The sequence below is a fragment of the Pseudomonas sp. EA_35y_Pfl2_R5 genome (genome assembly GCF_963970805.1).
GTDB lineage: Bacteria > Pseudomonadota > Gammaproteobacteria > Pseudomonadales > Pseudomonadaceae > Aquipseudomonas.
On sequence record NZ_CAXAOW010000020.1, the window covers coordinates 1 to 56,340 of the forward strand.

The following is a 56,340-nucleotide window of genomic DNA, read 5'->3' on the forward strand; positions in this document are numbered from 1 at the left end:
CAAGCAATTGCCTTCTTGCTTCAGATTCATCAGCGCTGAAGGGGCCGCCACAGGCGGTAATAAAAAAGCAGATAAATATCATTGCGTATATTTTCATGCACACAGGCCTAACGTTTGGTTAAGGGGCCGGCTTTAGCCGGTCCCGAGTGAGCGAAGCGAACGACTTGAACCATTTGTTAGAGCTGGGTGTGTCAAGGTAAAGCCTCGCTCGGTGGGCTGAAAGTGGAATTAATATTAACTCAATAATTAATGGATATACAGTTGAAAATACTTGATTTAAATTTACGAAATTAAGTGCATCGATGCTAAAAAACAAAACAGGCATGTATATTGCCAAGGCGGCAAGTGGCGCCAATTTCTTATAAATGTATGCAGCTGGAAAAGCTATGATTGCTGCGGCAAGTGATATAAGAATAAGATTCTGCGCAACAGATGAAAGTAAAATATATGTCATTGAGCTATTGGTGAATGAAGGGAATAAATTCATTATTGGCAGAACAGCAAGTGTAGAGAAGCCGCCGAAAAACACTAGGGCAAAAGCTGGTAAGAGTAATGCTTTTAGTAATAAAACTAGAATATGCACGGAATTTCTCCTTGTGCTCTAACGTTTGGTTAAGGGGCGGGCTTTAGCCTGTCCCAGAGAGCGAAGCGAACGATTTGAACCGCTAGTTAGGCATCATGGCTAACTGATTGTAAGAGCCTAGCTTGAAAATTTGTTGCCAGCATTCGATCTACTGCGGTCAGAGATTCTATTGCTTGTTGAGGATCAAATGTGCGCCCTTGCAGTATGACGTCAGCTTGATTATGGAGAGCATATGCCAAATGGGCTGCAGCTTTCACCGCCGGATCAGGAGTGTCGTCGCTACCTAAATGATGGGCGAGCAATTGCCGGATTTCGTAAACGGCGAAAGCCAACAATTAGTTTTGCGTAACGTCCATGCAAATGTATCTCCATGGTGCCTAACGTTTGGTTAAGGGGCGGGCTTTAGCCCGTCCCAGTGAGCGCAGCGAACGGTTTGAACCACTTGTTAGGCTTTGTACGTAGATCTATTTGATAGTGATCTCACGAAAAATAACCTTTGGCTCGCTGTGTGCTGTTGAGTATACGGTTAGCTTGATTCCTGGATGTTTGATTTTTTCGTTTGCAGACATAAGAGAAGTAACTATTGCTTCAACTAATTTCTGGTCTTTGGTGTTATATAAAAATAAACATGTAAATTCATTTCCGCAATCGTTCCAGTATGGCTTTTCAATTTGCGGGTTTTCTTCTGAATTGTTTTGATAGTTTTCGATTGCTTCTATTGCAGCTTTTGCATAAATACGACCCTCTTCTCGGTACGGATCACCACACCCTAAAAGACCCAATGTAGTAATGGTGATTATGAGAGTACGCAATTTTGATTTCATAGGCCTAACTATAAATAGACACCACTTGGTGTCGTAACGTTTTACGGGTGTGGTGGATAACATTCTTGTCCAGTTGCGGTGCGCCGTCTAGGCTAAGGTTCGCCGCTATAATTTTGCAGGACAGGGAGTTATGCACCATGGACGGAAAGCCTCGGTTACTCGACCAAGTTCGCGAGCAAATTCGCTTGAAACACTACTCGATTCGTACGGAGTACGTCTATTGCGAGTGGGTAAAGCGGTTTATCCGTTTTCATAGTTATCGGCACCCGGAGGAGATGGGGGCTGCTGAGGTCGAGGCATTTCTTTCAGATTTGGCAGTACGCAAGAATGTTTCAGCTTCAACGCAGAATCAGGCGCTTGCTGCGCTGCTATTTCTGTACAAGCAGGTCCTGCAATTGGATTTGCCTTGGTTAGGCGAGGTTGTCCGGGCAAAAAAGCCAAGCCGTTTGCCCGTTGTGTTGAGCCTGGCAGAGGTGCAGCAGATTTTGGCGCAACTGGATGGTGAGATCGCTTTGGCAGCCAATCTGTTATATGGCTCAGGTATGCGTTTAATGGAAGTAATGCGGTTGCGGGTTAAGGATGTCGATTTCATGCGAGGGGAGATTCTGATTCGCGATGGTAAGGGCATGAAGGACCGCGTGACAGTTTTGCCTCGTTGTTTGGTCGAACCCTTAAAGACGCACCTGACGTTGGTCAAAGCTCGTCATAATGCGGAGCTGAAGGAGGGCAGGGGTGATGTTTACTTGCCCTTTGCGCTTGAGCGCAAGTACCCAAATGGCCCTTGGAGTTGGGCTTGGCAGTATGTGTTTCCCGCTGCTGGCTTGTCAGTTGATCCGCGAAGCGGCAGGGCCCGCCGCCATCATCTGGACGAAAAGCGTGTGCAGCGTGCGTTCAAGGCGGCTATTAAGCGTACGGGTATTGTGAAGCTCGCTACACCACATACGTTAAGGCATTCCTTTGCCACCCATCTTCTGGAGAGTGGCCAGGACATCCGTACTGTGCAGGAGTTACTTGGCCATGCGGATGTGAAGACGACGATGATTTACACCCATGTCCTGAATCGTGGTGGGCTTGCGGTTTTGAGCCCACTGGACCGTGCATAAAAAAGCCCTGCATTGGCAGGGCTTTTTATTGAGCGATATGCGAGCAGGGCCTTAGATCAGCTCGGCCCACATGTCGTATTCATCGGCATCGACGATGCGCACGCGGACTTTTTTGCCTGGATTGACGTCGGTGCTGGCTATAAACACGCTGCCGTCAATTTCCGGTGCGTCGGCGTAGCAGCGAGCGACTGCGCCCTGGTCGTCGACTTCATCGATCAGTACATCCATTTCCTTGCCGACCTTCAGTTGCAGGCGCGCGGTGCTAATGGCTTGCTGGTGGGCCATAAAGCGGTCCCAGCGATCCTGCTTGACGTTATCCGGTACCGGATTGTCGAGTAGATTGGCGTGTGCCCCTTCTACCGGCGAATACTGGAAGCAGCCAACACGGTCGAGTTGGGCTTCGGTCAGCCAGTCGAGCAGGTATTGGAAGTCTTCTTCGGTTTCGCCGGGGAAGCCGACAATAAAGGTCGAGCGGATGGTCAGTTCCGGGCAGATCTCGCGCCAGTTCTTGATGCGTGCCAGGGTCTTGTCTTCGAAGGCAGGGCGCTTCATGGCTTTCAGCACTTTCGGGCTGGCGTGCTGGAAGGGGATGTCCAGGTACGGCAGGATCTTGCCAGCGGCCATCAGCGGAATCAGCTCGTCGACGTGCGGGTAGGGGTAGACGTAGTGCAGGCGGACCCATACGCCCATGCTGGAGAGCGCTTCGCACATTTCGGTCATGCGAGTTTTTACCGGCTGACCGTTCCAGAAGTCGGTTTTGTACTTCACGTCGACGCCGTAGGCGCTGGTGTCCTGGCTGATTACCAGCAACTCCTTAACGCCGGATTTGACCAGGCGCTCGGCTTCGCTGAGCACGTCGCCAACCGGGCGGCTAACCAGTTTGCCGCGCATGGACGGAATGATGCAGAAGCTGCAGCTGTGGTTGCAGCCTTCGGAAATCTTCAGGTAGGCATAGTGGCGCGGGGTAAGTTTGATGCCCTGTGGAGGGACTAGGTCGATCAGCGGGTTGTGGTCCTGGCGCGGCGGTACGACGTCGTGCACGGCGTTGACCACTTGCTCGTACTGCTGCGGGCCGGTAACCGATAACACGCTGGGGTGCACGTCGCGGATGCTGCTTTCTTCCACGCCCATGCAGCCGGTGACGATCACCTTGCCGTTTTCCTTGATCGCTTCGCCAATCACTTCCAGCGACTCGGCTTTGGCGCTGTCGATAAAGCCACAGGTATTGACCACTACCACGTCGGCGTCCTGATAGGTGGACACCACCTCGTAACCTTCCATGCGCAGCTGGGTCAGGATGCGCTCGGAGTCCACCAGTGCCTTGGGGCAACCGAGTGATACAAAGCCGACTTTCGGCGTGGCGGGGGTGGACATGGCGTTAACCTCAGGCGTGTACGGATGGATGCTGGGCGCTTGGCGCGCCTCTGATCAAAAAGTGCGCAATTCTAGCGGTGGCGCTGGCAATTGACCAGCGCTGAGCGTCGCCTTGGCCATGGCGTTGTCTGTCGTAGCCGAGATGCGTCTCGCGAATGAGTGTCGAGGCTGTAAACGATGACTTACCTCGGGTTAGGTCGGGTCGCAGAGACCAAGGCTTTGCTGGGCTGGAGTCTTTAAATGGGGCACAAACAAAAAGGCCACTCGATTGAGTGGCCTTTTTGAGTATCTGGTTGCGGGAGCCGGATTTGAACCGACGACCTTCGGGTTATGAGCCCGACGAGCTACCAGACTGCTCCATCCCGCGCCGACCATTCTATAGAGAAATCGCGTGCTGTCAACAAAATAGTGTTTTCAATCAAATGCTTAGGTTGTGCGGGCGACAGCAACAAAAAAGGCCACTCGATTGAGTGGCCTTTTTTGAGTATTTGGTTGCGGGAGCCGGATTTGAACCGACGACCTTCGGGTTATGAGCCCGACGAGCTACCAGACTGCTCCATCCCGCGCCGGCCATTCTATACAGGAATGGTGCTTTGTCAATTGATTAGTGGTTTTTAATCAATAACTTAAATCGGTTGGGCGGAAATGCAAAAAGGCCACTCTGTTGAGTGGCCTTTCTGAGTATCTGGTTGCGGGAGCCGGATTTGAACCGACGACCTTCGGGTTATGAGCCCGACGAGCTACCAGACTGCTCCATCCCGCGGCGCCAATTCTAGCGTCTTAAAGCTGCTTGTCAACCTTGAAGTGGCTAGAAGTTGTTTTTATTCAGTTGGTTAGTCGTGCGCTGATTGGTTTTGCGCTGCAGGGGCCTGTGCTAGAGCCTGATGGGACGGACAGGTTTACTTTCGGCGTAGCCCGTAACCGGGCTGTTGGGCTAGAGTCCGTGCCCATTGAAAGGGAGAAATGTTATGAGCGTTGAATGCAAGGCCTGTGGGGGCCATGTGCCAGCCGATTCCAAAATCTGTCCAGGTTGCGGTGCCGCCGTATCGGCGAAGACCAAACTGGTGCCTTTGGCTGCGTTTATGCTGATCGTCATCCTGATTATCCAGTCTTATATGGACAAGCCTGAGGATGCTGCGAGCGAAGCCAGGCCCGCGGCACCTGTAAGCTCAGCCGAGCAGTAGCAGCAGGATTGGTGGACTTGGTGATGAGCAGTCGTAAGATCATCCACGTTGAAAATGATTGGGGTTCTTTGTGGTTTTTTTTCGTTCGAAAAGTGGCCGCAGGGCCCGCCATATAGGGCTTTTGCGTTCGCCTTGGTTCGCTGGCGTGCTGTCGCAATCGCCGCGAAAGCGGGTATTAAAGCGGGGTATATTTCAGCCCTAGGTAATACCCGCTATGCCCCTCACAGATTTAGCAATACGCCAGGCGAAGCCTGGTGACAAACCCCGCAAGCTGTCGGATGAGCGTGGCCTCTATATAGAGGTGCGTCCAACCGGCGGGAAGTACTGGCGATACCGGTACAAGATCGACGGGGTTGAAAACGTGTTTGCTATAGGTGAATACCCAGAGCTGGGCCTGGCAGATGCCAGGGCCGAGCGTGACCTGGCTCGGGCTTTAGTCAAGCAGGGGCGGCATCCTGCTCATCTGCGTCGAGCAGACAAAGCACGGCAGATCGCCGAGAACGGTTCCTCTTTTAAAGTCGTCGCCCTTGAATGGATTGGCACCAAGTCCAAGGCTTCCGAGTCCTATCGGCGGCAGCTGACAAATGCTTTCACAAACAACCTGTTCCCCTACATAGGCAAGATGCCGGTGCGTGAGGTGTCCTCGGCTCAGCTGCTTGAGTGCCTGCGGCGAATGGATAAGCGAGGGGCGACGTTCTACGCGATCAGCCTGCGCAACTGGATTTCGCAGATGTATCGCTACGCGATCCGGACTTTGCGTGCTGAAAATGATCCGGCGGCGGCGCTGGTCGGAGCGTTTGAGAGAGGCCCCGTGAATCACAGTCGGCCTATGAGTGCCGAGATGATTGGCGAGTTCCGGCGAAGCCTTAAGAAGTATGCAGGGTTTCGTTCGAACACCATTGCGCTTGAGCTGTTACAGCTACTGTTTCTGCGCACGTGGGGTAAGTATGAGCCGACTTGATCTGCTGCCGGGCGCTGGCCCGGTTCTCTCTCTGCGTCACGCGCTTTACCGCGTCGGGCGCGACCACAAGGGCGGCATTGGTGCCCTGGCCATCGATATGTTGTTGGACCCGGTAACCGGGTACGACACCCTCCAGAAGAAGCTGAACCCGACCGAGGATCGCCGCTGGCCGAATCCGGACGAGCTTGAGGACATCATCCGCCTAACTGATGACCCGCGCCTGCTGGACGCCCTGATGCGCCCGGCGGATGCGGTGTGGTTCAAACCGGTGCCGGTGACGGCGACCAACGATGCCTTGAAAGCTCTGGCCGAGCTGATGACGCGGCAGGCCGAGTTTGTGGGCAGCCTGCACGACGGCTCTGCGGACAACCACTGGAAGCCGCACGAGGTGGAAGCTTTGAAGCACCACGGGCATGAGGCGATCCGCAAGATTCTCGGGATTATCGCCGGTGCCGAGCAGGCAATGGAGGGGGAGGATGACGGCGTTAGTCGGTAATCAGCGTTTTCAGGTCCGTCAGGACTTCCTTGAAAATACGACTAGCTTCTTTGGGGGTCTCATGTTCAATGTAATGACTGAAGAATCCTCTCGCTATGTAGTGAGAAATTCCAATATTTATCTGCGTTTCATTGAGGCCTTTGCTGGGAGGATATTTCACAGGGTCAATATACTCAGTTGTAATTTCTTCTTTAGGGTCACCATCCGACAACTCCCATCCGGCTCGCATTTCCTCAAGCATTGTTTCAATGTGTGCAGTGAGGTTTGCAATTTTTCTGAAAATAACTCCGTCTCCGATGATCACATTATTGAACTGAGAAATGCTTTGAAGTTGTCTTTTCAACAAAGTGATTTGGGTTCGAATGTCGGATGCTTTGGAAGCGTATCGATCCCAGCCTTCTGCAGTGTGTCCGACCTTGGGGCGCCAGTTTTCAGGAAGAGATGTTTTGCTCTTAAGCCCGCTAACTGCGTTGAGCCGGATGAAGTCGAAGTGTTCGTTGATTTGAAGCAACAGGCTGTGAAGCATGCGGTAAACCCGTTGGTCTGCCTCTGCCTGTTTTTGGATGCCATTATTTATCGAAAGTCGGTTCGCCAAAATAACCGTCAGTGCAGAAGCAATGATAGCTACGGCGCTACTCGCTGCTTGTACCCCCGACGCCCAATTATTCGAGTCGGAATATATAAAAACCATTATGAAAGGAGTTGCGAGGCCGAGGAGCAGGATAAAAATAATAAAAAACAAGTCGATATCTGCGATTGTGTTGGGTTGTCTATTCATAGAAATATTATTCGCTTGTTCTCAATTGCTCCTTTTCATGAAGTGACAAGGAGTCGTTATGTCTATGGGGGCCGCTAATAAGGTAATGGCAAACTGGGCACGGCGCTATATCGAAGTGTTTGGCATGGCCCTGGTGTCGATCGAGCCGGGCGGATACATCACTGATGCCGATGCGGCAGATGCCTGGTGGACGAAGCACCCGAACCACAACATGGGCGTGGTGCTTGGCCCGAGCCGGGTGTGCTCGCTGGATGTTGACCATGTGGAGTACTGCCGCCAGGTGATGCTGGATGTGCTGGGCATCGACCTTGATGCCTTGGCGGTGGCTTACCCAACGCTGGTGGGTAACCCGGCGCGCTTTCGCATCATGTTCAAGATGCCCGAAGGGTTGGACTTTAGCCGGCACTCGCTGAGCTGGCCCAACCCGCTGGACCCGGACGGCAGCAAGCATAAGCTGGCCACTGCGGCGCTGAAGCAGGCGCGGGACACGGGCAACAAAGAGCAGATCACGGCCATGCAGGCCCGTCAGAAGGAGTTCTCGCCGGTGACGGTGTTCGAGCTGCGGGCTGGGGCGGTGCAGGATGTGTTGCCGCCTTCGATCCACCCGGACACGGGCAAACCCTACCACTGGCGCAACCCGCCCACCGATGGCCTGCTTGAGTTGCCGAGCGACCTGGTGAAGACCTGGCAGAACTGGGACATCTTCAAGCGCACGGCGCTAGAGGCCTGCCCGTGGGCACCGGCAGCAGCGAAGCCGCCGGCCAAGGTTAAGAAAAACTCGCCACCTCGGTTGCCGGCCGGGGATCACCCCTCCGTGATTGACTCTTTCAACCGTGCCACGGATATCGAGAACCTGCTGCAGCGGCATGGGTACGCCAAGCGCGGGCGCAAGTGGTTGGCACCGCAAAGCTCCACCGGGTTGCCGGGGGTGAATGTGGTGGATGACAACGGCGAGCAGCGTGTGTTCTCGCACCATGGTTCCGACCCGCTGGCCAATGGGCATATGAATGATGCGTTTGATGTGTTCTGCATCCTCGAGCACAACGGCGACTCGGCAGCCGCAACACGGGCGGCGGCGCGTGAGCTGGGGATGGAGCACAAGCGCTCGGCGCCACGACCACCTGAGCCACCACCTGTGGGTGATCTTCCCCAGGCCCCAACTGAACCTGAGGCCGGCGGCGAGCCCGGCTGCTCCGACAACGGGGGGCAGGGGGAGGGCTTGAGCCTCAAGGGCCTGTTACGCCGTTATGCACTTGTCGAAGGCACCACGCATGTGTGGGACATCGACAAGGCGAAGAAGATGAAGCGGGCGGCTTTCGAGGCGCACGTGGGCAAGGAAAAATTCAAGGAATGGAGCGCCGTCACTGACGCGACGAAAAAGCGGGTGAGTGAGGAGTGGGTGCGCGATATCGAGCAGGCGCGGACGATGGCTGGCAAGGCGATTGGCGATATCACCATGCCGCCGTTGGTGCGTTATGTGTACATCGATGGCACCAAGGATGTTTGGGATTACGCGAAGAAACGCCGGGTGGCTGAAGGTGCCGTAAAGATGGCGCTGGGTGATGCTTACAGCCTGTGGCTGAACAGCCCGGAGCGCCGTGTGGTGGATATGAACCACATCGTGTTCGACCCGTGCATGCGGCATGACCCGAAGGTTTACATCAATACGTTCGAGGGTTTGCCGCTTGAGCCGGCGGGTGATGTTGCTGCGTGCGCGAACTTGATCTGGCTGATTTCCTTCCTGTGTAACCACGATGAGAAGGCCAATGAATGGCTGACGCGCTGGCTGGCTTACCCGCTGCAGCACACGGGCGCGAAGATGGACACGGCGGTGCTGATGCACTCGATCATCGAGGGCTCGGGTAAGAGCCTGTTGTTCTCGGTGGTGATGGGCCTGCTGTACGGGCAGTACTCGGCCACGGTTGGGCAGACGCAGCTTGAGGGCAACTTCAACGCCTGGCAGAGCGGCAAGCTGTGGGCGGTGTTTGAGGAAGTAGTGAGCCGCGATCAGCGTTACAACCAGGTGGGTAAGATCAAGCAGCTGATCACCGGGCAGACGGTGCGCATCGAGAGCAAGTTCGTGAACGGTTGGGAGGAAGCCAGCCATATGAACGCGGTGTTCCTCTCGAACGAGATCATGCCGTGGCCGATAAGCGACAGCGACCGACGCTTTCTGGTGATGTGGCCCGAGGAAAAGCTGCCGGCCGAGCGCCAGGTGGCAATCAAGCATGAGTTGGCCAGCGGCGGTGTTGAGGCGCTGTGCCGTAAGTCCCAAGCCACCCCGCTCGGGCACCTGCAAACCCCGCCCTTGTGGCGGGGTTTTCTTTTCCGATTCCTCGGGCGCTGATAGCGACCGGGCTCAGCCCGTCGCAGCGGGCTTTTTCTTGGCATCTTGGGAGGCCGCATGACGCACGAACAACAGCAGGCGCTGGCTGACCTGCCTATCTGGGTGGTGATCGTGATTGCGGTCGTTGCTGGCTTCAGCGGCGAGATGTGGCGTGCTGACCGCGATGGCCTGCGTGGTTGGCCCTTGGTATACCGCGTGATCTTGCGGGCCGGTGCCTCGGTGGTGTTTGGCCTCTCGACATTGCTGCTGATCTGGGCAGCAGGCGCGCATGTGCTGGTGGCTGCGGCCATCGGCTTTGTGGTCGCCACCATGGGCGCAGACGTGGCCAGCGGTTTGTACGAGCGTTGGCTGGCCAAGCGTGCCGGAGTATGTGAGGTGCCGGGTAAACCGGAGGCGGATGGTTGATCCTCCGGCGGGTTTCGTTAACTGCTAGCCACAGGCTTAAGCGCTGCAGTGCAGCCGTTAAAAGTGTTTATGTTTTCGATGATGTCTGGGAGCTTTTTGGCGAGAGCAGTAGGCTCGAAGATGACCTTGGTATCTTTAACCTTAGAATTAAACATTATTGCATTTGCCTCTCCATCTCCGGGGTTGCCCTGATTGAAAGCCTTCAGTAGGTCTCCGGGTGAAACAGACAGTTTCGATATTGTTTTCAGGGTGTCGTCAATTTTGAATGCTGTCTTGTTTACTTCGCTGATTTCGTATTTGTAGATTTCTAGGTTGCGTTTATGTGCCTGGAGGTGGATTGACTTGATGAATTTCAATGCCGAGAGTTTGGCGTTTGCGTCATCCTCGGCATTCACTGCTGCAGTTACGAAAGTTGTTGCTGTGAACGGATCCAATTGTGCAGCTACTAAATTCCGAGAGTAGAGAAGACCTGTAAGGGTGCTTTCCATTGTCTGGGTAGTTGCGATTTCATCGGTGATGTTTTGTACGGTGACGCCTTCGAGCAACTCGGCAAGTGTGGTCATGTGTATGCCCGAGCAGAAGGAGGCTTCAGCTGAGTTGAAGTAAATCGCTCGCTGGTCTTCCGGTTTAAAGTATTGATTGGCTCCAAAGCCCAGACCAAGTAGGGCTCCGGCCCCTTTGTACAGTTCAGAGTGTGAGTTGGTGAGCGCACCGCCACTTGCAAGCGCAATCGCAAATGCTGCCAGCCCATCGGCCTTCACACCGAAATCAGAGGAGTCGTCTGACGATTTAGCTTTGGCCGATGCATTACTGAAAAATGTGGTGCTGGCCTTCTTTGCGAGTGCGGATGGTGAGCTATTGGGCTCTGGAATTGGAGTGGAGGCAAACGCATCAACTGCCCTGGGCTTTTGTGTGGGGGCTGTGCCACAGCCGGCAAGAGAGATTGCGGCGAGTACTGTTACGAAGGCTGTAGGTTTCATTTCCCTTCCTTGGTTTTATTTTGGTAACGCTGATTGTAGCCAAATGCCATCATTTGCAAGTGGCATCTCATTCATACCCAACTTTAGTCGCGAGCCTCGTAATGGCTTTGGGGGTGTTAGCGTGAAAGGCAGGATCACCTCTGACGGGTTGGATGACGCACTGGCGGCGCTCGCTAGGCTTGGCGATGGCTTGGCCCCGCGCGCGTTGGCGGATGCGTTGAACCATACGGCCAACCAGGCACGGCAAGCGCTAAAGGCTGAGATGACCAGCCATGCAACCTGGTGCCGTGCCGGCTACCGGCTCGCCAGCCGCTGCTGGTGAATGACCACTGGCGCCAAGCGCTGGATGAGTCTGACAGTGCGCTGGTGAGTTGTGCGGCGCAGGTGGTGCGCTGTATTGAGCGGGGGAGGGTGCAGTTAAAGCCATGAGCTTCACCGAACAACGCCAGCCTCTGCCTGCCGAAATGCTGAAATCCATGGCGAAAGGCGAAGTAGATACCCAGGCCGTTCCGGCGCAGTTGATGGCGGAACACCGGTAACTGGGTGGGATTTGCCAACATTGCGGAGGCCTGGTATTTGAAGCCTTTAATGTAAAGGCCCGGTGCTGGGCCTTTAGGAGCCGAATTTAGAACCGAGCCTCTGTTTTTGACCGATTCTGTTGAAAAAGTCCCGTCGCTTTTTTGCCCACGAAAGAGTGTTATCGAAGTTGAAATCTGGTTCGCTCAGAAGACGGAACTGTATTGGTTTCTACGTAGCAACGCCGGAACCGAGCGATTTGTGAGCTGCCGAAAAGCAGCTATCTCAGAACCGACTTTTTCAACAGAATCGACCCAAGACTACCTTTTGCAGCAGCTAGGTGCCGGCCCACCTGACACCCTGAGCCGAAAAAGTCTGAATACCCTGCGGGGAAACTGACCCCCTAAGTATCTTTAGAGCAAGGATAGGTAAGTTAATCCGCCAGGCTTATAGCCAGTTTTTAATGGTCTTTAGTATTTAATATTAATCCCAGCTCTTCAGTGCCCGACCAGCAACTGCCTTCTCCTTTTAATGAGGGGGCTGACTCAATATAATTATTTATTCTGGAGGGAAGGTTTCGAGTGTAATCATCTGCCTCAATTACTACTTCCTTATTGTTTTTTATTGACAGTAGATAGCCACATAGGATTTGCTCATGCATGGTTACGGCTTTAGTGTTTTCCCCTTTGCGCATCAACTCCAACCCCCCGAGTATTAATGTTGCATTCATAATTGTGCGAGATTGAATTTCTTTTGAATAAAAGTTTTCAGCTTCAGTATGGGTAATGCGCCCACCTAGAGCATACCCAAGAATCAAACATGACAACGAAGATAAAGTTGCAAATAAATAAATTTTCTTCACGGTTTTTCTCTCACGTGGCTGGGCATGACAGCCCTTGCTGAGGGTTTGGATTGAGAAATCCAAAGTATTTATATTTAGGCTCCGCCATACATTTATCCTTGCAAACACTTGCTAAGACCCCAGGCCCGGTACAGCAGGCAATGCATCCTTCGAATGCTGGAGATAGCGTGCACTGTCTCAAACCAGGCGGGAGTTCTGGAGGGAGCTCAGTCGGCAGTTCAGGAGCCTCAATGTCTTTATCACAAAGCCACTGCAAGCCTATGGGCCAGCCACAGCTTGGGTCATATAGACCTTTAGGATCTGTTTTATTTAAAGGGTTTCCGCCAACATACCCAAACGTGTTTGGCCCGCCCGCCAACCCAATCGGATCACTTTCAACATACCGCCCCGTCTCGGGGTCGTAATCGCGGAAGTAGTTGTAATGAAGTCCACTTTCCTGATCAAAGTACTGCCCAGGGAAACGCAGGTTCATTGCTAAACTACCGCTGGCTTGTCCTACACCGAACGCATCCGACTGCCACTGCCAAACATTCTGCTGACTTTGGTTAGTAGCCATACGCGGCGTGTTCAAGTGATCACTGTGCAGGTAAAACGGCTCGCTGCTAGCAATAGCACCTTGAGCATCAAAAGTAATACTCACGCCACCCAGCGGCATACTGTCGAGCCAGATGTAGTACTGAGCGCTAAGTTTGCTGCCTTGGCTGTTGAACTGCTGCTCTCCCAATAGCTGACCATCAGGCCCGTAGAGGAAAGTGGTGGTGCCTTGCGAACTGATCTTGTGGGTGCGCTGACCTAAAGCGTTGTAGCGGAATTCCGCTACGGTGTTGCCACTGAGTTTTACGCTGGTAAGGCGATTCTGAGCGTCATATACCAGCTCACGATTAGCACGGTCTTGAGTCAGGTTGCCAACTGCATCAGTGCTAACTGCCTGCGCATCAATCTGAGTCAGGCGGTTGCTGTTGCTGGCGTACTGGTACGTTTGCTGTGCGCTGGTCTGCGCTTCACCATTAGCGATAGGCGTGATGGTTTTGCCTGTGCGATTGCCTACGGCGTCGTAGCTGTAGGTTTGCTGTCGATCTGCGCGCTGCTCAGCCGTTAGACGGTCAAGGGCATCGTAGCTGTAGTTAAGGTCACCAATCAGGCTGCTGTTCAGCGTGGTGATGTTGCTGTTGGCATCGTAGCCGTAGGTACTGTTCCAGCCACCTACGGTTTGTTCGGTCAGACGGTAATCCTGATCATAGCTACGGCTGAGGCTCACACCATTGGCCCAAGTGAGGCTTTTTAGTGGGCCAAAAGGCAGGTAGTTAATGCCGCTCGCAAAACCACTTGGCTGACCGCTGCCGACTTGCAATTGCACCTGGCTGACCTGGCCGGCGGCATTGCGCGGGTAGAGGATGCTGATGCCTTGCGGGTAGTCGATGCGGGCCAGCTGGTTGGCACCATCATAGGCGTAGCCGAGGCTGTCGTAGTGATCGCCGCTGGTGAGGGCTACCGAGCGCAGTTGCCCGATCAGGTTGCCACGCTCGTCATAGCTGTAGCCGAACACACCACTGGCATCCTGCACGGCAGTAAGGTGACCAATGCCTTTGTTGCCATCGGCCGCCATGTCGTAGTGGTACTGCACGTTAAGTGCTGGGTTCGCCGGATACTGGCGAGCGGTCAGGCGATTGAGTGCGTCATAGGTGAAGGTGGTGACCACACCACGCGCATCGGTTTTGCTGATGACGTTACCGGCTGCGTCATGGCTAAAGGTGGTGGTGCCGGTGTCCGGGCTGATTTGCTTGGTGAGATTACCGAAGCCGTCGTACTGGTACTGGGTGGTAACGCCGCGCGGGTCTTTGACCTGGGTGAGTTTGTCCTGTGGGTTGTAAGCCAGGGTGGTGACGCCGTTGAGTGGGTCGGTGCTACTGACCACGCGATCAAGGGCGTCGTAAGCCTGGGTGGTACTGTGCTGTTTAGGGTTGGTACTGACCGTCTGGTTGTCGTTGAGGTCGTATTGGTAGGAGCTGGTCTGCCCAGCGGCGCCGACCGAACGCAGCAGGCGACCGAGCTCGTCATACACCCAGGTTTGCTGCTGAGTGAGGCTGCTGGAAGCATCTTTGAGGCGTTGAGCGGTGTAGTTGCCCATAGCGTCGAGGCTGTACTCGATGGCTTCGCCAAGGTTGTTGGTGATCTTGGTCATGCGGCGCGCATCGTCCCAAGTGTAACTCAGCCAACTGCCATCGCCATTGGTGACCTTGGTGATCAGGCCAACGGCGTTGTAGTCAAAACTGGTGGTGCTTCCAGCGGTACTGGCCGAGGCTAACCAGCCTTGTGTGGTGTAGGTGAGACTAGTTTGCACGCCGTTGGAGTCAATCAGACTCTGCGGGTTGCCGTAGCTGTCGAAATTAGACAGCTGAGTGATATGACCAAGGGCATTGGTGACGGTGGTCAGGTGGCCTTGAGCGTCATAGGCATAGGTGGTGACATCTTGCACATCAGTGCGCGGGCCATTGGCTGTTTCGACCAAGCCAAGGCTGTTGTAGGTGTAGCTCCAGTTGCGTTCAGTAGCCTGAGCACACGACCACACAAAACTGCCGGTCAGCGCAAGCGAAAGCAGGCTCACGCGTTTTACAAATAGATTCATCATCAGGTCCTTCTGCTCTTAGCGCTGCGTCACGGACTGGCTTAACTGCCGGCCCTGTGCGTCGTAGGTGTAGGTAGTAATACGGGTAGGCTCGGTGACCGTAACAGGCAGGAACAGAGTTGGGTGCCAGTCAGTGGTTATAGTGCGCGCTTGTGCCGTGCCAACGGCTTCGGTGCGAGAGACCTCTAAACCACGGGTGTTGTAGTCGTAGGTTGTTAAATGACCTTTGTTATCCGTCTTAGTTTTGAGCAAGCCACGGGCGTCATAAGTGAAAGTCGAGTTGCTCATAGCGCAGCTGCCTAAAGCTTCGCCTTCGATGGCACTAACTCGCCTGACGCCGTCGATGGTCACAAAGCGGTAGGTCGACTTCTTACCAAACTCATTGGTGATGGTGCTAGAGCCATCGGTGTTGTAAGCAATATCCGTATGTTCGACGCCGCCAGCGTGCTCACTGGATGTAGCACGACCTTGCTCATCGTAGGACCAGGTGGCATAACGCACGCCGCGCTCATCTGTGATACCGGTCAGCAGGTGAGGTTTATCGGCTAGTTCGTAATGAAATAGTTTCTGCTCAGTTTGTTCGCCTCGGGTGCGAGTGAGTTTAATTAAACGCTTACTGGCGTTGTATTCATACTGAATAGACAGCCCGGAGGTGTTCATTGTTAATGGTTGATGCTGGGCATCTTCGGTAAAACTCAAGCTCTGACCGGACTTGTCGCTGACCGTGACCGTGCCATCTGCGTAAGTCAGTAGATGCTCAGCCCCGGCGGTATTAGCCCAGCGGGTTAGCCGACCTGTAGCATCAAAACTATAGGTATCGTTGTTCTTGTCGACATAGAGCCAGCTTTCACCAACTTTAGTTAACCGACCTAACTCTGTAGGTAAGGCTGTTACTGTAGGCGGTGTCGTAGCATTGTTAACGGTAAAGATAATCTCACGACCATCGGCCCTAACCAGTGCAAGCTTACTACCGAACAAACGTAGACGGGTTGAATGGTTGTGCCGCCATAGGCCATCGAGACTGTTATAAGTGCGCGCAAACTGCAGGATTGATAGACCACTACCTGTCGAATCTATTTCTTTTTGAAATTTATTACCATTAGCCGCATTTATAGGGTTCCCACCAACAGCTTTTGGGCATGTATCGGGATCGCCCTTTCCTGGATCGCTGGCGCATTCGGTGGTTGTTGGATTGTAAGTTAAATTATTCCAACAGGAAGTACCACTGCGATGAACAGATGTTGTAGATGGGAGAAGTGTGCCATTATCCGCGCGATAAGTTAACTTACAAATAACACGACGCTCATCATTTTTAGGCGGGTTATAATGACTCAATATAAAAGGAGATATCCCGACAAGAGCGGTATGTCCATGGTGAAAAAATTTAACATAGGCAGTGCATGCCGCATCCGCTGAGGGATAAGTACCGCCCAAATTGCTATGAGTCCAATAATAATCAACCGCGCCGCTCTCCGACGCATAGAAAAAAGGTAAAAATGATGCAACTAAAAGCAAGCGCATTCTAGTTAATTTTTCATAAGCGCTTAATGGAATAGCGCGTAGGATTGCGTCGTTAGTATGGCTATGTGGGTTGCTCATCAAATCCCTCTGCTTTTAGCGTTGCGTCACGGACTGGCTAAGCTGCCGGCCCTGTCCGTCGTAGATGTACGTAGTAATACGGGTAGGCTCGGTGACCTTGGTGCGCAAAAACAAAGTGGGGTGCCAGTCAGTGGTGATAGTCCGCGCTTGTGGCGTGCCAGCGGCTTCGGTGCGAGCGACCTCTAAACCACGGGTGTTGTAGTCGTAGGTTGTTAAATGGCCTTTATTATCAGTCTTGGTCTTAAGCAAGCCACGGGCGTCATAGGTGAACGTCGAGTTACTCATAGGGCAGCTGCCTAAAGCTTCACCTTCGATGGCACTAACCCGCTTGACGCCGTCGATGGTCACAAAGCGGTAGGTCGACTTCTTGCCAAGCTCATTGGTGATGGTGCTAGAGCCATCGGTGTTGTAAGCAACATCCGTATGTTCGACGCCGCCAGCGTGCTCACTGGATGTCGCGCGACCTTGATCGTCATAGGACCACGTGGCATATCGCACGCCTCGCTCGTCTGTAATGCCGGTGAGCAAAGCGCTGTTACGCGAGTCTTCGTAGTGGAACAGGCGGTGCTCGATCTGGCCACCACGGGTCCGCGTCAATCTACTTAGACGGTTATCGGCGTTGTAGTCGTACTTTATCGTCAGTCCGGCGGCGCTCAGGGTCAGTGGCTGATGGAAGAGGTCTTCAGTGAAGCTCATGCTGTAGCCCAGGTTGTCAGTGACGGTGACCTGACCATTGGCATAAACCAGTTGCTGTTGTGCCCCGGCGTTGTTGCTCCACTGAGTCAATCGACCACCGGCGTCGAAGCTGAAACGCTCACTGTTTTCGGCTATGTAGAGCCAGCCATTATTGGCTAACTTTGACAGACGTCCTAACTCTGTAGCCGATATCGGAGTTGACGTTGAACCGTTGACAGTGAAAAGAGACTCACGTCCATGAGCCATGACTAAGAGGGCAGTGACACCGTTAATGCTTTTTTCGGTCGTAATGTAAGTTGAATAGTTATGTCGCCATAGGCCGTCGAGACTGTTATAAGTTCGAGCAAAATCTAACGGAAAGGCGCTGCTTCCGAAGTGGTCAGCTTCTACTTGGAATTTGTTACCATTAGTTATGTTTATTGGATTTCCCGCGCACCCCAAAGACGGTGGTGGTCCTTTTTCACCTTCCACGCATTCGCCTGTTGTCGGATTATAAGTAGAGCCAGGAAGACAGGAATCGCCAGAGCGCGTTATAACTGTCCCAGTTGATGGCGCCGGCACACCGTTTATGCTTTTTTTAACAAGGCAATTAAAGATTTTTTCACTCTGAGGGGAAATTGACGGCGAAAAAAACCTTATGCTAGTAGAAGATACAGATTGCAGGTAGTCGCGATGTGCATCGCATGCTTGGGATGGCGAAGAAAAAGGCCCATAGGGTTTATGCGACTGTTTCCAACTGTATGTCGTGGCATTTGCGCTAGACATATAAAAGAGTATGGGCAATAAAAGCAACAGAAAGAGCCAGTTGCGCTGGCTTCCTGAAGCTGGCTTTGTAGGGTGGCGACTCTGCACGCGGTAAACCGCAACAAGCATATCCTTACTCATCTTCAACTTCCTTAAAGTCTGTAGCCCGCAATGCGTTGGTCAATAGAGCTATCTTGATTGGAATATAGACAGAGGAGGATGCACTCTGGATATTCGGACAGCTATCAAGCAGTAATAAAAAGCGGCCTGGCGGATTCGTCATTGATCATTGAGCGGTCCGCTGCGGCTAGCGTGCGCGGCGCAACCTTGCCAGCAAAACGGCTAAGGGTCAAAGGCTGGGGGCGGGGCGCTTACCGTTTCAATCAGTCCAAGGCTGTTGTGGTGTAGCTCCAGTTGCGTTCAGTGACTTGAGCACAGGGCGCAAACAAGCTGCCGGCCAGCACAAACAGCAACAGGCTCACGTGTACATCGATATGTTCATCGTCAGGTCCTTCTGTTCTTAGCGTTGCGTCACGGACTGGCTTAACTTCCGGCCCTGCGCGTCGTAGGTGTAGGTAGTAATGCGGGTGGGTTCAGTTATCGTGACAGGCAGGAACAGAGGCGGGTGCCAGTCAGTAGTAATGGTGCGGGATGAGGCCGAACTTTACCTCCAGGTGGGAGCAGCTTTAGAGGGTGAAGGCGGGCTAGGTGAGCGTGACTATTCGCACCGAAACTGGGAGATACACTGGCCAGGGCAGGTCTGCGCGCTCATGGTTGCGACCTTGTTATATTTATGACAATGAACGACAGCTTTGCTCAGCGCATCCAGATACCTACTCTGGGCCGTGCCGTGTTGATAAATCGCCACAATTCAATTGGTTTGGCCGAGCAGCCGCCCAGCAATATTGCAGTGGCTGCTAGAAGTACTATCGCACTGAGATTCATGTTGGCACCAAAGTAGCGTTTCAGTTGGATGACGAGGCGAAAGGGCGGGGCGTGACGGGCCCGAGCTGTAACAATTTCTGTACCATTCGCGGCATGGGCTAGCGTTTCTGGGCTCCGCCCAGTATTCACTCGCCATTCAAGGTCGGTGAAACGCCTATCTAATTGCCTGTTATACCGGGCCTTTTACTAGTTAGAAAGTCCGAATGACCAGAATCTGCGTAGGTATCATTGTCTGAACTGTTTGCCGCCTGTCTGAAAGCAAAAAGTGATTCAACGGCAATTTGTCAGGCAGTAGCAACAAGATTAAATAGCGGGTATCGGGGCGGGTATTAAATGAGCTTTATAAGTTTATTGCTATGAAAATCAGCGACTTATGACGCAAAGGAAAATCGTCCACGTCGATTGCGACTGCTTCTATGCGGCAATCGAGATGCGTGATGATCCGAGCCTGGCCAGCAAGCCTTTGGCGGTCGGTGGTTCAGCGGATCGGCGCGGGGTGATTGCCACCTGCAATTACGAGGCGCGCAGTTATGGCGTGCGTTCAGCCATGGCTTCCGGGCAGGCGCTTAAATTGTGTCCGGATCTGGTGATCGTTAAGCCGCGGATAGAGGCTTACAAGGCCGTTTCGCGAGAAATTCAGGCGATCTTTCGCGATTACACCGAGCTGATCGAGCCTTTATCGCTGGACGAAGCCTACCTCGATGTAACCGACAGCCCGCACTTTGCCGGTAGCGCCACGCGCATCGCTCAGGATATTCGCCGCCGCGTCTCGCAGGAGCTGCATATCACCGTCTCGGCGGGGGTGGCGCCGAACAAGTTCCTGGCCAAGATCGCCAGCGACTGGAAGAAGCCTAACGGTCTGTTTGTGATTACTCCAGATCAGGTTGAGGACTTTGTTGCCGCCTTGCCGGTGAGCAAGCTGCATGGCGTGGGCAAGGTCACGGCCGACAAACTTGGGCGCCTGGGCATTCGCACCTGCAGCGACCTGCGCGAGTGGAACAAGTTGGCCTTGGTCAAGGAGTTCGGCAGTTTCGGCGAACGTTTGTGGGGACTGGCGCGCGGGATTGATGAGCGGGTCGTGCATAACGACAGTCGGCGTCAGTCGGTCAGCGTAGAAAACACCTTTGACAAGGACTTGCCGGACCTGGCCGCCTGTCTGGAGCAGTTGCCCGCGCTGCTGGAGCAACTGGCTACGAGGATGGCACGGCTGGATGCGAGTTATCGGCCGGACAAGCCCTTTGTCAAAATCAAGTTCCATGACTTCAGCCAGACCACTCTGGAGCAGGGCGGGGCGCGGCGTGATCTGGAGAGCTATACACGGCTGATGAGCGCCGCCTTTGCCCGTGGCAACAAAGCCGTACGCTTGCTTGGTGTCGGTGTGCGCTTGCAAGATCTGCGCGGCAAGCACGAGCAGTTGGAGCTGTTTGCGTCCTGACAGCGTTGTGCAGAACGACATGTATAAAAAATGACCGGGAGTCATTTTTAACGTCGCGTAGTGACGGCCCGCAGGGTGGCCGCCATGGGTGGCAGGCCATAAAAAAGGCGAAGCCACAGGGCTTCGCCTTTTTTAGTTGCACGCAGATTAGTGCTTGCGCGGTACCGGCTTAAGCAGCTCGTCAGGCGGCATCTCGCAGGCGATTTTGCGGCCCAGCAGTGCTTCGATGGCCGGCAGGGCGTAGGCGTCGTCCTCGCCAGCAAAACTGATTGAGGTGCCGCTGGTGCCCGCACGGCCGGTACGACCGATGCGGTGCACGTAGTCGTCCGGAGTTTCCGGTAGGGTGAAATTGATCACGTGGCTGATGGCATCGACGTGGATGCCGCGACCTGCCACATCGGTGGCGACCATTACGCGAATCTTGCCTTCGCGGAAGCCTTCCAGCGCGCGAATACGTTTGTGTTGCGGCACATCGCCGGACATCTGTACGGCGCTGATGCCGTCGCGGGTCAGGCGTTCTTCAATGCGCCGTACTTCATCCTTGCGGTTGGCGAAGACCATCACGCGAATCCAGTCGTTCTGGCTGATCAGGTTGTACAGCAGCTTGTACTTGTCGCTGCCGGCAACGGCATAGACGTGCTGCTCGACGGTATCGCTGGCAACGTTTTCCGGTTCGATCTCGACGATTGCCGGGTCGGTGGTCCATTGCTTGGCCAGGTTCATCACGTCGTCGGTGAAGGTCGCGGAAAACAGCAGGGTCTGGCGTTCGCCCTTCATCGGGGTCTGGCGGATGATCTGGCGGACTTGGGGGATAAAGCCCATGTCGAGCATGCGATCGGCTTCGTCGAGCACCATCACTTCGACCATGTCCAGATGCACTTCGCCACGCTGATTGAAGTCCAGCAAGCGCCCTGGTGTTGCTACCAGAATGTCGCAGAAGCGCGACTCAAGCAGTCTGAGCTGTTTATCGAAGTCCATACCGCCGACAAAGCTCATCACATTGAGGCCGGTGTATTTAGTCAGATCGGCTGCGTCCTTGGCGATCTGCACCACCAGCTCGCGAGTCGGTGCAATGATCAGCGCGCGCGGCTCGCCCATATAGCGCTCTTTCGGCGGCGGGGTTTGCAGTAGTTGGGTGATGATCGAGATCAGGAAGGCGGCGGTTTTGCCCGTACCAGTCTGGGCGCGGCCGATGGCGTCACGACCGCTGAGGGTGTAACCCAGCACCTGGGCCTGGATCGGCGTGCAGTAGGGGAAGCCCAAGTCATGGATGGCATGCATCAGCTCGGGGGAGAGCTTGAAGTCATGAAAACGGGTTTTACCTTCAGTCGGAGCTACGACGAAGTCTTCCAGTTTCCAGGTGTCGACTGGTTTGGCAGGGCGTTCGCGGCGCGGTTTCGCCGGTTTTTCCTTGCTCTGTAACGGTTTTTCAGCGGCTTCAGTGGGGCGCGATGAGGCGCTGCGGCTGGATTTGTCAGCGTTGGCGTCAGGCTGGACGCGCGGTGCGCGGGGCGTTACAGGTGACGGAGTTGCTGGGCTGGGCTGCTCGCCCTCGGCTTTGCCGAATATTTTCTTGAGTGCTTTGAGCACGGTCATCTCATCAATTGGTTAAGGAGTGAACGGCCGCCAGTGTAAAGCAAGAAGCCGGCGCGGCGAAGTGCCGCGCCGGATGGCGGCGATTGGCTGGTTTTTACTCAATTTTCGGGAAGGCTGGCAAGCAGCAGGCGCTGCACATTGCCACCCATGATCGCGGCAATTTCGTCGTGGCTGAAACCCGCCTTGAGCAGGCCTTCCGTCAGTTGCGGCAAGCCCGTTACGTCAAACGGTGCATGGATGGTGCCGTTGAAATCCGAACCCAGCGCCACGTGCTGCGTACCTATTTTGTCTGCGGTATAGCGAATGGCCCGGACTATGGCCTCGACCGAGGTGGCGCAGACGGCCGCATCCCAGTAACCGATGCCGATGACTCCGCCGGTGGCGGCGATGGCTTTCAGGTGCTTGTCGCTTAGGTTGCGCGGGCCTTTGCAGGTACCTTCGACACCTGTGTGGGAAACCAGTACCGGGCGCGTGCTGATGGCCAGTACATCATCGATCAGCGGGCGCGAGGCGTGAGCGAGGTCGATCAGCATGGCTTTTTCTTCCAGGCGCTTGATCACCTGACGGCCCAGTGGCGTCAGGCCGCCTTTTTCCAGGCCGTGGGCCGAACCGCCGATTTCATTATCGAAGAAGTGGGTGAGGCCGGTGATGCGAAAGCCGGCGTCATAGAGTGCGTCCACGTTGTCCAGCTTGCCCTCGATCGGTTGCAGGCCCTCGGTGGCGAGAATCGCCGCTACGCGCTGCGGGTCTTTCTGCCAGGCGCTGATAAAGCTGGCGAGGTCGTTGCGCGTCTTGATCAGTACCAGGCGGCCGTCGCTGTTGGCGCTGGCTTCATTGAGTTTATGCGCCTGATACAGCGCGCGTTGCAGCAGGCTGTCCCAGGTTTCCTTGGGCCAGCGCTGGGCCATGGCCAGCAGGGTGATGTTGTCAGTCTCGCCGCTGTTGCTTTCATAGTTGATGCCGCGCGGTGTCTTGGTCACGGTGGAGAACACCTGCAGGCCGACGCGGCCCTCGAGCATGCGCGGCAGGTCGGAGTGGCCAAAGTCATAGCGCCCCAGCAGGTCACGCTCCCACAGCAGTACGTCGTCATGCAGGTCGGCGATAAATAGCTGTTGATGCAGCTGTTGGGCTGGCTCGCTGGCGGGATAGGGCGCGGGGGATTCGACGCTGTTCATCTTGCGGTCAAGCAAGGAGGGCAGTGCAAACACACTGCCCGCAGCGATCAACAGGATTATCGACACAGTGATTAGAATTTTGCGCATATATAAGGTGCCATCCGGGCGTTGTTGTTATGCGCAGCACTCTAGCAAGAGTGAGTAAGAAATGTGATTGAGTGGACTGCAGTACGGGTGCTTTTAACGTTTGTATACGATGTCTGTTTTTAACGCAGCAGGGCCGACGCGTAGCAGATCGTGAGGATTAGCCGCAGAGGCAGTCGCGGCCTTGCTGCTTAGCCTGATACAGCGCGCTGTCGGCGCGGGCGATCACGCCTTGCAGGCTGTCCTTGGGTTGCATTTGCGCCAGGCCAATGGATACGGTCACCCCTGGAAGCACGCCAATCGGTGAGTGGAACGAGCTGACATTGCGCAGCGCCAGGCGCAGCCGCTCGCCGATGCCGCGGGCTTCATCGACACCGATTTCCGGCAGCAGGATGACGAATTCTTCGCCTCCGTAGCGGGTCAGGCTGTCTTTGGGACGTAGCTGGTTGCGCAGGGTGTGCGCCACCAGGCACAGGGCATAGTCGCCTGCGAGGTGGCCGTGCTGGTCGTTGTAGGCTTTGAAGTGGTCTACATCGAGCATCAGCATGCACAGTGGCTTGCCATTAAAGGCGCTGCGGGTGCTTTCGCGCTCGAAGATATGTTCCAGCCAGCGGCGGTTATAGGCGCCGGTAAGGGCGTCGATATTGGCGGTTTGTTCGCTGTCGAGAATAATCCGGTTGCCTTTGCGTACGCGGTCGCAAAGCAGCTCAAGCATGTTCTGCATCAGTTCTGGCGATTGCTGGAACAGATTGAACAGCGATTCGCGGTGCAGGCGCAGCACGCAGCAGGGCTCGCTTGCCACTACATAGGCGGAGGGGTGTTCATTGTCGATAAAGCTGATTTCGCCGGCGCAGTCGCCGACGTTCAGGGTGCTGACGGCCTGACTGTCGAGCGAGCCGAGGTAGACCTTGAGTTGACCCTTGAGCAGCAGATAGAGGTACTGGTTGCGGTTGAAGGGCGAGAGCAGAACTTCGCCGGCTTCCAGATCGCAGGCGCGGAATTCCTTAAGCAGCTGGCTGATGCTGCTGGCGGCGACGTTATTGAACAGTCGCAGGTTGCGAAGTTGCTGCAGGTCAGCCTGCCATTTGGCATTTTTCATGGGATCGGCAGGTGTGACTGTGGGTTGGAAATGTTGGTCATCGCTAACGCTCCCTGCATTAAGGGCGAATACCATGCCTGAACATATTCCGCTGCCTGTGGCCTGACAACCGTTGTCGGACGCATGGGCGACCAGTGGTATTGAAGTTGAATGATTGGTCACAAATCTGGCGCGATCCTTGCGCCAGCACTTGCTTACCCTGCTGAGTGCAGTTCTATCGCTACGGCAAAACCAGCCAGACGTTCGCTCACCGCTTCAGCCAGCGCTGCCTGGTCAATGGGCAGGTAGATGTGGGCGACCTGGCCGCGCTTGTCATCGCTGAGTACGTCAACGCGCAGACGCGAATCCAGCTCCGCCAGCGCGGCCTGATAGACGCGCGCAATGGCATCGAAGCGCAGTGCCGGTTTGAAGGTTTTACCCACGGCGGTCAGCGGAATGGCGTCGATGATCCAGGCGTCCTTGGGGATCGCCGCGCGCTCGGAGATGTGTTCGGCGGCATGTGTCAGCAGTTCGGCTTCGCTAACCTCAGCGCCAGGCTTGAGTTGCACGTACACCACCGGCAGTTCGCCAGCTTTTTCGTCGGGCTTGCCGACAGCGGCGGCCATGGCCACGGCGGGGTGCTTATGCAGCGCCTCTTCGATCATCTGCGGGTCGATATTGTGGCCACCACGGATGATCAGGTCCTTGCTGCGTCCGGTCAGCCAGATATAGCCATCGGCATCCACACGGCCCAGGTCACCGGTGTTGAACCAGTCGCAGTCGACCCAGATGCCGGCATTCTTGCTGGTTTGCAGGTAACCCTTGAACACCGTGGCGCCACGGATGCACAGGTTACCGATTTCATTGCGATTGGCCTCTCTCAGGTAGTTGCCTTGTTCGTCGAGCACCTTGATGCTCACCTCGCAATAGGGCATCGGTAGGCCGATGGAGCCGGGGCGGCGCTCACCTGCCGGTGGGTTGGCACAGCTGCCGCAGGTGCCTTCGGTCAGGCCGTAACCTTCGATCAGGGTCAGCCCGGTTTTGCTTTCGAACTGGCGGATCAGCTCCACCGGCATCGGTGCGGCGCCGCACAGGGCGTATTTCAGCGAGCTGAGGTCATGGCCTTCGCTCGGCACCTGCAGCAGGCCGGCGTAGATGGTCGGTACGCCGCTAAAAAAACTGACCTTGTGGCGTTCGATGATTTTCCAGAAATTGCCGATCAGGTTGGGGTTGCGATAACCCTGCGGGGTGGCCAGCAGCACTTCGGCGCCGCCGATAAAGGCGGTGAGGCCGGTGACGATCACCCCGTTGACGTGAAACAGCGGCAGGCCGCAGAGGGTGACATCGCCCGGCGCAAAGCCCGTCACCATGTTCATGCTGTAAGCCATGGCCACTTCGTTGCCGTGGCTGTGTGGCGCGAGTTTTGGCGTGCCGGTGGTGCCGCCAGTATGGAAGTAGCTGGCGATGTCGTCCGGTGCGATGACGCGGCCGCTTTCCAGGTGGTCGTCCGGGCAGGTTGCGATCAGGTCATCGAAATCCAGCACGCCGTCCGGCAATGGTCCGCGCTGCGTCTTGATGACGCTGCGCTGTGGCTCCGGCAGCAGGTTGGCCATGTCCACACAGATAATCGCCTTCAGCGCTGGCAGTTGCTCGCGCAGGCCTTCGACCTTGGCCCACAGGTCGGTGCCGGGGAAGGGCGCGAGGGTCACCAGCAGCTCGGAGTCCGAGGCCTGGATCAGCTCGGCGATATGTTCCGGGTCGAGCAGCGGATTTATCGCATTGACGATCCCGGCCGCTTCGCCGCCCCAGATGGTGAAATGGGTGTGCGGCAGGTTGGGCAACAGAAACGATACCGCCTTGCCGGGGCGCAGGCCCAGGCGGTGGAAGGCGTTGGCGGTCTGGGTGATCTTGCTCAGCAGTTGCCCATAGCTGAGGCGGTAAGCCGCCTCATCAGCCGTGCCCTGAAGGATAAACGACAGCGCCGGGGCATCCGCTTGCCGCGCTACGCTGCGGCGGATCAGCTCATAGGTACTGGCCGGTAGGTCGCGCTCGGCCAGTGGGGTTTGCTCGATCAGCTGGATATCGCGCAGGGACTTGATCGCAGGGATGGCAGGCATAGATGTTTTCGCTCGCAGGCAGTCAACTGGTGAACCGTTGCTCCAGCCAGTCGGCGATGTCGCGGATTTCCTCATTCACCACTTCGTGGCCCATCGGGTAGTCACGCCATTGCACGCTGACGCCAGAGGCACTCAGGTAGTCATGGGCTGCGCGGCCCATGGCCGGCAGTACGATGTCGTCGAATGTGCCATGCAAACACAGGACCGGCAGTTGTTTTTTTGTATCTGTCAGCTGAATCTCGTCGCTGAAGGTCGGCGCATAGGTCGACAGAGCGATGACTCCGCCGAGCGCGAACTGCCATCGCAGGAACGCGGTGTGCAATACGACTGCACCGCCTTGGGAAAAACCGGCTAGAACGATGCGCGACGGATCAAGACCGCTGTCACGTTGCGCTTCGATCAGCGCAATCACCTGCTGCGCCGAGGCTTCCAGCTGCTCACGGTTGATCGCCCGGGCCGGGCTCATGGCCAAGATGTCGTACCAGCTGGGCATGGCGTAGCCGCCATTGATGGTCACCGTCTGGGTCGGCGCTTGTGGCAGAACGAAGCGGGTGCTGTGCAGGCGTTGCTGGAGCATCTCAGCCACTGGCATAAAGTCGTAACGATCGGCCCCCAGGCCGTGCAACCAAATGACGCACGCGTCGGCGGCAAGTGTGGGCTGAAGAATCAAGGGTTCGCTCATCTGAGGCTCCGCTGTGGTGCGTGCGCGCTGATTTAGTGCGCAGGAAAATTTAGGGGGTGGCGATTCTAGAAAGAAGTTGTCGCCAGGGTGCAAGTTTTACTCTTGACCTGTCCGTATGGTGCTCAAAGCGTGGCGCTGGTACGGGCCTTGCTATACACCTTAGGGACTGATGACGTTGCTTGGTAGTGGTAACACTGCCACCCAACCGGGCACGGAGCAGACTGAAATGCCTTTGCCGGCGTTTCACAAGTTCGCCAGGCGCTGCATGCTGTGCGACAAGTCACTTGCTATCTGTCTCTAGCCCATTCAAATAATGGGCGGGTGAGAGTTTATGGCCGCTGGAGCAATCGGCAACTAAACTCGCGCTAAGGTTTGATCCCCCGGTTGAGTGTGTTGCTGCCGATACACTCAACGAGCCCCATAAGGGTACGGTGGTAGGACCGAGACTCCAAACACAACAAAAGCAACTGGAGGTTTTAATGAAGATGGTGAAATCCACATTGGCAGTACTGACCACCGCCGCTGTTCTCGGTGTCAGCAGTTTTGCTCAAGCAGGCGCTACTCTGGACGCGATCCAGAAGAAAGGTTTCGTACAGTGCGGTATCAGCGATGGTCTGCCTGGCTTCTCCTACGCCGATGAGAAGGGTAACTACCTGGGTCTCGACGTTGACGTATGTCGCGCAGTAGCTGCTGCAGTATTCGGTGACGCTACCAAGGTCAAGTACAGCCCGCTGACCGCCAAAGAGCGCTTCACCGCGCTGCAGTCTGGCGAAGTCGACATCCTCTCGCGTAACACCACCTGGACCAGCTCGCGCGATTCGGGCCTGGGTCTGAACTTTGCCGGCGTTAACTACTACGACGGTCAAGGCTTCCTGGTTAACAAGAAGCTCGGCGTTTCCAGCGCTAAAGAACTCGACGGCGCAACTGTCTGCATCCAGGCAGGTACCACCACCGAGCTGAACCTCTCCGACTACTTCCGCGCCAACAGCCTGAAGTACACCCCGATCACCTACGACACCTCCGACGAAAGCGCCAAATCGGTTGAAGCCGGCCGTTGCGACGTGCTGACTTCCGACCAATCGCAGCTGTACGCACAGCGCATCAAGCTGGCCGATCCGGAATCCTACGTGGTATTGCCGGAAGTGATCTCGAAAGAGCCACTGGGCCCGGTCGTACGCCAGGGTGACGAAGAGTGGTTCGACATCGTGCGCTGGTCGCTGTATGCGATGGTTAACGCTGAAGAGCTGGGTGTGACTTCGGCTAACGTCGAAGAGCAAGCCAAATCCACCAAAAACCCCGACGTAGCACGTCTGCTCGGTGCTGAAGGTGAGTTCGGTAAAGATCTGAAACTGCCGAAAGACTGGGCCGTACAGATCGTCAAGCAAGTGGGTAACTACGGCGAAAGCTTCGAGCGTAACGTCGGTACCGGCAGCGAGCTGAAGATCGAACGTGGCCTCAACGCCCTATGGAACAAAGGTGGTCTGCAGTACGCACCGCCAGTGCGCTGACCGTCCGTTGCCAGCCGCTCGTCCTGAACGGCTGGCATTGTTCTGATTGATGTGAACCTCATGCCCGCTTATGCGGGCATGAGGGTTCCAAGAGGGCTTATATGCAAACCACTGCAAATGTCCCGCGCCCTGGTGGATCGGTTTGGACCGACCCCAAGGTGCGTGCCTGGCTATTTCAAATTCTTGCCGTTATCGCCGTTGTGGCGCTTGGCTGGTTTCTGTTTGATAACACCCAGACCAACCTGGAAAAGCGCGGGATCACTTCCGGGTTTTCCTTTCTCAATAACAGCGCCGGTTTCGGCATTGCCCAACACCTGATCGACTACGACGAAAGCAACTCCTATGGGCGTGTTTTCGTGGTGGGTTTGCTCAACACCTTGTTGGTGTCGGTGATTGGCATCGTCCTGGCTACGCTGTTGGGGTTTCTGCTGGGTGTGGCGCGTCTGTCGCCGAACTGGTTGGTCAGCAAGCTGGCCACCGTGTACATCGAGACGTTCCGTAATATCCCGCCGCTGCTGCAAATCTTCTTCTGGTATTTCGCCGTCATGCTCTCCCTGCCAGGACCGCGGCAGAGCATGGGTGTTGGCGAGACGTTCTTCCTCAACAGCCGTGGCCTGTATATGCCGGCACCGAGCCCGGGGGACAACTTCAGTCTGTTTGCCGGTGCGGTGATTGTGGCGATCATCGGCGTGGTGCTGCTGGCGCGTTGGTCGAAGGCGCGTTTTGAGGCCACTGGTAAATATTTCCCTGTGTCCCTCGGCGCTGTGCCGCTGTTGTTGGTCTTGCCTGGCCTGGCTGTGCTGCTGGGCGGTAATCCGCTGCAGTGGAGTGTGCCCGAGTTGTCTGGTTTCAACTTCCGCGGTGGCTGGGTGCTAATCCCTGAACTGATGGCGTTGACCCTGGCGTTGACTATCTATACCGCGGCATTTATCGCCGAGAACGTGCGTTCCGGGATCATGGCGGTCAGCCATGGGCAGACCGAAGCGGCGCGTTCCTTGGGCCTGCCGGCTGGTAAGACGCTGCGTCTAGTGATCATTCCCCAGGCCCTGCGGGTGATCATTCCGCCGTTGACCAGCCAATACCTGAACCTGGCGAAGAACTCCTCGCTGGCCGCAGGTATCGGTTATCCGGACATGGTCTCGCTGTTCGCCGGTACGGTACTCAACCAGACCGGGCAGGCGATCGAGGTGATTGCCATCACCATGAGTGTGTACCTGGCGATCAGTATCAGCATTTCCATGCTGATGAACTGGTACAACAAGCGCATTGCGCTGATCGAGCGGTAAGGAGCAGCCATGCAAACTCATACCTTCAAACCTGATCTACCGCCACCCGCGCTCAGCGTCGGTGTGGTCGGTTGGCTGCGCGCCAACCTGTTCTCCAGCTGGTTCAACACCCTGTTGACGCTGTTCGCTGCGTATTTGGTGTGGCTGATGGTGCCGCCGCTGATTCAGTGGGCCTTGATCGATGCGGACTGGACCGGTACCACCCGTGCCGACTGCACCAGCGGCGGAGCTTGCTGGGTGTTTGTGCAGCAGCGTTTCGGCCAGTTTATGTACGGTTTCTACCCGACTGAGCTGCGCTGGCGCGTTGACCTGACCCTGTGGCTGGCGATCATCGGTGCTGCGCCGCTGTTCGTGCCGCAGATGCCGCGTAAGGCCATGTATGGCCTGGGCTTCCTGGTGGTTTACCCAGTGCTGGCGTATTGGCTGCTGCACGGTGGTTTCTTCGGTCTGTCGACCGTGCCCACCAGCCAGTGGGGCGGCCTGATGCTGACCCTGGTGATCGCCGCAGTCGGTATTGCCGGTGCCTTGCCGCTGGGCATTCTGCTGGCGCTGGGGCGACGTTCGGACATGCCAGCGATCCGGGTGATCTGTGTGACCTTTATCGAGTTCTGGCGCGGGGTGCCGTTGATCACCGTGCTGTTTATGTCCTCGGTGATGTTGCCGCTGTTCCTGCCAGAAGGCCTGTCCTTCGACAAGCTGATGCGTGCGTTGATCGGGGTGATCCTGTTCCAGTCGGCGTATATCGCCGAAGTGGTGCGTGGTGGTCTGCAGGCGATTCCCAAGGGCCAGTACGAGGCCGCTGCGGCTATGGGGCTGGGCTACTGGCGGATGATGGGCCTGGTGATTTTGCCGCAAGCCCTGAAGCTGGTTATCCCTGGCATCGTCAACACCTTTATTGCGCTGTTCAAGGACACCAGCCTGGTGATCATCATCGGCCTGTTTGACCTGCTCAACAGTATCAAGCAAGCCACCACCGATCCGGCTTGGCTGGGCATGGCCACTGAAGGCTATGTGTTCGCCGCGCTGATTTTCTGGATTTTCTGTTTTGGTATGTCCCGCTACTCCCAACATCTGGAGCGCAAGCTGGACACCGGCCACAAGCGTTAGGAGCTAACCCATGAGTGAAGCAATTAAACAGCCAGCACCTGCTAACGCTGAAGGCATGATCCAGATGCAGGGCGTGCACAAGTGGTACGGTCAGTTCCATGTGCTCAAAGACATTAACCTGAATGTGCAGGCCGGTGAGCGTATCGTGCTGTGCGGGCCGTCCGGCTCGGGCAAATCGACCACCATCCGCTGCCTCAACCGTCTGGAAGAACACCAGCAGGGGCGCATCGTGGTCGATGGCACCGAGTTGACCCACGATCTCAAGCACATCGAAGCGGTACGTCGTGAAGTCGGCATGGTGTTTCAGCACTTCAACCTGTTCCCGCACCTGACTGTGCTGCAGAACTGCACTCTGGCGCCGATGTGGGTGCGCAAGATGCCCAAGCGGCAGGCGGAAGAGATTGCCATGCACTTTCTCGAGCGTGTGCGCATTCCGGAGCAGGCGGGTAAGTACCCAGGTCAGCTTTCTGGGGGGCAGCAACAGCGTGTGGCAATTGCCCGCGCGCTGTGCATGAAGCCGAAGATCATGCTGTTCGATGAGCCAACCTCGGCCCTCGATCCGGAAATGGTCAAGGAAGTACTTGATACCATGATCGGCCTGGCTGAAGACGGCATGACCATGCTCTGCGTAACCCACGAAATGGGCTTTGCCCGCACTGTGGCGAACCGGGTGATCTTTATGGACAAGGGCGAGATCGTTGAGCAGAACGAGCCCGACGCCTTCTTCACCAACCCGCAGAACGAACGCACCAAGCTGTTCCTCAGCCAGATCATTCACTGAGTTTCAGCCGCAATAAAAAAGGGAGCCTTCGGGCTCCCTTTTTTATTGCGCAGAGTTTGCGCCCTTAGGTGTTCTCTCATTGACCTTCAGGCCACAGGCGTAGTGGCTTGCCTTCGGTGGGCCACAGCTGCAGCTGTTCGGTGGTGGAGAAGTCCCAGCGCTGGACTTTGCCCAGGCTGTCGAGAAAGCGCGCTTCCTGTTCCATCAGCGCCGGTGCGCACATTTTGCGGGTGCTACCGGCGGCGCTGAAGCTGAGTTTTTCGCCGTCCAGGGTGTAACCGGCAAACCAGTGGTTACAGCCGGCGTTGCCATAGGCGCGGCCGTCGTCACCGAGGGTGATGGTCAGATGGCTGCGATCAACCAGCGGGCGTTCACCGATCCATTCCACCTGATAGGTGTGCTCGGTTTCCAGCTGCGGTGCGGGTGTGGCGCAGCCCACGAGGCCGGCCGCCAGCAGGCTGATAGTCAGTGCACGTTTCATATAGCCTCCTTGTTGATACATTTCGGGCACAGGTGCTTGGCGTTTTTCGATTGCCAGCCCAACTCCTTGATCCGTGCTTCGGCGGCCGGCGCCTGGGCCTTTTTGCCGAGTGCAGCGTCGACGGCGAACTCGAAGTCCAGCTGCGCGTTGCAGCTGTCGCAGTTGGCCTGCCAATTGAAAATCGCCAGTTCCTTGAACGCCGGGCCGGTGGCCACAGCAACCCACTGGCCGCGCGGGTTGATCAGGTGGCGAACCTTGTCGGCCTGCAGGCGCATGGACAGCTCACGGCTGCCCTTGAGGGTCACCAGCAGGGTGTCGCCGCTCTGGATCGAGCCGCCATTGCCGGTGACCTGGTAACGGCCCGGTGCCAGTGCGCGGCATTCGATCAGGGTGTGCTCGGGGTTAAGCAGGTTGTAACGAAAGTCGTGTTCAGCCATGGAGCCTCCAAATAGGCGCAAATGCTAACACGCAGCCGCCATTTACTGCGTCGGCCTACCGCTTCAGGCGCTGCCTTCAACCGTGCGGGCCAATCGTTCAATGGCGGCATCCAGCTCATCCAGGGCTTGTTGGGCGGCGGGGTCGTTCTGCTTCAGCAGGGTTTCGCTGCGCTGGCAGGCGGCGCGCAGCTGCGGCACGCCGCAATAGCGGGTAGCCCCGTGCAGGCGGTGAACCCGTTCGATCAGGCTGTTACGCTCGCCGCTGTCCCGCGCCTGGCGAATGGCCTGGCGGTCACCGGGCAGTCCGGCCAGCAGCATGCTCAGCATATCGGCGGCCAGGTCGGCCTTGCCTGCAGCCAAACGCAAGCCTTCGTCGGCATCCAGCACGCTGAGGTTGTTATGCGTGGCGCTGATGCCGCTGTGTTCGCTACTTTGGTTACGTAGGGCTAGGCCGGTCCATTTGAGTACCACTTGGGCCAACTGACGCTCGCTGATCGGCTTGGTCAGGTAGTCGTCCAGGCCGCTTTGCAGCAGCGCGCGTTTCTCGTTGGCGAGGGCGTGAGCAGTCAGCGCAACAATCGGCACTGGACCCTGGTTGCGCCCATTTTCCTGTTGGCGAATTGCCTCTGTGGCCTGGCGGCCATCCATGCCGGGCATCTGTACGTCCATAAAAATCAGATCGAAGTTCTGCTCGGCGGCTTTTTCCACGGCCTCATAGCCGCTGTTGGCGATGGTCACCAGCGCGCCCATATCGCCCAACAGGGTTTGCACCAGCAGCAGGTTGGCCGGATTGTCGTCGACGCAGAGAATCAGCGGCGGGCGGCTGGGGGCGCTTTGCGGACTCTCCAGGCGATTTTGCCGAGGGTTGACCAACTCAGCCAGGCCCCGTTGCAGCTTGCGCGTGCAGGCAGGCTTGGCCTGCAACTGGCTGTATGCATTCGGCAACAGGCTGTGGTAGAGCGACTGTTCTGTGGTGGGGCACAACAGCAGAGTTTTACAGTCCAGGCGTTCGAGCTCCCAGATGCGCTGATCGAGGCGTTCCGGTGGCAGGGTCTGGGTGCTTACGCCCAGCACCGCCAGCTCAAAAGGTTGGGCGCTGCGCCGCGCTTCGGCCACGGCGCTGAGCAGGCTATCGAGATCGTCAAAGCCGCTGACCTGCAGGCCGCAGTCTTCTAACTGGTGCTGCAGCGCCTGGCGGGCCAGGTCGTGATATTCCAGGGCGGCTGCACGACGGCCGAGCAGCGGTGGGCGCGGCAGGTCCTCGGCATCATCGCGGGCTTTGGGCAGGCTCAGGGTAATCCAGAACTCCGAGCCTTCTTCGGGCGTGCTGTCGACGCCGATTTCGCCACCCATCTGCTCAATCAGGCGCTTGGAAATCACCAGGCCCAGGCCGGTGCCCCCGGCCTGGCGGCTGAGCGAATTGTCGGCCTGACTGAAGGCCTGGAACAACTCGCGCAGGTCTTCATCGGACAGGCCAATGCCGGTGTCCTGCACACTAATGCGCAGCTGTGCGCGGTCGACGCTTTCGTCCTCGAGCATGGCGCGAATCACGATGGAGCCAGCACGGGTGAACTTGATCGCGTTGCTCACGAGGTTAGTCAGCACCTGCTTAAGCCGTAGCGGGTCGCCGATCAGTGACAGCGGCGTGTCGCGGTAGACCAGGCTGAGTAATTCCAACTGTTTGGCGTGGGCGGCGGGGGCGAGGATGGTTAGGGTGTCCTGCAGCAGATCGCGCAGGTTGAACGGAATATTTTCCAGGACCAGTTTGCCGGCTTCGATCTTCGAGAAATCGAGAATCTCATTGATGATCGCCAGTAGGCTATCGGCGGATTTTTCGATGGTGCCCAGGTAATCCTGCTGGCGCGGGGTCAGTTCGCTTTTCTGCAGCAGGTTGGTGAAGCCGAGAATGCCGTTGAGCGGAGTACGGATTTCATGGCTCATATTGGCGAGGAATTCGGATTTGATCCGGCTGGCCTCTAGGGCCTCCTTGCGCGCCAGATCCAGCTCGATGTTCTGGATTTCGATGGTTTCCAGGTTCTGCCGTACGTCTTCGGTGGCCTGGTCAACGCTGTGTTGCAGTTCTTCCTGAGCGTTCTGCAGGGATTCGGCCATGCGGTTGATGCCCGAGGCCAGTTCATCCAGCTCATGGCTGCCGAGTGGTGGCAGGCGGGTTTCCAGGTGTCCGTCTTTGAGCTGGGCGACACCATGTTTGATCTGTCGTAGCGGGTCGTTGATCGTGCGGCTCATGCGCACGGCGAGTAGGGCGGTGACCATCAGCCCGGTGGCGATCAGCAGCAGGCTGGTCAGCAGGCTGCGGTAACCGCTGAGTAAGGTGCTGTGGTGCGACAGCTCCAGTTCGATCCAGCCGAGCAGCCGCGTGTCTGGCTCGTCAGTAGCCTTGCCGGTCAGGCTCAGGTGCTGCTGATACACCGGCAACAGAAAGCGTGTGGCGTTCTGGTTGCTGTTCTGCGCGGGCTGTGGCTCGCCTGCTACTGGCGACGGGTTGAGCATGCTCGGTCCCGCGTGCGCCAAGGTGTCGCGCTCGGCGGCGAGAAAGCTCACGGCGCGCACATCCGGCTGTTCGAGTGCCTGACTGGCAATGCGCTGCAACACCTCGCCATCACCGGTATACAGGGCGGGGGCGGCCAGCGGCGCGAGCTGCTCGATGATCATCTGGCCACGCTGCAGCAATTGCCCCTGTAAACCGGACAATTGTACCCAGGTGAAATAACCGCCCAGCACCAGTGCCAACAGGCTGGTGGGCAACAGGGTGAGCATGAGCACACGGCCTTTGATGCCTAAATCCTTTAACACCTTGTTGCCTCCTGTGTTGACGTTGGCGCAGTGTAGCGGCTCGGCCAGGCAGAAGCTTTAGCCAAGTGGTCGAGGTGCCCAGTGCGGCGTTGTATCAGTGCTTTGGGGCGTGCGCTGGCTCGAATCAGCTCGATTTATCGAGCTGCCAGGGCAGTTTTGCCGCCAGCAATATAAGCAACCCAACTATGTTAAGCACGACAGCGAACAGGATGCCGAGGATCCCGGCCGTACCAGTCCACAGTGTTGAGGTGGCAATGGCTGCCTGCTCGGGGTGATCGGGGTCATAGTGCACCTTTACCCGTTCGCCGACGTTGTGACCGCCGCCGGTATGCTGAACCCGGTCGGTGAAGGTCAGGGTCTGGCCCTGTTTGGTGGTGAACTGCACGACGGGCGCGATCAGGGTTTTTCTCCTCAGGCTGTTACCTACCCGGCTGCTGGAATGACCGATTACCTTGCCCCCGACGCTTTCCTCGAATAGCCAGGAGCCTAGGGTGCTGCTGACTTCGTTGAAGCCGCTATGGCCCAGATACAGGCCGCTTAGAATCAGCAACCAAGCCCAGAGACGAATGGATTTACGGACCATACCGGAGGAGTCCTGCACGTTGTTTGGCAGTTATGGTAACCGCCAGCTACGTTGAACTTCCGCATACCTGCATGGCATTGCCGAGACCTTCGCGTTTTTCCAGCTGTGGTCCTGTAGTACGGGTCCAGCATGGCAGTTATGGCTGCCGTCGGTTTGCCGTTATCATGGCGACCTTCTTTGCTTTTGGATCATCTCGTTCGCCATGAGCCCGCATTACCCAACCATCGCCGATTGCATCGGCAACACCCCGCTGGTGCGTTTGCAGCGCCTGCCGGGTAAGACCAGCAACACCTTGCTGCTGAAACTGGAAGGCAATAATCCGGCCGGTTCGGTTAAGGACCGCCCTGCGTTGTCGATGATCACCCGCGCCGAGCAGCGCGGTGACATCCAGCCTGGTGATGTGTTGATCGAAGCCACCAGTGGCAACACCGGCATCGCCCTGGCCATGGCTGCGGCGATCAAGGGTTATCGCATGGTGCTGATCATGCCCGACAACTCCACGGCTGAGCGCAAGGCGGCGATGACTGCCTACGGTGCGCAGCTGATTCTGGTTGGCGGTATGGAAGAGGCGCGTGATCTGGCGTTGCAGATGCAAGCCGATGGCAAGGGCAAGGTGCTCGATCAATTCGCCAACGGCGACAACCCGATTGCTCACTACACCAGCACCGCTCCGGAAATCTGGCGGCAGACGGGCGGGCAGATCACCCATTTCATCAGCTCGATGGGCACCACCGGGACCATCATGGGCGTGTCGCGTTTCCTCAAAGAGCAGAAGCCTGAGGTGCAGATCGTCGGTCTGCAGCCGATGGAAGGCGCGGCGATTCCTGGCATTCGCCGTTGGCCGCAGGAGTACCTGCCGAAGATTTATCAGGCCGAGCGGGTTGATCGCATCATTGATATGGGCCAGCAGGAAGCCGAAGACGTAATGCGCCGCCTGGCCCGTGAAGAAGGCATCTTTTGCGGGGTGTCCTCTGGAGGTTCGGTTGCAGCGATGCTGCGCCTGTCCCAGGAAGTCGAGAACGCGGTGATGGTGGCGATCATCTGCGACCGTGGAGACCGTTACCTGTCCAGCGGCGTTTACGACGCCCCGAGCACTGATGGCCAGAGCAACTGATGGCCAAGAAAGACGGCGGTCTGCGCTTTCAACCCAGCGGTGGTTCCCGTGCACCCCAGGTGCCGGTGGGCAAGAAGCAGAAGCTCACCATCGAGCGTCTGGCCAACGATGGCCGCGGCATCGCTTTCAGCGAGGGGCGTACCTGGTTTGTCAGCGGCGCACTGGCCGGCGAGCAGATTGAGGCGCGGGTGCTTGGGGCGCACGGCAAGGTGGTCGAGGCGCGGGTCGAGCGGATTCTCGCCGCCAGCGCCGAGCGGCGCGCCGAGGCTTGCGCGCATGCCAAGGTCTGTGGCGGCTGCAGCCTGCAACATATGCCCCATGTCGATCAGCTTGCCCTGAAACAGCGCATGCTCGCCGAGCAGCTCAGCCGCCTGGCCAATCTTGAACCGCAGGAATGGGCCGCACCGCTGGTCGGCCCGGAGCTGGGCTACCGTCGCCGCGCGCGCATTGCCGTGCGCTGGGACAACAAAGCAAAGCACCTGGATGTTGGCTTTCGCGCAGCGGCCAGCCAGGACATCATCGCCATCAACGATTGCCCGGTGCTGGTACAAGCCTTGCAACCGATCCTGCGCGCGTTACCACAGGTGTTACGCGAGCTGGATAAACCTCAGGCCATTGGTCATGTCGAGTTGTTCAGCGGCAGCTCAAGTGCTGTGCTGATAAGGCATACCGCTGCATTGAGTGAGGCGGACCTGGCCCGTTTACAGGCATTCTGCACGGCGCAGAACGCGCAGTTGTGGTTGCACGGCACGGCCGAGCCGCAACCGTTTGAGCCAGCGCAGCAGCTGAGTTACCGCCTGGATACGTTTGATCTCAACCTGGCTTATCGGCCCGGTGATTTTGTCCAGGTCAACCAGCCAGTGAATGACGCCATGGTCGCGCAGGCGCTGGACTGGCTGGCGCCGCAGGCCGATGAGCGGGTGCTGGATCTGTTCTGCGGCCTGGGCAATTTTGCTCTGCCGCTGGCCCAGCGAGTGCGCGAACTGGTGGCGGTTGAGGGCGTGCAGACCATGGTCGCGCGCGCCGCTGAGAATGCCGTGAGCAATGGTCTGGGCAATGCGCACTTTTTCCAGGCCGACCTGTCCAACCCGCTGGTCGATGCGAGCTGGGCTCAGGGCGGTTTCGCCGCGGTGTTGTTGGACCCGCCGCGTGATGGCGCGTTTCAGGTGGTCAAGCAAATGACGGCGCTGGGCGTCAAACGGGTGCTGTATGTGTCGTGCAACCCGACGACCCTGGCCCGCGACAGCGTCGAGTTACAGGTGCAAGGCTACCGGTTGGAACGTGCCGGTATCCTCGATATGTTTCCGCAAACCGCGCACGTTGAAGCGATGGCGCTGTTTGTCAGGCAGTAGATAGAAGCGTTGGGGTAGAAGGGCAGGTGCTTGGTTTTATCCGGCGCGGCCCTATCTCCGCGCTGCAGGGGCGCACAGGGAGTGCGCCTTAAGTGGTTAAACCGACCACCTCATAGAAGGTGGCGACTGTTCGGTGTGTATACCGCGCACCGTAGGGAAGGTAAGCAAGATGGTTCAGGTTAGAGCGCATCAGCCGATCAACGATGACGGCAGCATCAACCTCGAGGCCTGGCTCGAGCATGTACTGAGTGTTGATCCAGCGCTGGATCGCGAAGCCCTGCGCGAGGCTTGCGAGTTCGCCCGCGAGGCCGAGCAGCAAGCCAATGCCGCGAAGAATCTATGGACCGAGGGCGCGTCGAGCTTCCGCTCCGGTCTGGAAATCGCCGAAATTCTCGCCGACCTCAAGCTCGATCAGGACTCCCTGGTCGCCGCCGTGATCTACCGCTGCGTGCGCGAAGGCAAGGTGCCGTTGGCGCTGGTGCATCAGCGCTTCGGCCCGGTGGTGGCCAAGCTGGTGGAAGGTGTGCTGCGTATGGCGGCGATCAGCGCTTCGCTGAACCCGCGCGATTCCCTGGTGCTTGGCTCCCAAGCACAGGTGGAGAACCTGCGCAAAATGCTCGTGGCCATGGTCGATGACGTACGTGTGGCGCTGATCAAACTGGCCGAGCGCACTTGCGCGATCCGTGCGGTGAAGGAAGCCGATGACGAGAAGCGTCAGCGCGTGGCGCGCGAGGTGTTCGACATCTACGCTCCGTTGGCCCACCGTTTGGGCATCGGCCATATCAAGTGGGAACTGGAAGATCTGTCCTTTCGCTACTTGGAACCCGAACAGTACAAGCAAATTGCCAAGCTGCTGCATGAGCGTCGTCTCGACCGCGAACACTACATCAATGAAGTGATGGGCCAGCTGCGCGAGGAGCTGGAGGCCACCGGGATCAAGGCTGATATCAGCGGTCGGGCCAAGCACATCTATTCGATCTGGCGCAAAATGCAGCGCAAGGGCCTGCAGTTCAGCCAGATCTATGACGTGCGCGCGGTGCGCGTGCTGGTGCCGCAGGTGCGTGATTGCTACACCGCCCTCGGTATCGTGCACACCTTGTGGCGGCACATTCCCAAGGAGTTTGACGATTACATCGCCAACCCTAAGGAAAACGGCTACCGCTCGCTGCATACCGCGGTACTTGGCCCGGAAGGCAAGGTGCTGGAGGTGCAGATTCGTACCCAGTCAATGCACGAGGAGGCTGAGCTAGGCGTGTGCGCGCACTGGCGCTACAAGGGTACTGACGTCAAAGCCAGCTCCAACCATTACGAAGAGAAAATTTCCTGGCTGCGTCAGGTACTCGAATGGCACGAAGAATTGGGCGATATCGGCGGCCTGGCCGAGCAGCTGCGCGTGGACATCGAGCCGGACCGGGTTTATGTGTTCACCCCGGACGGCCACGCCATCGATCTGCCCAAGGGCGCGACACCGCTGGATTTTGCCTATCGTGTGCACACCGAGATCGGCCACAACTGCCGTGGCGCCAAGATCAACGGGCGTATTGTCCCGCTCACTTACAGCCTGCAGACCGGCGAGCAGGTGGAGATCATCACCAGTAAGCACGGCACTCCGAGCCGTGACTGGTTGAATTCCAACCTGGGCTACGTCACTACTTCGCGGGCGCGGGCTAAGATCGTTCACTGGTTCAAATTGCAGGACCGCGATCAAAACGTTGCCGCGGGTAAAACCCAGCTTGAACGTGAGTTTCAGCGCCTGGCGCTGCCTCATGTGGACTTCGAAAAGCTGGCCGAGAAGGCCAACATGAAAACCAGCGAGGACATGTTTGCTTCGTTGGGCGCTGGCGATTTGCGCCTGGCGCAGCTGGTCAATCTGGCGCAGCAGCTGGTCGAACCGGATAGGGCCAACGAGCAGCTTGAGTTAATCCCGCGTAAAGCGCTGGGCTTCAAGCCGGGCAAGCGCGGCGATATCCAGATTCAGGGCGTGGGCAACCTGTTGACGCAAATGGCCGGTTGCTGCCAGCCGCTGCCGGGTGATCCGATTGTGGGTTACATCACTCAAGGTCGAGGCGTCAGCATTCACCGTCAGGACTGCGCCTCGGTGCTGCAATTAACTGGGCGTGAGCCAGAGCGGATCATTCAGGTCAGTTGGGGGCCGGTACCGGTACAGACCTACCCGGTGGATGTCATCATTCGGGCCTATGACCGTTCCGGTCTATTGCGCGATGTGACCCAGGTGCTGCTCAACGAGAAGCTCAACATGCTGGCGGTGAATACCCGCTCGAACAAGGACGACAACACGGCGTCTATATCGATCACTGTGGAGATTCCCGGTTTGGATGCACTGGGCCGACTGCTTGGGCGCATTTCCCAGTTGCCCAACATTATTGAGGCGCGTCGCCATCGGGTTTCCTGAGCTGCTGCGGGCTGCGCGCGTGATACTGCGTTGAAGGGGAAGTGAAAAAATGCTCATTGGCAAAAGCCAACTCCGCTTTTTCACGTCCCCTTCGCCTTGTCTGAGCTTCGCTGGCGATGCTCAGGCCGTAGCCCGGATGAAATCCGGGGGAGACGTTTACGAAGGAGTCCTATGTACCAACTCGACGACCTGCTGCACCTGATGGCTCGCCTGCGCGACCCTCAGCATGGCTGCCCGTGGGACCTTAAGCAGAGCTACGCGACCATCGTGCCGCATACCATCGAGGAAGCCTACGAGGTGGCCGATGCCATCGAACGCGGCGATTTCGATCATCTACCCGGTGAGCTGGGCGATCTGCTGTTTCAGGTGGTGTATTACAGCCAGCTGGCGCGTGAAGAAGGGCGCTTCGGGTTTGCCCAGGTGATCGATGGCATCACCACCAAGCTGGTTCGCCGTCATCCTCATGTGTTCCCCGATGGTGATCTGTATGGCGCAGTGGATGTGGCCAAGCTAGAAGAGGCCGCTGTTAAACAGCGCTGGGAAGAAATCAAAGCCGAAGAGCGCGCCGAAAAGGCCGCACTTCCTGAGCAGCTCTCACTGCTCGACGACGTGCCCGCAGCGCTGCCGTCGCTAAGCCGTGCAATCAAACTGCAGAAGCGCGCGGCCCAGGTCGGCTTCGATTGGCCCGAGGCGCTGCCGGTGGTGGACAAGGTGCGTGAAGAGCTGGATGAAGTGCTCGAAGCCATGAGCGAAAACGACCCCGAGGCGATTAGCGATGAAATTGGCGATTTGCTGTTTGTGGTTAGCAACCTGGCGCGACATCTCAAGGTCGACCCGGAAACTGCCCTGCGCGCGGCCAATGCCAAGTTCGAGCGCCGTTTTCGTTTTATCGAGCAGGCATTGCGCGAAGCGGGGCGCAACATGGAAGATTGCCCCCTAGAAGAATTGGACGCGCTCTGGGGCGAAGCCAAGAAGCTGGAGAAGCAGACCCCGAGTTGTTGAATGTGCAGGGCGGTCTGCCTGTTGGTGGTGGGTACGCCCGCTTTAAATTGATGGTTGGAAAGGTAGGTTATGGCTCTCTCACTACGCGATCAGTTGCTTAAAGCCGGGCTGGTCAACGAAAAGCAGGCCAAGCAGGCCGGCAAGGAAAAACAGAGGCAGCAGCGTCTGGAGCAGAAAGGTCATATCGAGAAGGACGAGTCGCAAAAGCTCGCCGCTCAGCAGGCCCAAGCCGAGAAGGCCGCCCGCGACCAAGAGCTGAACCGTCAGCAGCAGGAAAAAATTGAGCAGAAGGCCCGTGCCGCGCAGATCAAGCAGCTGATCGAGGTGTCGCGCTTGCCCAAGTTGACCACCGAGGATTATTACAACTTCGTCGACGACAAGAAGGTCAAGCGCTTCTCGGTCAACACCCTGATGCGCAACAAGCTCAGCAGTGGTTCGCTGGCGATTGTGCGCCACGGCGGCGGCTACGAAGTGATCCCGCGTGAAGCCGCGCTGAAGATTCAGGAGCGTGACGCCCGGCGTGTGGTGTTGCTCAATACCCCGACTGGAGTGCCGGATGCCGATGACCCGTATGCGGCCTATCAAGTGCCGGATGACTTGATGTGGTAATGGCCTAGGCCGAGCGTGGAGAAATCAGCGCCACAAAAAAGCCGAGCTAGTAGCTCGGCTTTTTTGTGGCAATCGCCTTAGTCCTGACGGCCTGCGACAGTCTTGCCATCGACTGTGCCTTCCTTGAGCATGATCTGGTATTCCTTGCCGTCTTTTTCGACCTGATGCAGGCGCACCAGCAGGAACTCCCAATCCTTGGCGAACCAGAGGATGGTCTTGCGGCTGCTTTGTGTCGGATCGCGCACGCGCTCGACCTTGATTGCATCAATCAGACCGGCCTTGGTACGCACGGCTTCTTCGCCGAGCACGCGGAAATCGTAAGTTTCCACTTCATCACCATCGACCACCTGGTAGCTCATGGTCTTAGTGCCGGCGGCCACGTCGTACTGCAGGGCCAACTGGTAAGTCGACTTGTCCAGCAGGCCGCGGTTCAGCGGTAGGCGCACTGGAGTGTCGCGGTCGCTGCCGATTACCTGTTTGGCATCCCAGTCAAAGTCATGCTCAATCTTCTTACCTTTGCCCAGCCCGCTGCGTTCGTACAGGTAGGTCTGCGGTAGAAATGCTTCATTATCGACGCGTAGGGTGCTTTGTTCGGTCAGGCTAGCAACCAGCATGGAGGCTTCGAAATTCAGCTGCCATAGGCCGTTATCCAGGGCTTCAAGGCTGCGTTCGGCGCTACCGCTGACGGGCAGTTGCTTCCAGTCGGCGGTGTAGCTGGCAGAGAAGGGTTTCAGCTCGACAGCCAATGCCGGCAGGCTCAGAAGCGTTAGTGCGAACAGTAAGGCGCGACCCATGGTGTCTCCTAAGTTCGAATAAGGTGTCCAGTACTTGGTAACAGTTGCTCGTCCAACATGGCCCCGTGCGTTGTCAGCTGCAAACGGCCTTCGGCAAACCAGCGTACGGCCAGCGGGTAAATAACATGTTCCTGCTCGTGCACGCGCTGCGCCAGGCTGGTCGGCGAGTCATCCGACTGTACCGGTACCACTGCCTGTACGACCAGTGGTCCGCCATCGAGTTCCTCGCTGACAAAGTGCACGCTGCAGCCATGCTCGCTGTCACCGGCGTCCAGCGCCCGTTGGTGGGTGTGCAGGCCTTTGTATTTCGGCAGCAGCGAGGGGTGGATATTCAACAGGCGGCCAGCGTAGTGACGAACAAAGCCCGGCGTGAGGATGCGCATAAAACCAGCGAGCACCACAAGCTGCGGATCAAACGCATCGATGGTCTCGACCAGCGCGGCATCAAAGGCTTCACGGCCGTCGAATTGCTTGTGGTCGAGTACGGCGGTGGCGATACCAGCCTGTTGTGCGCGCAGAAGACCATAGGCATCGGCGCGGTTGGAAATTACCGCGGCGATGCGTGCCGGATTGCCGTCATGGGCGATGCTGTCGATCAGCGCCTGCAGGTTGCTGCCGGAGCCGGAGATCAGCACCACTACATTGCAGTCTGTTGGCATCGGTGCCGGCATTAGTGCTGTTTCAGGTTATTCAGTACGACCTGGGCGGCACCTTCCGCCGCTTCACCGATCTGGCCGATCACCCATGGCTGTTCGCCAGCGGCGCTCAGGGTTTGCAGAGTGATTTCGACCTGATCCTGAGCCACGCAGATGACCATGCCGACGCCGCAGTTGAGTACGCGGTGCATCTCGTGCTCATCGACGTTACCTTGTTCTTGCAGCCAGTCAAAGACAGCTGGACGAGTCCAGCTAGCCACGTCGACTACGGCCTGCGCGCCTTTTGGCAGCACGCGCGGGATATTGTCGAGCAGGCCGCCGCCGGTGATGTGGGCCATGGCCTTGACTGCGCCAGTGTCCTTGATCAGCTTGAGCAGCGGTTTGACGTAGATACGGGTTGGTGCCATCAGCAGGTCGGTCAGCGGCTTGCCGTCAACCTGGGTGGCTTCAATCTCGGTGCCGGAGACTTCGATGATCTTGCGGATCAGCGAGTAGCCGTTGGAGTGCGGTCCGGAGGACGGCAGGGCGATCAAGGCGTCGCCAGCAGCGACCTTGGAACCGTCGATGATCTCGGCTTTTTCCACTACGCCAACGCAGAAACCGGCCAGGTCGTAGTCTTCACCTTCGTACATACCTGGCATTTCAGCAGTCTCACCGCCAACCAGGGAGCAACCCGCGAGTTCGCAGCCGGCGCCGATGCCGGTGACCACGGTGGCAGCCACGTCGACATTGAGCTTGCCGGTGGCGTAGTAGTCGAGGAAGAACAGCGGCTCGGCACCACAGACCACCAGGTCGTTAACGCACATGGCGACCAGATCCTGGCCGATGCTGTCGTGTTTGTTCAGGTTCAGCGCCAGGCGCAGCTTGGTGCCCACGCCATCGGTGCCGGAGACCAACACCGGTTGCTTGTAGCCAGCAGGGATCTCGCACAGCGCGCCGAAGCCGCCCAGCCCACCCATGACTTCCGGACGCGCGGTGCGCTTGGCCACGCCTTTGATGCGTTCGACCAGGGCTTCACCCGCGTCGATATCTACACCTGCGTCCTTGTAGCTGATGGAGGGTTGCTTGCTCATAGATCCAGGCCTTTAGGGGAAATTCGGATTGGCACCGGCGCTTGTGGCGGCGGTCTGCGAAGGCGCGCGATTTTATCAGGCTTACCCGGCAGCGGCCACCCGCTAAGGTTGCGGCTGTTGGGATGGCTGTTTAAGCTCGGAATCTGGCTGTCGTTGGCAGTCTTGGGCTGAAAAGGGCTTTGGCATGCACCTTAGCAGCACCTAAACTCGCACGCTTGAGCCGCCGCGGCCTGCCTTATGTGGCGTGGCTTGGCCGCAACTGTTGTTAAACCTGGCCCGTGCGCCGTTTCCGTCCGTCGAGAATCCATCCATGCGTTTAACCGCTCGCCTGCTTCTAGCCTGTTTGTCGCTGTCCTGCCTGTCTGCTCTGGCCGCGCCGGTGAGTGATCTGTACCAAGTCCGCGAGCCGGTCAGCAGCCAGCAGCCGGAAGAGCGCGCTGCCGCCCTGGGTCGTGCGCTGGATACCCTGGTGTTGCGCCTTACCGGCAAGGCCGATGCGGCGCAGAACCCGGCACTGGCTGCGCTGCGCAAGGACCCGCAACAGATCGTCAGCCAATATGGCTATGAGGGCGAGCAGCTGCTGGTCGACTTTGACCCGCAGAGCACCGAGCGCAGCCTGCGTCAGGCAGGCTTGGCGCTGTGGAGCGCGAATCGTCCAAGCATTCTGCTGTGGTGGCTGAGTGATGCCAGCGATGGCAGCCGTCTGCTAGGCGACGGTCAAGCCGCTGCGGCACCACTCAATCAGGCAGCGCAGCACCGTGGTCTGCCGCTGCGTCTGCCATTGGCTGACTTGGCCGAGCAACTGGTGGCGGTGCCGGAAAACCTCACGGCGAATGATCCAGTCGCCCTGCGTGAAGCCTCCGAGCGTTACGCCGCTGACGCCTTGCTGGCCGTTGTGGCGCGCGAAGCAAATGGTCAGTGGCAGGCTGAGTGGCGCCTGTGGCTGGGCGACGAGCGTGAGCAGGGCACTGCGCAGGGCGCCGATCAGGCCGCTCTGGCCGATACCATCCTGCTGGCAGTCAACCAGCGCCTGGCGCCACGGTTTATCGTGGCTGCCGGTGCCGCTACTGGCTTGACTGTGGAAGTGCAGGGCGTCGACCTGACGCGCTATGCCGAGTTGCAGCGCATTCTTGAGCCGTTCGGCGCGCAACTGCTCAAGGTGCAGGGCGACACGCTGACCTTTGCCATCAATGCCAATGCCGAGCAGTTGCGTGCGCAACTGGGCCTGGCGCGTTTGCAGGAAGTACCGGCAGGGGCACCGGTGCTTGATGCCGATCAGGCGCTGATGCCGCCTGCCACTGCTGCTGATCCAGAGGGACAGGCCGCGTTGCGTGACAATGTACTGAGGTTTCGCTGGTAGACTGCGCTGATTGCCCCGTGTCCTGACTTGAAAACCGCAGCTTAGAGCTGCGGTTTTCTTATATAGCGGGCTGTGGGGTTAAGGAGTTTTGGATAAACGTTGGTGTATGGAGCACTGGGCATGATCGATTCGCATCGTTGGATCTGGATAGTCGGGGCGCTGTTGCTGGGCGGGTTGTTGTATTTGCTGGCGCCGATTCTCTCGCCATTTCTGATCGGTATTCTGCTGGCCTATCTGGGTGATCCGTTGGTTGATCGCCTGGAGCGCTGGAAGTTGTCGCGGACCTGGGGTGTGGTGGTGGTTTTTGCACTGTTCACTTTGGTGTTGGTCATTTTGCTGCTGGTGCTGGTGCCCATGCTGGGCAAGCAGCTGGTGCGGCTGTACGAACTGGCTCCGCAAATGCTCGATTGGGTGCAGAACCAGGCTCTGCCATGGATTCAGCTCAAGCTGGGATTGAGCGATGGCTTCTGGCGTTTCGACCAGCTGAAGGCCGCCTTTAGTGGGCAGATGGACAAGACTACCGATATCGTCGGCATGCTGCTGTCCACGGCAACTGCTTCAGGTATGGCGCTGCTGGCCTGGTTGGCTAACTTGGTGCTGATTCCAGTGGTGAGCTTCTACCTGATGCGCGACTGGGACCTGATGGTTGCCAAGCTGCGCAGTTTGCTGCCGCGTGGCCGTGAAGGGTTGGTTGTGCAGTTGTTCGGCGAGTGCCATGAAGTGCTCGGGGCCTTCCTACGCGGCCAGCTACTGGTAATGCTGGCGCTGGGGGTTATGTATGCCACCGGGCTGATGGCAATCGGCCTCGAACTTGGGTTGCTGATTGGTGTGCTGGCTGGCTTGGCCAGCATCGTGCCGTACTTGGGCGTGTTTGTAGGCATTGGCGCTGCCCTGACAGCCGGCCTGTTCCAGTTCGGCCCGGATTTCTACCCGCTGATGGGTATCGCTGCAGTCTTTATCGTCGGGCAAATGCTCGAAGGCATGCTACTGACGCCTCTGCTGGTAGGCGACCGCATCGGTCTGCACCCAGTAGCAGTGATTTTCGCGATCATGGCCGGCGGCCAACTTTTCGGCTTCACTGGCGTTCTACTGGCCTTGCCAGTGGCTGCAGTGATTATGGTGTTAGTGCGTCATCTGCATGATTTCTATAAACTTTCCGATCTTTACGGTGAGCCAGCCAGCGGTTCCGACGAGCCGCCTAACCCAGCATGACACCCATACAACTGCCTCTAGGTGTGCGTCTGCGCGATGATGCCACCTTTGCCAATTACTACCCCGGCGCCAATGCTGCGGCGCTGGGCTATGTCGAGCGTCTGTGTGAAGCCGATGCCGGCTGGACGGAAAGCCTGATCTATCTGTGGGGCGGCGAGGGCGTTGGGCGCAGTCATTTGCTGCAGGCGGCCTGCCTGCGTTTTGAACAGCGCGGCGAGTTGGCGGTTTATCTGCCGCTGGCCGAGGTGGTCGAGTATGGCCCGGCGCTGCTGGACAATCTGGAACAGTGCGAGCTGGTTTGTCTAGATGATCTGGATGCGGTGGCGGGGCGTAGTGATTGGGAAGAGGCGTTGTTTCATCTGTTTAATCGCCTGCGCGACAGTGGTCGGCGGCTGTTACTGGCCGCCAGCAGCTCGCCGCGCGAGTTGCCGGTGCAACTGGCTGATCTGCAGTCGCGCCTGACATTGGCGCTGGTGTTTCAGCTGCAATCGCTGTCCGACGAAGACAAGCTGCGTGCCCTGCAGTTGCGTGCATCGAGGCGCGGCCTGCATTTGAGTGATGAAGTCGGGCGTTTTATTCTGACTCGCGGCGAGCGCAGTATGAGCGCTCTGTTCGATTTGCTTGAGCGTCTGGATCAGGCGTCGTTGCAAGCCCAACGCAAGCTGACCATTCCTTTCCTTAAGGAAACGCTGGGCTGGTAGGCCTGAGTCGGCTCGACAGGCCTCACCACATACATGTTGTCTGCCCTCGTGTGGGGCTGTCGATTAGCTGGTGCCCAAGGCGAGCAGGGCGTCGAGTACCTGCTGCGCGTGCTGGCGCTTTTCCCCCTGGCTGTTCTGCAGGCGCTTGTGCGCCTCTGCACTGATCTTGGGGTGCAGTGGCGGACGCTGCATATGCATTTGCGCGAGGATGCCGAGTAGATCAGCCCGTTGTTTGGTCACCAGTTCCTGCAGCAGCAGGTCATAGCCTGACATTTCGCAACTTTGACCCAGTGCAGGGTTTGCGCCCAAGGCGAGCATGCTGGCGAACAGCTGTGGGCTGGAGAGCTGTGTGTCGAGGTCGCCGGCCAGTGTCAGCAGAGCGCTGTGCTGGATATCGCGACCATTGCTGCAGCGGCCTTTTGTGTAGAGAAGGTTGAGGTCGGCACCCTTGGCAATCAGCATCTCCACTGCTTGCGGATTCTGCCATTGCAGTGCCCAGTACAGCGCGGTATTGCCCTGGTGGTCGCGGATATCCAGGTTCTGTGGATATTCGAGCAGAGTAAAGAGTGTTTCCAATCCGTGCTTTTCCCGAGAGAACTGCATTAGCAGAGTTCCCCCCTGGTAATCGACCTCATCAATTGCAGCGCCGTTATCGAGAAGAAACTGCAGGCGTTCGGCATACAACAGGTTCTTGTGTTGTTTGAGATCCATGCGCAGTGCATGGGTGACCAGCGGCAGGTTGTTGTGAAGGCCCTGCAATTCGGCTCCACGTTCTACCAACAGGGCGGCCAGAGTCAGTTCGGGTTTGTCCAGCGCATGCAGCAGGGCGCTGCGGCCGTCTTCGGCTAGCGTTGTCGCGGGTATACCACTGTCGAGCAGGCTGCGGACTGTGGCCAGGTCGCCGGTATCGATTGCCCATATCAGCGGCCAGTGCGCTCGGCACCGCGACGCATTGAGCTGCTTGGTTTGCAGGCGTTCGGCTACCCGCAGCGGTATGTGCAGTTCTTTCGTCAGGCGCATGCCGCAGTAGATGCGGTAGTACTCGCGAGCGCGCTCGGCATAGAAGGGGGCGGAATGAGTTTGGAACAGTTGCCAGTCGAGGTCGGCCAGGTTTAGGTGCGTTGGCATGCGCTGTGGCTCGCGGCGCAGGACTTCTAGCAGCAATGGCCGGGCTGCTTCCAGCTGCCCGGCCTGGGTTAACCAGTGGCCGATATCGTTCAGCAGGCGAGGATACTTTGTATCCTCCAGGCCCAGCTGGCGATAGTCGTGGCGCTGCAAAAAGTTGTTCAGGGGCTCCAGATGAGGGCCTTTGTCACTGCTGTCGAAGGCTGCCTGATGCAGGCGACGCAATTGCTGCATCGGACTTTCACTGCTTTCTTCTGCACTGCTGAAGTGCAGTGCGCTCTGCGGCTGTGGCAGCCAGTTCTGGAAATCGAAACGCCTGGCTTCCAGGGCCGCGCTCCAGCGCTGGGTATGCTCCGGCGCAACGGCTTGCCAGGCGCTGAACTCGACATTGTGCTTGTTCTTGGCGCGGCCGATGGCAATTCGCGGGGTGCCGGCCACGGCGTTGTCCACCAGCAATAGAGCAGTGTTCTGCCAATACTCACCTTGCGCGCAGTCGAAACGTATTTCGTAGAGATTCAGTTCGGGCGAAAGCGTTCTTTCTCCTGCCCATTTTTCGGCATTGGCGACTCCGCTGAAGTGGCGACACTGGCTTAGTTCGGCGCTGCTGAGTAGTGGCAGTGGGCCCAACTTGAAGGCGCGCTGCTGATACGCCTGATCGTGGTACAGGTTGAGAAAGAACAGACCGTTGTGTTCGCTGAGCAGGCTCTTGAATGATTGCGGCGGGCTATCGGCCTGTTCGCGGCGTAGCAGGCTCATGGCACTGACCGGTCGTTCGGGCTGGTTGAGCACGGCGCGGCGTTCGATGCGCAGCCAGGCAGGGTCGAAGTTGATCGAGTGGGCGCTGGTAAACAGGCTGTAGGCGCCGCAGGTAAGCGCGAGCAGGGTGGTCTGAGCCAGTCGATGGCGAGTGCTAGGCATGTGGGCTTCCTTGTCCTTGGGCGCCGCGCAGCATAGCAAGACTGAACTGCTAGATCAGTGCGTTGTGCCCGCTTTGGGCATCAGCTGCTCCTGGGGCAGGCGTTGGATAAAGTCGTTAATCGCCTGGGCGCAGGCAGCGGGTTGGCTTTGCAGGAGGAAGTGCGGGCCGTCCAGTGCCAGCTGTTGCAAATTCAGGCAGTACTGTTGCAGAGCTGCAGCGCAGCGGCTGATCAGGCGATCCTGGCGTGGCAACAGGTGCAAGCAAGGCAGTTCCAGTGGCTGGGTCGGTTCCTGCAGGTCACTTAGGCTGCGCAGGCACGCGCGCAGTAGGACGTGTGGGAGTTGGCGGATTTCCTCGCGCAGCAGCTTGAGCAACGCGGGACTGGCCCTTTGGTCAAGACAGAATAGCTTCAATAGCGCGCCACTGTTTAGCAGGCTGCCGGGCAATGGCAGGTAGCGCGTCAATGGCAGCAGTGGATGCGGGCAGCGCAGGAACGAAGCGGCGAAGATCACCCCGTGTAGCCCCTGCGGTTGGCGCAGGGCCAGGCGATAGGCCACGGGGCCGGAAAAGGATTCGCCGAGCAGGACGAAAGGGCTATCGCCCAGTTGCCCTGCCAGCGCTGTAGCCAGGCTATCAGGGTCCTGTGGACCCTGCTGCGGCAGCTCCAGGGTTGTTACCTGTCGCTCACTGAGAAAGGGCAGCAAGGGGGCGAACAGGCGATGGCTGCCGTTCAGGCCCGGCAGCAACACCAAACGCATCAGGCTTCGCCCGCCAACTTGCGCTCGTACTGAAATCGCCAACGGGTAAACATCAATGCGGCGCAGAACAGGCTGAAGCTCAGCCCCGTCAGTAGCCAGCCGTACAGCGTCTTGCTTGGATCGAAGGCGGCGAGTACGCCCTGGATAAAGTACAGGTTGACCACAAAGCAGGCCCAGGCGTGGGCTCGGGCGTTGCCGAGGATCAGGCCTGGTGCCAGCAATAGTAGGGGGGCGAGTTGTACGCCGAGTATCACCCAGAGCAGTTTGCTGGGCACGTTGGCGAACCACAGGTTCCACGCCAGTAACAATGCCGCGAGGCTAAAAAAGCTCAGCAGGCTGACCGCGCGGCTGATGTTCAGGCGTGGTTGCAACCATTCTAGGGATGGCAGCGGTTTAGCGGTTTTAGCCACGGGCACTCTCCAGCTTTGCCGCGGTTTGCGCCAGGCGCTGGCCGAGTGCGCGGCACAGGGCGATTTCCTGTTCATCGAGGGCGCGTTTGCCATCCGCGCCGGCGTGGTGGCTTGCACCATACGGCGTGCCGCCGCCACGGGTTTCCAGTAACGCGGCTTCGCTATAGGGCAGGCCGGTGATCAGCATGCCGTGGTGCAGCAGCGGCAATAGCATCGACAGCAGGGTGGTTTCCTGGCCGCCGTGCAGGCTTGCTGTTGAGGTGAATACGCCGGCGGGCTTGCCGACCAGGCCGCCGGTCAGCCACAGGCCACTGGTGCCATCGATAAAGTATTTGAGCGGCGCGGCCATATTGCCGAAGCGGGTCGGGCTGCCGAGTGCCAGGCCGGCGCAGTTTTTCAGGTCATCTAGGCTGGCATACAGCGCGCCTTCTGCCGGGATATCTGCAGCCACTGCTTCGCACTCATTTGATACCGCAGGCACTGTGCGCAGGCGCGCTTCCAGGCCACCGATCTCAACACCGCGGGCGATTTGCCGGGCCATTTTCGCAGTGGCGCCATGGCGGCTGTAATACAGCACCAGAATATAGGGTGCGCTCACGGCAGAATCTCCAGAATATTTTCAGGTGGGCGACCGATGACGGCCTTGTCACCAACGACCAGAATGGGGCGCTCAATCAATTTGGGCTGGCCGACCATGGCGTCGATCAGCTGTGCGTTAGTCAATTGCGGGTCATTCAAGCCCAGTGATTTGTATTCATCTTCGCCGGTGCGCAGCAGTTGCCGCGCGGGGATGCCGAGCCTGTCCAGCAACTCTTGCAGCTGCTCGGCATTCAGCGGTGTTTCCAGGTAGCGCACGATGGTTGGGCTCAGCCCGCGGTCTTCCAGCAACTGCAATGCACTGCGCGATTTTGAGCAGCGCGGGTTATGGTAGAGCGTCATAGCGGTCATGTTCGGGTCGCCGGTTACCTTCGGTGGCGGCTATTCTAACCGCTAACGGTATCTACGCCTGCCTCTCAGGCGGGTTACGGCAGGTAAATGGCTAAGGAAAGGGCATGTGGCAGCGTGTTAACAACCTGTTGGAATTCTGGCGTTTTTTATTGCAGCGCTTTATTGCCGACCGAGGCACCAGCAATGCCGCGGCCTTGACCTACACCACGCTGTTTGCGGTGGTGCCGATGATGACGGTAACCTTTTCCATGCTCTCAGCCATTCCTGCATTTCAGGATACCGGCGAGCAGATCCAGAGCTTTATCTTCCGCAACTTCGTGCCCTCTGCTGGTGAAACATTGCAGCAGTACCTGCGCGATTTCACGAGTCAGGCGCGTCAACTGACCTGGATTGGTGTGGCGGTATTGGCCGCGACGGCGTTCTGGATGCTGGTGACCATCGAGAAGACCTTCAACACCATCTGGCGCGTGCGTCAGCCGCGTCGTGGCGTATCGAGCTTTCTGCTGTACTGGGCGATTCTCAGTCTGGGGCCTTTGCTGCTGGGCGGTGGCTTTGCCATCAGCACCTACTTTACCTCGCTGTCGCTGATTTCCGGACCGGATGCCCTGCTCGGGGCCCAGGTTTTGCTGAAATTCATGCCGCTGTTGTTCAGCGTGGCTGCATTCACTCTGTTGTATGCCACGGTGCCGAATGCTCAGGTGCCGGTGAGACATGCGCTTCTAGGCGGTTTATTTACAGCGATTTTGTTCGAAGTGGCGAAAATGCTGTTCGGCCTGTATGTGCGCCTGTTCCCCGGTTATCAGCTGATTTATGGCGCATTTGCTACGGTGCCGCTGTTTCTGTTGTGGATCTACGTGTCCTGGTTGATTGTGCTATTTGGTGCGGAGCTGGTCTGCAACCTGGGATTTTCCCAGCAATGGCGCCAACGTGCAGTACCGCGATTGTTGATGGTGCTTGGTGTGTTGCGGGTGTTCTACGAACGTCAGCAACTGGGTTTGAAAGTGCGTTTGCGGGATGTGCAGCGTCAGGGCTGGTTGCTGGCTGAGCATGAGTGGGAAGAGATTCTGGTGTTTCTCGAGCAGCAGAAACTGATTGCACCTACCGGTTCCGGCACCTGGGTGTTAAGCCGCGATCTGGGTCATTATTCGTTGCAGCAACTGCTTAGCCACAGTCCCTGGCCGATGCCAAGGGCGGAGAATTTGCCCGAGGAACTCGATGAGGTCTGGTACCCAGCGCTGCGCAGCGGCTTGACGAAATTGCAGGAAGAGCAGGCTGCGCTCTTTGGTGAAGACCTTGCGAAGTGGTTGCAGCCAGAGGCTGAGCTGGCAAAGTGACGTAAAACGTCAGTTTGCGGCGTTGTGCTGATGGCGCATGATGGCACTGGCGACCATGGAGGTCGCCAAATGCGGTTAAAAGGAAGCTGGCACGCTTCTGGCTATCTGTCTTGCAGATAGCGATCAGCTTGCCAGCAGGGCAGGGATTGGCGGAGTGTGAAGGCGTTATGACAGCCAATAAAGGCAAAGTGATTCATCTGTATCAACGTGATCCGCAAGAGGCCCTCGAGCGCCTTAATCGCATCACCGGCCTGCGCTTCAGCAGCTGGCCACAGTCCTTGGTCAACTCCAACCCGACTGAGCAGCCCGACTCTTCTGAAACTGTTACGCGACCTGATTCTGACACCCAGTGCGGGCCTGCAGGAATGCTCTCGCGCTAAACGCAAAACCCCGCGTCAGTGAGCGGGGTTTGTGTGCTGCGGGGTGCTATCAGGCGAGTGCTTGGCGGCTATCGGTTTGTGGCAATTCGACCGCTTGCACAAACAGCTCTTCGACCACCAGACTAGTCGCCGGCACGGCAGAGCGCAGGCGCACCTGCATTTCTTCGATCTTTAGCTTTACCGGCAGGCGGGCCACGCTGGAAAGCAGGATCTTGCTGTGCTGGTTAACCTTGCCGTGGTCGACCATTACTTCACGGCGAGCGGTGCCGTCACGGTAGCTGATCAACAGGGATACAGGCAGATTGGCCAGGCCAGGCAAATGCAACCAGGCGGCTATATTGAACTCAGCGACGCGCCCTTCGTAAGGGGTGACCTGTAAGCGGGCGAGATTGACGATGGCAGATGGCACAGGGCCGACCAACTTATCGAGGGCTTGGGTCATGGTGGTATTCCAGGCTAATAACGGATCGCATCAAGCGTGAGTGCGATGATTATAAGCCTGGCCCGAGCGATGAAACTGTGCACTCGGCCGACGTTCGGCGTGACCTTTCTCGCAGTTTTAGCGTATCGGCAACAGCACCTAAGCCAGCTGCATCGGGTAGCGGGTGACGGAGGTGGTGATTAGGTTGGCGGTCGGCAATGGCAGGATCGCCTGGTTGTGTGCGCTGGCCAGTTGCAGCCAGACATTTTCCCCTTCTACAAACTGCCCATTAGGCAGCCATAAGCCGTGGTGCCAGCCGTTACCAGGCGCAGGGGTACTTTGCAGCACCCCGGGGTGAGTCTGGGCGCTGGGCGCGCGCCGCAGCCAGACCGGGCGCGGCAAGCCTTTCAGGTAGCGCAGACCTAGGTGCAGGCCTTCGCTGTTCAGATGCCGCCAACGCACCAGAGCCAGGGTCGGCGTATCGCTGCCGGTAATCAATAGCACAAGCTGGCCAACTGACAGTTGCACAGCCTGATCAGCATTACACAGCAAGCGTGCGCCGCCCGCGCTGGCGTCGAGCATCTGCGCGCTGGTGCGCGGCGGTCGTTGTTCCAGCAGCTGGGCATGAATGGCAGGTAGACCGACCACTAGGTTGCATTCCGAGCTATGGTCGGCGCGCGTATGCCGACGTTGCTGGCGCCCCAGCCAATGTTGTTGCACGCGTTCCAGCAACTGGCGTTCCGCCTTGCTCTGCAGTGGCGCGGGCTCATGCAGGGCCACCAGCAGGGCGCCCAGCTCGAAGCGGCGTAAACAGTCAGCACTGCCTTCGGGCGTCTGGGCATAACTTAGGCAGGGTTGTGCCTCGGTGAGGTCGATAGTCGGCCCTTCGATTTCCTCGTCCTCATCCCAAGGCAGCAATCGCGCCAGCCCGGCCAGCGGAGAGAGCGCACCGAACAGCAGTGCACATTCGCCGTCGGCGAGGTGGAATGGGTTACTCAACGCCAACAGCAGCATCTGCTGGTAGATGCCGCGCATGGTGTTTGCCGGTTGTGGGGTAAACGCCGCAGCCACTGGCTCGTCCAGGCAGTCTTGGTGTTCGCCGATCCAGTACAGCAGATGGCTGTCGCGCCACAGGCTGGGCGGCGGCTCCTGATATAGCTGATAGTGGCGCAGCAGGCTCTGGGCGAGAAAATGTTGAGCCATATACAGGCACCAGGCCAGATGCGGACGTGAGGGCTGGCGGCCTTGGAGGATTTGCAGCAGCAGACGTTTGAAGCCGATGGCCAGTTCACTGCACAGATGGACAAACAAGGCCGTCGGGGGATTCTCCCCTTGGTAGGCTTTGCTGTAATGCTGGTACTGATCGCTGAAGCTTTGCAGTGCGCGCTGCCTTTCGAGTAAGGTCATGGCGCTGCGGTTCAGCCTGAAGAGCAGGCCGAGCGCCTGTTGCAAGGCCAGTTCCGGCGCTTGCAGACGGGCCTGGGCCAGTTGCTCGTTGAGGTCAGCCAGTGGCGCGACCTCGGTTTCGAGGATGTCTGGCACTTCCAGGCGCAAGGCATCTAAAGTCATATC

General features: G+C 57.7%; 48 protein-coding genes, 3 tRNA genes and 1 pseudogene. 20 read left to right on the forward strand and 32 right to left on the reverse strand.

Going from position 1 to position 56,340, the window contains the following annotated elements:
• Nucleotides 1-118: 118 nt before the first annotated feature.
• Complete coding sequence (locus tag AACX99_RS20595) at nt 119-583, reverse strand: hypothetical protein (protein WP_339414292.1); 465 nt, start codon at nt 581-583, stop codon at nt 119-121.
• A gap of 464 nt (nt 584-1,047) precedes the next feature.
• Nucleotides 1,048-1,407 carry a hypothetical protein gene (locus AACX99_RS20600; RefSeq protein WP_339414293.1) on the reverse strand — a complete coding sequence of 120 codons (360 nt, stop codon included), beginning with the start codon at nt 1,405-1,407 and terminating at the stop codon, nt 1,048-1,050.
• Between the two features lie 137 nt (nt 1,408-1,544).
• Here AACX99_RS20600 and AACX99_RS20605 point away from each other — a divergent pair, with 137 nt between their 5' ends.
• The gene (locus AACX99_RS20605; RefSeq protein ID WP_339414294.1) at nt 1,545-2,510 is read left to right on the forward strand and encodes an integron integrase; all 966 of its coding nucleotides are present in this window, start codon (nt 1,545-1,547) and stop codon (nt 2,508-2,510) included.
• 51 nt (nt 2,511-2,561) lie between these two features.
• On the opposite strand, the gene rimO is transcribed toward AACX99_RS20605, so the two are convergent.
• The 4 genes from rimO to AACX99_RS20625 all read right to left on the reverse strand — a co-directional run bounded on the left by rimO (nt 2,562) and on the right by AACX99_RS20625 (nt 4,647).
• Nucleotides 2,562-3,884, reverse strand: a complete 1,323-nt coding sequence (gene rimO, locus AACX99_RS20610) for a 30S ribosomal protein S12 methylthiotransferase RimO (protein WP_339414295.1) — start codon at nt 3,882-3,884, stop codon at nt 2,562-2,564.
• Between the two features lie 290 nt (nt 3,885-4,174).
• A tRNA-Met gene (locus AACX99_RS20615) sits at nt 4,175-4,251 on the reverse strand.
• Between the two features lie 122 nt (nt 4,252-4,373).
• Nucleotides 4,374-4,450 (reverse strand) — tRNA-Met (locus AACX99_RS20620).
• Nucleotides 4,451-4,570: 120 nt separating this feature from the next.
• Nucleotides 4,571-4,647 (reverse strand) — tRNA-Met (locus AACX99_RS20625).
• 635 nt (nt 4,648-5,282) lie between these two features.
• Between AACX99_RS20625 and AACX99_RS20630 the strand changes: the two genes are divergently transcribed.
• Entirely contained in the window at nt 5,283-6,029 is a 747-nt protein-coding gene (locus tag AACX99_RS20630) for a tyrosine-type recombinase/integrase (RefSeq protein ID WP_339414296.1), read from the forward strand.
• Nucleotides 6,016-6,525: a phage regulatory CII family protein gene (locus tag AACX99_RS20635; protein ID WP_339414297.1), complete on the forward strand. Its 510-nt coding sequence runs from the start codon at nt 6,016-6,018 to the stop codon at nt 6,523-6,525. The genes AACX99_RS20630 and AACX99_RS20635 overlap by 14 nt, the downstream gene beginning before the upstream one ends.
• On the opposite strand, the gene AACX99_RS20640 is transcribed toward AACX99_RS20635, so the two are convergent.
• Nucleotides 6,515-7,303 carry a hypothetical protein gene (locus AACX99_RS20640; protein WP_339414298.1) on the reverse strand — a complete coding sequence of 263 codons (789 nt, stop codon included), beginning with the start codon at nt 7,301-7,303 and terminating at the stop codon, nt 6,515-6,517. The genes AACX99_RS20635 and AACX99_RS20640 overlap by 11 nt on opposite strands.
• Nucleotides 7,304-7,361: 58 nt before the next feature.
• On the opposite strand from AACX99_RS20640, the gene AACX99_RS20645 reads away from it, so the two are divergent.
• Both AACX99_RS20645 and AACX99_RS20650 read left to right on the forward strand, forming a co-directional pair.
• Nucleotides 7,362-9,650 (forward strand): DUF5906 domain-containing protein, encoded by a 2,289-nt coding sequence (locus AACX99_RS20645; RefSeq protein WP_339414299.1) that lies wholly within the window; start codon nt 7,362-7,364, stop codon nt 9,648-9,650.
• Nucleotides 9,651-9,707: 57 nt separating this feature from the next.
• Nucleotides 9,708-10,055 carry a phage holin family protein gene (locus AACX99_RS20650; protein WP_339414300.1) on the forward strand — a complete coding sequence of 116 codons (348 nt, stop codon included), beginning with the start codon at nt 9,708-9,710 and terminating at the stop codon, nt 10,053-10,055.
• A 17-nt stretch (nt 10,056-10,072) separates the two neighbouring features.
• Here AACX99_RS20650 and AACX99_RS20655 read toward each other — a convergent pair whose 3' ends face one another.
• From AACX99_RS20655 to AACX99_RS20680, 6 genes and pseudogenes are all read right to left on the reverse strand, one after another.
• On the reverse strand, nt 10,073-11,035 hold the full coding sequence (locus AACX99_RS20655) for a hypothetical protein (RefSeq protein WP_339414301.1): 963 nt from the start codon (nt 11,033-11,035) through the stop codon (nt 10,073-10,075).
• Nucleotides 11,036-12,011: 976 nt separating this feature from the next.
• On the reverse strand, nt 12,012-12,413 hold the full coding sequence (locus AACX99_RS20660) for a hypothetical protein (protein WP_339414302.1): 402 nt from the start codon (nt 12,411-12,413) through the stop codon (nt 12,012-12,014).
• Between the two features lie 10 nt (nt 12,414-12,423).
• Nucleotides 12,424-15,039: an RHS repeat-associated core domain-containing protein gene (locus AACX99_RS20665; RefSeq protein ID WP_339414303.1), complete on the reverse strand. Its 2,616-nt coding sequence runs from the start codon at nt 15,037-15,039 to the stop codon at nt 12,424-12,426.
• An 18-nt stretch (nt 15,040-15,057) separates the two neighbouring features.
• Nucleotides 15,058-16,638 carry a DUF6531 domain-containing protein gene (locus AACX99_RS20670; RefSeq protein ID WP_339414304.1) on the reverse strand — a complete coding sequence of 527 codons (1,581 nt, stop codon included), beginning with the start codon at nt 16,636-16,638 and terminating at the stop codon, nt 15,058-15,060.
• Nucleotides 16,639-16,653: 15 nt separating this feature from the next.
• Nucleotides 16,654-18,219 carry a DUF6531 domain-containing protein gene (locus tag AACX99_RS20675; RefSeq protein ID WP_339414305.1) on the reverse strand — a complete coding sequence of 522 codons (1,566 nt, stop codon included), beginning with the start codon at nt 18,217-18,219 and terminating at the stop codon, nt 16,654-16,656.
• 379 nt (nt 18,220-18,598) lie between these two features.
• Nucleotides 18,599-18,739: pseudogene (locus AACX99_RS20680) on the reverse strand (hypothetical protein); the annotation flags it as partial.
• 657 nt (nt 18,740-19,396) lie between these two features.
• Here AACX99_RS20680 and dinB point away from each other — a divergent pair.
• Nucleotides 19,397-20,458: a DNA polymerase IV gene (dinB, locus tag AACX99_RS20685; RefSeq protein WP_339414306.1), complete on the forward strand. Its 1,062-nt coding sequence runs from the start codon at nt 19,397-19,399 to the stop codon at nt 20,456-20,458.
• A gap of 147 nt (nt 20,459-20,605) precedes the next feature.
• Here dinB and rhlB read toward each other — a convergent pair whose 3' ends face one another.
• From rhlB to AACX99_RS20710, 5 genes are all read right to left on the reverse strand, one after another.
• Nucleotides 20,606-22,048 (reverse strand): ATP-dependent RNA helicase RhlB, encoded by a 1,443-nt coding sequence (rhlB, locus tag AACX99_RS20690; RefSeq protein ID WP_339414307.1) that lies wholly within the window; start codon nt 22,046-22,048, stop codon nt 20,606-20,608.
• Between the two features lie 104 nt (nt 22,049-22,152).
• On the reverse strand, nt 22,153-23,316 hold the full coding sequence (locus AACX99_RS20695; RefSeq protein WP_339414308.1) for a dipeptidase: 1,164 nt from the start codon (nt 23,314-23,316) through the stop codon (nt 22,153-22,155).
• A 157-nt stretch (nt 23,317-23,473) separates the two neighbouring features.
• Nucleotides 23,474-24,412, reverse strand: a complete 939-nt coding sequence (locus tag AACX99_RS20700; protein ID WP_339414309.1) for a GGDEF domain-containing protein — start codon at nt 24,410-24,412, stop codon at nt 23,474-23,476.
• Nucleotides 24,413-24,606: 194 nt separating this feature from the next.
• Nucleotides 24,607-26,508: an acyl-CoA synthetase gene (locus tag AACX99_RS20705; protein WP_339414310.1), complete on the reverse strand. Its 1,902-nt coding sequence runs from the start codon at nt 26,506-26,508 to the stop codon at nt 24,607-24,609.
• Between the two features lie 22 nt (nt 26,509-26,530).
• Nucleotides 26,531-27,190: an alpha/beta hydrolase gene (locus tag AACX99_RS20710; RefSeq protein WP_339414311.1), complete on the reverse strand. Its 660-nt coding sequence runs from the start codon at nt 27,188-27,190 to the stop codon at nt 26,531-26,533.
• Nucleotides 27,191-27,669: 479 nt separating this feature from the next.
• On the opposite strand from AACX99_RS20710, the gene AACX99_RS20715 reads away from it, so the two are divergent.
• The 4 genes from AACX99_RS20715 to AACX99_RS20730 all read left to right on the forward strand — a co-directional run bounded on the left by AACX99_RS20715 (nt 27,670) and on the right by AACX99_RS20730 (nt 31,872).
• Complete coding sequence (locus AACX99_RS20715; RefSeq protein ID WP_305593782.1) at nt 27,670-28,698, forward strand: amino acid ABC transporter substrate-binding protein; 1,029 nt, start codon at nt 27,670-27,672, stop codon at nt 28,696-28,698.
• Between the two features lie 101 nt (nt 28,699-28,799).
• Complete coding sequence (locus tag AACX99_RS20720; RefSeq protein WP_339414312.1) at nt 28,800-29,984, forward strand: amino acid ABC transporter permease; 1,185 nt, start codon at nt 28,800-28,802, stop codon at nt 29,982-29,984.
• 9 nt (nt 29,985-29,993) lie between these two features.
• Nucleotides 29,994-31,091 (forward strand): amino acid ABC transporter permease, encoded by a 1,098-nt coding sequence (locus AACX99_RS20725; RefSeq protein WP_339414313.1) that lies wholly within the window; start codon nt 29,994-29,996, stop codon nt 31,089-31,091.
• Nucleotides 31,092-31,101: 10 nt separating this feature from the next.
• Nucleotides 31,102-31,872 (forward strand): amino acid ABC transporter ATP-binding protein, encoded by a 771-nt coding sequence (locus tag AACX99_RS20730; protein WP_339414314.1) that lies wholly within the window; start codon nt 31,102-31,104, stop codon nt 31,870-31,872.
• Nucleotides 31,873-31,948: 76 nt separating this feature from the next.
• Here AACX99_RS20730 and AACX99_RS20735 read toward each other — a convergent pair whose 3' ends face one another.
• The 4 genes from AACX99_RS20735 to AACX99_RS20750 all read right to left on the reverse strand — a co-directional run bounded on the left by AACX99_RS20735 (nt 31,949) and on the right by AACX99_RS20750 (nt 36,187).
• Entirely contained in the window at nt 31,949-32,353 is a 405-nt protein-coding gene (locus AACX99_RS20735; RefSeq protein ID WP_339414315.1) for an META domain-containing protein, read from the reverse strand.
• Nucleotides 32,350-32,790: a hypothetical protein gene (locus tag AACX99_RS20740; protein WP_160087615.1), complete on the reverse strand. Its 441-nt coding sequence runs from the start codon at nt 32,788-32,790 to the stop codon at nt 32,350-32,352. The genes AACX99_RS20735 and AACX99_RS20740 overlap by 4 nt, the downstream gene beginning before the upstream one ends.
• A gap of 63 nt (nt 32,791-32,853) precedes the next feature.
• Entirely contained in the window at nt 32,854-35,604 is a 2,751-nt protein-coding gene (locus tag AACX99_RS20745) for an ATP-binding protein (protein WP_339414316.1), read from the reverse strand.
• A 124-nt stretch (nt 35,605-35,728) separates the two neighbouring features.
• Nucleotides 35,729-36,187 carry a DUF3592 domain-containing protein gene (locus AACX99_RS20750; protein ID WP_339414317.1) on the reverse strand — a complete coding sequence of 153 codons (459 nt, stop codon included), beginning with the start codon at nt 36,185-36,187 and terminating at the stop codon, nt 35,729-35,731.
• A gap of 202 nt (nt 36,188-36,389) precedes the next feature.
• Here AACX99_RS20750 and cysM point away from each other — a divergent pair, with 202 nt between their 5' ends.
• The 5 genes from cysM (at nt 36,390) to AACX99_RS20775 (ending at nt 42,677) form a co-directional block, all read left to right on the forward strand.
• Entirely contained in the window at nt 36,390-37,301 is a 912-nt protein-coding gene (gene cysM / locus AACX99_RS20755; RefSeq protein WP_339414318.1) for a cysteine synthase CysM, read from the forward strand.
• Nucleotides 37,301-38,653, forward strand: a complete 1,353-nt coding sequence (rlmD, locus tag AACX99_RS20760) for a 23S rRNA (uracil(1939)-C(5))-methyltransferase RlmD (RefSeq protein ID WP_339414319.1) — start codon at nt 37,301-37,303, stop codon at nt 38,651-38,653. Before cysM ends, rlmD begins: the two co-directional genes overlap by 1 nt.
• A gap of 169 nt (nt 38,654-38,822) precedes the next feature.
• A complete protein-coding gene (gene relA / locus AACX99_RS20765) occupies nt 38,823-41,066 on the forward strand; it encodes a GTP diphosphokinase (RefSeq protein ID WP_339414320.1) in 2,244 nt (747 codons plus the stop codon).
• A 171-nt stretch (nt 41,067-41,237) separates the two neighbouring features.
• Nucleotides 41,238-42,068 carry a nucleoside triphosphate pyrophosphohydrolase gene (gene mazG, locus AACX99_RS20770; RefSeq protein ID WP_339414321.1) on the forward strand — a complete coding sequence of 277 codons (831 nt, stop codon included), beginning with the start codon at nt 41,238-41,240 and terminating at the stop codon, nt 42,066-42,068.
• Between the two features lie 69 nt (nt 42,069-42,137).
• Nucleotides 42,138-42,677: a DUF2058 domain-containing protein gene (locus AACX99_RS20775; RefSeq protein WP_339414322.1), complete on the forward strand. Its 540-nt coding sequence runs from the start codon at nt 42,138-42,140 to the stop codon at nt 42,675-42,677.
• Nucleotides 42,678-42,754: 77 nt separating this feature from the next.
• Here AACX99_RS20775 and AACX99_RS20780 read toward each other — a convergent pair whose 3' ends face one another.
• From AACX99_RS20780 to purM, 3 genes are read right to left on the reverse strand one after another with little or no spacing between them, the layout of a single operon-like run.
• Nucleotides 42,755-43,471 carry a DUF3108 domain-containing protein gene (locus AACX99_RS20780; RefSeq protein ID WP_339414323.1) on the reverse strand — a complete coding sequence of 239 codons (717 nt, stop codon included), beginning with the start codon at nt 43,469-43,471 and terminating at the stop codon, nt 42,755-42,757.
• 8 nt (nt 43,472-43,479) lie between these two features.
• Nucleotides 43,480-44,130 (reverse strand): phosphoribosylglycinamide formyltransferase, encoded by a 651-nt coding sequence (gene purN / locus AACX99_RS20785; RefSeq protein ID WP_339414324.1) that lies wholly within the window; start codon nt 44,128-44,130, stop codon nt 43,480-43,482.
• Nucleotides 44,131-44,141: 11 nt separating this feature from the next.
• Nucleotides 44,142-45,200: a phosphoribosylformylglycinamidine cyclo-ligase gene (gene purM, locus AACX99_RS20790; RefSeq protein WP_339414325.1), complete on the reverse strand. Its 1,059-nt coding sequence runs from the start codon at nt 45,198-45,200 to the stop codon at nt 44,142-44,144.
• Between the two features lie 310 nt (nt 45,201-45,510).
• Here purM and AACX99_RS20795 point away from each other — a divergent pair, with 310 nt between their 5' ends.
• The 3 genes from AACX99_RS20795 (at nt 45,511) to hda (ending at nt 48,473) form a co-directional block, all read left to right on the forward strand.
• The gene (locus AACX99_RS20795; protein ID WP_339414326.1) at nt 45,511-46,560 is read left to right on the forward strand and encodes a DUF2066 domain-containing protein; all 1,050 of its coding nucleotides are present in this window, start codon (nt 45,511-45,513) and stop codon (nt 46,558-46,560) included.
• A gap of 120 nt (nt 46,561-46,680) precedes the next feature.
• A complete protein-coding gene (locus tag AACX99_RS20800) occupies nt 46,681-47,772 on the forward strand; it encodes an AI-2E family transporter (protein WP_339414327.1) in 1,092 nt (363 codons plus the stop codon).
• Complete coding sequence (gene hda, locus AACX99_RS20805; RefSeq protein WP_339414328.1) at nt 47,769-48,473, forward strand: DnaA regulatory inactivator Hda; 705 nt, start codon at nt 47,769-47,771, stop codon at nt 48,471-48,473. Before AACX99_RS20800 ends, hda begins: the two co-directional genes overlap by 4 nt.
• A 63-nt stretch (nt 48,474-48,536) precedes the next feature.
• Here the strand turns inward: hda and AACX99_RS20810 are convergent, their stop codons facing one another.
• The 5 genes from AACX99_RS20810 to arsC are packed head-to-tail and all read right to left on the reverse strand — an operon-like array spanning nt 48,537 to nt 52,633.
• A complete protein-coding gene (locus AACX99_RS20810; protein WP_339414329.1) occupies nt 48,537-50,516 on the reverse strand; it encodes an ankyrin repeat domain-containing protein in 1,980 nt (659 codons plus the stop codon).
• Between the two features lie 54 nt (nt 50,517-50,570).
• On the reverse strand, nt 50,571-51,275 hold the full coding sequence (locus tag AACX99_RS20815; RefSeq protein WP_339414330.1) for an alpha/beta fold hydrolase: 705 nt from the start codon (nt 51,273-51,275) through the stop codon (nt 50,571-50,573).
• Nucleotides 51,275-51,685 (reverse strand): DUF2069 domain-containing protein, encoded by a 411-nt coding sequence (locus AACX99_RS20820; RefSeq protein WP_339414331.1) that lies wholly within the window; start codon nt 51,683-51,685, stop codon nt 51,275-51,277. Before AACX99_RS20820 ends, AACX99_RS20815 begins: the two co-directional genes overlap by 1 nt.
• Complete coding sequence (gene wrbA, locus AACX99_RS20825; protein WP_339414332.1) at nt 51,678-52,283, reverse strand: NAD(P)H:quinone oxidoreductase; 606 nt, start codon at nt 52,281-52,283, stop codon at nt 51,678-51,680. Before wrbA ends, AACX99_RS20820 begins: the two co-directional genes overlap by 8 nt.
• Nucleotides 52,280-52,633, reverse strand: a complete 354-nt coding sequence (gene arsC, locus AACX99_RS20830; RefSeq protein ID WP_339414333.1) for an arsenate reductase (glutaredoxin) — start codon at nt 52,631-52,633, stop codon at nt 52,280-52,282. Before arsC ends, wrbA begins: the two co-directional genes overlap by 4 nt.
• A 104-nt stretch (nt 52,634-52,737) precedes the next feature.
• On the opposite strand from arsC, the gene AACX99_RS20835 reads away from it, so the two are divergent.
• A complete protein-coding gene (locus AACX99_RS20835) occupies nt 52,738-53,967 on the forward strand; it encodes a YihY family inner membrane protein (RefSeq protein ID WP_339414334.1) in 1,230 nt (409 codons plus the stop codon).
• Between the two features lie 167 nt (nt 53,968-54,134).
• Nucleotides 54,135-54,347 (forward strand): hypothetical protein, encoded by a 213-nt coding sequence (locus AACX99_RS20840; protein WP_339414335.1) that lies wholly within the window; start codon nt 54,135-54,137, stop codon nt 54,345-54,347.
• A gap of 49 nt (nt 54,348-54,396) precedes the next feature.
• Here the strand turns inward: AACX99_RS20840 and AACX99_RS20845 are convergent, their stop codons facing one another.
• Together AACX99_RS20845 and AACX99_RS20850 are read right to left on the reverse strand one after the other, a co-directional pair.
• The gene (locus tag AACX99_RS20845) at nt 54,397-54,789 is read right to left on the reverse strand and encodes a hypothetical protein (protein ID WP_339414336.1); all 393 of its coding nucleotides are present in this window, start codon (nt 54,787-54,789) and stop codon (nt 54,397-54,399) included.
• 138 nt (nt 54,790-54,927) lie between these two features.
• Entirely contained in the window at nt 54,928-56,337 is a 1,410-nt protein-coding gene (locus AACX99_RS20850) for a PilZ domain-containing protein (RefSeq protein WP_339414337.1), read from the reverse strand.
• Between the last annotated feature and the right edge of the window lie 3 nt (nt 56,338-56,340).

Excerpts from the sequence above, each read along its gene's own strand:
- AACX99_RS20810 (WP_339414329.1), bottom strand. The coding sequence starts at position 50,516 with ATGCCTAGCACTCGCCATCGACTGGCTCAGACCACCCTGCTCGCGCTT.
- AACX99_RS20850 (WP_339414337.1), bottom strand. The coding sequence starts at position 56,337 with ATGACTTTAGATGCCTTGCGCCTGGAAGTGCCAGACATCCTCGAAACC.
- AACX99_RS20675 (WP_339414305.1), bottom strand. The coding sequence starts at position 18,219 with ATGAGTAAGGATATGCTTGTTGCGGTTTACCGCGTGCAGAGTCGCCAC.
- mazG (WP_339414321.1), top strand. The coding sequence starts at position 41,238 with ATGTACCAACTCGACGACCTGCTGCACCTGATGGCTCGCCTGCGCGAC.
- dinB (WP_339414306.1), top strand. The coding sequence starts at position 19,397 with ATGACGCAAAGGAAAATCGTCCACGTCGATTGCGACTGCTTCTATGCG.
- rimO (WP_339414295.1), bottom strand. The coding sequence starts at position 3,884 with ATGTCCACCCCCGCCACGCCGAAAGTCGGCTTTGTATCACTCGGTTGC.
- AACX99_RS20605 (WP_339414294.1), top strand. The coding sequence starts at position 1,545 with ATGGACGGAAAGCCTCGGTTACTCGACCAAGTTCGCGAGCAAATTCGC.
- AACX99_RS20695 (WP_339414308.1), bottom strand. The coding sequence starts at position 23,316 with ATGCGCAAAATTCTAATCACTGTGTCGATAATCCTGTTGATCGCTGCG.
- AACX99_RS20700 (WP_339414309.1), bottom strand. The coding sequence starts at position 24,412 with ATGAAAAATGCCAAATGGCAGGCTGACCTGCAGCAACTTCGCAACCTG.
- rlmD (WP_339414319.1), top strand. The coding sequence starts at position 37,301 with ATGGCCAAGAAAGACGGCGGTCTGCGCTTTCAACCCAGCGGTGGTTCC.
- purM (WP_339414325.1), bottom strand. The coding sequence starts at position 45,200 with ATGAGCAAGCAACCCTCCATCAGCTACAAGGACGCAGGTGTAGATATC.
- AACX99_RS20715 (WP_305593782.1), top strand. The coding sequence starts at position 27,670 with ATGAAGATGGTGAAATCCACATTGGCAGTACTGACCACCGCCGCTGTT.
- AACX99_RS20740 (WP_160087615.1), bottom strand. The coding sequence starts at position 32,790 with ATGGCTGAACACGACTTTCGTTACAACCTGCTTAACCCCGAGCACACC.
- AACX99_RS20735 (WP_339414315.1), bottom strand. The coding sequence starts at position 32,353 with ATGAAACGTGCACTGACTATCAGCCTGCTGGCGGCCGGCCTCGTGGGC.
- AACX99_RS20720 (WP_339414312.1), top strand. The coding sequence starts at position 28,800 with ATGCAAACCACTGCAAATGTCCCGCGCCCTGGTGGATCGGTTTGGACC.
- AACX99_RS20815 (WP_339414330.1), bottom strand. The coding sequence starts at position 51,275 with ATGCGTTTGGTGTTGCTGCCGGGCCTGAACGGCAGCCATCGCCTGTTC.
- AACX99_RS20730 (WP_339414314.1), top strand. The coding sequence starts at position 31,102 with ATGAGTGAAGCAATTAAACAGCCAGCACCTGCTAACGCTGAAGGCATG.
- AACX99_RS20635 (WP_339414297.1), top strand. The coding sequence starts at position 6,016 with ATGAGCCGACTTGATCTGCTGCCGGGCGCTGGCCCGGTTCTCTCTCTG.
- AACX99_RS20650 (WP_339414300.1), top strand. The coding sequence starts at position 9,708 with ATGACGCACGAACAACAGCAGGCGCTGGCTGACCTGCCTATCTGGGTG.
- AACX99_RS20780 (WP_339414323.1), bottom strand. The coding sequence starts at position 43,471 with ATGGGTCGCGCCTTACTGTTCGCACTAACGCTTCTGAGCCTGCCGGCA.
- AACX99_RS20665 (WP_339414303.1), bottom strand. The coding sequence starts at position 15,039 with ATGAATCTATTTGTAAAACGCGTGAGCCTGCTTTCGCTTGCGCTGACC.
- AACX99_RS20835 (WP_339414334.1), top strand. The coding sequence starts at position 52,738 with ATGTGGCAGCGTGTTAACAACCTGTTGGAATTCTGGCGTTTTTTATTG.
- AACX99_RS20655 (WP_339414301.1), bottom strand. The coding sequence starts at position 11,035 with ATGAAACCTACAGCCTTCGTAACAGTACTCGCCGCAATCTCTCTTGCC.
- AACX99_RS20645 (WP_339414299.1), top strand. The coding sequence starts at position 7,362 with ATGTCTATGGGGGCCGCTAATAAGGTAATGGCAAACTGGGCACGGCGC.
- AACX99_RS20840 (WP_339414335.1), top strand. The coding sequence starts at position 54,135 with ATGACAGCCAATAAAGGCAAAGTGATTCATCTGTATCAACGTGATCCG.
- AACX99_RS20725 (WP_339414313.1), top strand. The coding sequence starts at position 29,994 with ATGCAAACTCATACCTTCAAACCTGATCTACCGCCACCCGCGCTCAGC.
- AACX99_RS20600 (WP_339414293.1), bottom strand. The coding sequence starts at position 1,407 with ATGAAATCAAAATTGCGTACTCTCATAATCACCATTACTACATTGGGT.
- AACX99_RS20795 (WP_339414326.1), top strand. The coding sequence starts at position 45,511 with ATGCGTTTAACCGCTCGCCTGCTTCTAGCCTGTTTGTCGCTGTCCTGC.
- cysM (WP_339414318.1), top strand. The coding sequence starts at position 36,390 with ATGAGCCCGCATTACCCAACCATCGCCGATTGCATCGGCAACACCCCG.
- arsC (WP_339414333.1), bottom strand. The coding sequence starts at position 52,633 with ATGACCGCTATGACGCTCTACCATAACCCGCGCTGCTCAAAATCGCGC.
- AACX99_RS20630 (WP_339414296.1), top strand. The coding sequence starts at position 5,283 with ATGCCCCTCACAGATTTAGCAATACGCCAGGCGAAGCCTGGTGACAAA.
- hda (WP_339414328.1), top strand. The coding sequence starts at position 47,769 with ATGACACCCATACAACTGCCTCTAGGTGTGCGTCTGCGCGATGATGCC.
- purN (WP_339414324.1), bottom strand. The coding sequence starts at position 44,130 with ATGCCAACAGACTGCAATGTAGTGGTGCTGATCTCCGGCTCCGGCAGC.
- AACX99_RS20775 (WP_339414322.1), top strand. The coding sequence starts at position 42,138 with ATGGCTCTCTCACTACGCGATCAGTTGCTTAAAGCCGGGCTGGTCAAC.
- relA (WP_339414320.1), top strand. The coding sequence starts at position 38,823 with ATGGTTCAGGTTAGAGCGCATCAGCCGATCAACGATGACGGCAGCATC.
- AACX99_RS20750 (WP_339414317.1), bottom strand. The coding sequence starts at position 36,187 with ATGGTCCGTAAATCCATTCGTCTCTGGGCTTGGTTGCTGATTCTAAGC.
- AACX99_RS20640 (WP_339414298.1), bottom strand. The coding sequence starts at position 7,303 with ATGAATAGACAACCCAACACAATCGCAGATATCGACTTGTTTTTTATT.
- AACX99_RS20800 (WP_339414327.1), top strand. The coding sequence starts at position 46,681 with ATGATCGATTCGCATCGTTGGATCTGGATAGTCGGGGCGCTGTTGCTG.
- AACX99_RS20710 (WP_339414311.1), bottom strand. The coding sequence starts at position 27,190 with ATGAGCGAACCCTTGATTCTTCAGCCCACACTTGCCGCCGACGCGTGC.
- AACX99_RS20845 (WP_339414336.1), bottom strand. The coding sequence starts at position 54,789 with ATGACCCAAGCCCTCGATAAGTTGGTCGGCCCTGTGCCATCTGCCATC.
- AACX99_RS20705 (WP_339414310.1), bottom strand. The coding sequence starts at position 26,508 with ATGCCTGCCATCCCTGCGATCAAGTCCCTGCGCGATATCCAGCTGATC.
- AACX99_RS20670 (WP_339414304.1), bottom strand. The coding sequence starts at position 16,638 with ATGAGCAACCCACATAGCCATACTAACGACGCAATCCTACGCGCTATT.